The following is a 42,969-nucleotide window of genomic DNA, read 5'->3' on the forward strand; positions in this document are numbered from 1 at the left end:
CCATCTTCAAGAACTAACGTTGGACGCGCTTGATCTTGCAACGTTTCTTTCGTAATGATGCATTTCACTACGTCTCCACGAGAAGGTAATTCAAACATAACGTCTAACATCGTATCTTCAATAATTGAACGAAGTCCACGAGCACCTGTTTTACGTTCAATTGCTTCTTTCGCAATTTCAAATAACGCATCTTTTTCAAACACTAATTCAACGCCATCGAGTTCCAACATTTTTTCATATTGTTTCGTTAGCGAGTTTTTAGGTTCTGTTAAAATTTGTACAAGTGCATCTTCATCGAGACGTTCCAGGCTAGCCAATACTGGCAAGCGACCAATAAATTCTGGAATTAAACCGAATTTTAATAAATCTTCTGGAATTAAATGCTTCATAAAGTTTTGATCTTCTACTTTCTTCTGTTCTGAACCGAAGCCAATCACTTTAGAACCTAAACGACGTTTAATAATTTGTTCGATACCATCAAATGCACCACCGACGATGAATAAAATGTTTGTCGTATCGATTTGTAAAAATTCTTGATGTGGGTGTTTACGTCCACCTTGAGGAGGAACACTTGCAGTCGTTCCTTCAAGAATTTTTAATAAAGCTTGTTGTACACCTTCGCCTGAAACATCTCTCGTAATTGATGGATTTTCAGATTTGCGTGCTACTTTATCAATTTCATCAATATAAATAATCCCTTTTTGGGCACGTTCAATATCGTAATCCGCTGCTTGGATTAATTTTAATAAAATATTTTCAACGTCTTCCCCTACATAACCGGCTTCTGTTAAAGAAGTCGCATCTGCAATGGCAAATGGTACATCGATAATACGAGCTAGCGTTTGAGCTAATAATGTTTTACCGCTACCTGTAGGTCCGATTAAAACAATATTTGATTTTGAAAGCTCTACATCATCAATTTTACTATTTGAATTCACACGTTTGTAGTGATTGTATACTGCAACAGAAAGGGCTTTTTTAGCACGATCTTGACCGATTACGTAACCGTCTAAAATCGAACGGATTTCTTGAGGTTTCGGAATTTCTTTAACCTCAACTGATTCTTCTGTACCAAGTTCTTCAACGACAATTTCGGAGCAAAGGTCGATACATTCATCACAAATATATACACCAGGACCTGCCACAAGTTTACGAACTTGTTCTTGTGGTTTACCACAGAAAGAACATTTTAAATTGCCTGTCTCATCATTAAATTTAAACAATTACTTCACCCCTATTCAAGCCAATGTTACAAGATAATAGTACGTTTCGCAACTATAACGTATCAATAGCTCTATGTATGACAAAACAAGGTACGGAGAAAACCGTACCTTGTTTCATTTTGTTACTTATTGATCAAACTAATCCATTTGAATTAGAAGAAAAATTAAGCGATTTTAGCGTTTTCAACTAAGAATTCAACAGTTTTTTGTACTTTAACATCATGAGTGATGATTGAAGTACCACCAAGAGCTGCTAAAATTTGGTCAGTAGTCATTTTGAATTGTTCAGCCATTTTAGCTAATTCAGCATTTACGTCTTCTTCAGAAGCTTCAATACCTTCTGCTTCAGCAATTGCATCTAATACTAATGATACGCGTACACGTTGGTCAGCTTCTTCTTTACGTTCAGCTTTGAATGCAGCTTCATCAGTATTTGTTAATTGGAAGTATAATTCAAGGTTTAAACCTTGCATAGAAAGTTGTTGGTTAAATTCTTGTAACATACGGTTTAATTCAGTTTCAACCATAGCTTCAGGAAGTTCGATTGTAGCGTTAGCAGCAGCTTTTTCTACTAAATCGTCACGTAATTTACCTTCTGCAGCTTCTTCTTTTTGTTTAGCAGTAGTTTCTTTTAGTTTAGCGCGTAAAGCATCTAAAGTGTCAACTTCGCTGTCGATTTCTGAAGCTAAATCGTCATTTAATTCTGGAAGTTCTTTCGCTTTGATTTCTTTAACAGTCACTTTGAATACTGCAGGTTTACCAGCTAATTCAGCAGCGTGGTATTCTTCTGGGAAAGTAATTTCTACTTCTTTTTCTTCGCCAGATTTAGCACCGATTAATTGTTCTTCGAAACCTGGGATGAATGAACCAGAACCGATTTCAAGAGCGTAATCGTCACCTTTACCACCATCGAATGCTACGCCATCTTGGAAGCCTTCGAAGTCGATTACAGCAGTATCACCGTTTTCAACAGCACCGTCTTCTTTAACTACTAGTTCAGCAAGACGTTTTTGGTTTTCAGCAATGATTTCTTCTACTTCTGCATCTGTTACTTCAGTAGTTTCTTTTGTTACTTCTAAACCTTTGTAATCGCCTAGTTGTACTTCTGGAATAACAACAACTTTCGCTGTGAAAGTGAAAGGTTTGTTTTTACCTAGTGCATCTGGAGCGAAGTCGATTTCTGGTTGATCTACTGGAGAAATACCAGTTTCATCGATTGCTTTAGGGTAGTTGCTGTTGATTAAAATATCAAAAGCATCTTGGTATAAAGATTCCACGCCAAATTTTTTTTCAAATAAGTGACGAGGCATTTTACCTTTACGGAAACCTGGTACGTTAATTTGTTTTACTACTTTTTTGAATGCTGCATCTAATGCTGCATTTACTTCTTCAGCAGGAACTTCGATTGTTAATAAACCGTTGTTACCTTCTTGTTTTTCCCATTTTGCTGACATGTGTCATACCTCCAAAATTAAATTCAAAGAGCTTTATTATGTGTCTTCGCGCTACTTTGATAACTGTTTTAGTATATCATAGTTCCGTCTAGTTTCAACTCATTTTCATGCTTCTGGCAACTCTGAAAATTTTTCAAGTTCTGAAAGAAAGTTCATCAAATCATAATCCGTTTCTTGAACGTGTCCAAACATTTGATGAACGTAATCTACATAGCCTTCTGCAACATCTTCCGCTTCATAATCAAACCAAGCGTAAGGGTACGTAACGAGTATGTGACGCGCTATTAAGTATTGTACCATGTCATATGCCGAAACTTCTTGTTGTAAGGTTTCTTCCGTTCGTGCCATCACTTGATTAACGATGTCCATTTGTTCAGGAAGTACTAATTTTTGTGCATTAAACTGTTGAGAATGTCCAAATTTCGTTACTTTTACTTCTATAGAAATTTCTTGTTCAACGAGTATATAAAGCGCCACCGATTGAATCATCGGATGGACTTCTTCCGCTTCAATAATTTTTTTAATTTCGTCGCAAACGGTCTTACATTTGCTTGTTGCAACGTGCGAAGCAATTGCATTTGCTTCCATAAACTTTGTTCAAAAAATGCATCGAGCAAATAATCTTCTGATTGAATCGTTTCTTCTACATACGCTTGTTGTTCTTTTCGTGCAGCTGTTTCTGCAATGCGTCCATTCAAAGCACGAATATGTTCAAATTGTTCCATCGCTTGAGGAGGAATAACGTTTTCAGTCATTAATTGCGAAATGATTTCTTCCACGTGCTGAAACTCTCTTAGTTCCATACACGTAGATAAATACAATTCCATTACTTCTATATAAAGGTCCGTTCCCATTTGAAAAAGTTGTTCGCAAACCGCTCGTGCATCTGCAAATCTCCGAATTTCAAATAAAGAAAAAGCGTATGCACTGAGCATTTGCTCTTCTCCTTCTTCATAGCGAAGTACTTCTTCAAATGCCTCAACAGCTAAATCGTATTGATACGTTTCTGCATACGTATGTGCCTGACTTTTCAAACGGTCAATCGTTCCTGGAAACATAATGACATTTTGCTTTTGTTGCGGTTTTTTTTCCGTCATGTGACCATGCTCCTTTTAAGCGTGCTTACTTATTTTTAAAAATATGTGTCGCATGCCATTGTAAATATTTTTTCTGTTGTTTTTGTATCGCAATGGACTGTCCTTCATACAATTCTAGTGCAAATTGATAGTCCATAATTTTTTCTGAAACGAGTAATTGCCCTTTTCGGTTAACTGTAATCAAGCCTTTTTCGAATAAAGTACTATGGTTGTGACAAAGTACGATGCCATTATACTCAGACGTACGCTCAACTTCCGTTCCCTTTTCAGGCATTTTCAAAAATGGTGCACGTAATAAAGCTTCATATGAAAGGTGGCAAACCGCACATTGTTTTTGATGTTCAATCATTTGTACACGACGCTCTTTTAAAAACGCTTCATTCTGATATTCAAGTTGCTGTTTCCACCCCGTTAGACGCGCAAGTAATGATACTGTCAAATTACTCGTTTCTTCTAATAAAGTAGGCTGAATTAATAAATCTTGGACGTCTTGTAATAAATGATGAATGAGTCGCAATGCGAGTTCTGTATGAATTGGGAATAAGTACCCCCCGTTGCCACTACCATCTTTTTGAAATGGCGAATATTTCTCAGGTAAAAGCGGCTCCAACTCATCAAAAATCTGACTGATTAATAGCGGTCGATCTAAGTCTGTATACGCTGCTTCAGCACGATACATCGGGACGGTCATCGACTCGACGACTTCCGTTTCTTTCGTTACGACACTTACAGCTTGAATCCATCCTTTGACGTAGTGAAACACAACATCTCCTTGTCGAAGGTCTTTCATCTTTTCCCAAGAAAAATATTTTGCACCCGCCCGATCTAAAGTAGGTGCTTCAAGAACGGAGCGCTTCCGTTCATCCTCATATGTTTCTCCTTGCATTACGATTAGACATTTCATGACAATCAATCCCTCATTCATACTTAATTTATTCCTTATAAATAAGTATACACATTTTATTTTTTATTGTGCCACAATTTGTAGAAATAGAAAAACCTCACGTATACGTACGCGAGGTTTTTCTTCTGACATTAATTTTTTACGATCGTTCGGTAAATTTCATCAATCGCTGAACGAGAACTCCCTTTCGTTAAGACGCTAACGACGACTTTTTCTCCATCACTTTTCGTCACATAACCGCTCAGTGTATTGACGCCTTTGTCGAGTGTTCCTGTTTTCGCATGAACACGTCCACTCACAGATTTCAAACGACCATTTAACGTACCACCCGTCAGCCCTGATTTACCGCCTACAGGTAAGCTGTTATAAAACGTTTTATAGTAATCTTTTTTCGTTTCTTGATACAAATATTTAGATAGTTGCGAAGCAGTCACTTTATTATTATGTGACATACCTGAACCATCTTCAAACTTCCATTTTTTTGAGTCTACTTTGTTTTCTTTAGCATACGACTTCATCACAAGAACACCGTTCGCATTCGTTCCTTTTTTCTCATATATTGAACGACTCATCGTCTTAACGAGAACATCAGCTATCGCATTATCGCTATATTTCATAAAAGGATAAATAATTTGAGACAACTTCGGTGAACGATTTTCAACTGCTACTTTTGCTGTTTTCGGTGTTTCTTTCACTTTATATGTGTTTTTAGAAAGTTTAATTCCTTCTGCTTTTAATGCCGCAACGAAGGCCGCTAACGTATAACTTGTCGGATTGCCAATAGGTATACGTCGACTGCCGCTATACATTGTCCCCGTTCCGTAATTGTCATTAGGTGCTAACGTTAAAGCAGATACTTTCGCTCCGTAGTAATAAGGTTTGTCAATTTTCAATATACCTGGCGCATAATAGTTACGATCAAACCACGTATCATCACCATACACGTTGCCCTTTACTTTTTTAATGCCTTGATTTTTTAATTTTTTCGCCATTTTCTTTAAATGTTTCTTTTGTAAACTTGGATCTCCTTCGCCTACTAAGTAAACGTTCCCGTCCAATGTACCGCTTTTACTTAACTTCCCTGTCGTCTTAATTGTCGTCGTAAAACGATACTCTTCGCCAAGTGTACTAAGCGCAGCAGTTGCCGTTAAAATTTTCATATTCGATGCGGGCGTATACAATTTGTTGCTGTTGTAACTGAAAAGCATTTTTCCAGTTTTTGCATCACGAACCGCAATACCTTCAGAACCTGCTTGTTTAGCTAATACAGTTAGCTTTTTCTTCCCAGCTGCATTAATTGTTGCTGCACTTGCGTCAATTGTCGTTGAAGCGAACAGCGCACTCGTTAATAATGTACTCATCGCCAATAATTTTATCTTTTTCATCGTTCCACTCCCTTTTGTAATAGTATAAAAATTTTACAATTAGGAAATATATCAACTATTTGATATTAGTAAATAAAAGGATAAAATGGTAATTAATAACGAAAAAATGTGGATAGAGTATTGAAATACACCATCCACATTTCCTTATTTTTCATTAATAATCGTCTTAACGAGCGAATCAATCGTTGATGTCGTATTCGTATTCGATGTTAAGATTGAAATAATGACTCGATCTCCATCTTTTTGTTTCACATAACCACTCAGCGTACGAACGCCATTAATAGAACCTGTTTTTGCTTGGACGCGATTTTTCAAAGTAGTCGATGTGAAGCGATGTCGTAAAGAACCGCCGACCATACGCGCTGAGTTCCCACCAACTGGCAAGCTCGTTAAATACGATTTATAATACGTATCTTTTTGTACATCATACAAAAATTTCGTCATCGTCGACGTCGTTACTTTGTCTTGACTCGATAAACCTGAGCCATCAATAAACGTCCATTTAGTAGCCGCAATTTTTTTCGTATTCGCATAGCGGCGTATTGCTTTCACACCTGCTGCGTTCGTACCCGTCTTATACATTTTTTGTCCCATTGTTTTCGTCAATGTATCCGCAATTCCATTATTGCTCAATTTCATAAATGGAATTAAAATCTCCGATAACTTCGGTGAATAATCTTGTTTTACGAGCGTCGCTTTTTTCGGTGTCGCTTTTAATTTATAAGTAGTGTTACTTAATTTGATTCCTTGTTTTTTAATTTCATCTGTGAAAACCGTCATCGTATGTTTCGTCGGATCGTCTACAGATAACCATTTCGAAACAGTCTTACCCGCTGCTACAGTTCCTTTCACGACAATTTTATTCGTACCATATGTTCTTGAAATAGATAGTCTAGATGAAGAGCCTTTTTTTGTTGTTACCGCTTGGTTCACAACTTGCAAATGCCCTTTTGCACTAAATGTCACTTTCGGTTTTTTCCTACTGTCGTACCTGTTGCGTACGTAACGACAACCCCTGTATCATAGTCGCCATTCGGTGAAATCGATAATGCTGAAACAGGCGCCCCGTAGTAAGTAAGGGAATCTGCTTTATTAATTCCCGGTGCTAAATATTTTTTATCAAACCACGTGCCATCACCGTAAATGGTTCCGTTAATTTTTTTTATTCCTTTTGCTTTTAACTGTTTTGCGAAAATCGTTAAATCTGCTTTATGAAACGTTGGATCCCCTTGTCCTTGTAAATAAACGTCTCCATTTAAAGTACCGGTCTTCGTAATTGTACCGGTTGTATGTAATTTCGTCGTGAAACGATAGTTCTCACCTAAAGTTTTTAATGATGCTGCAGCTGTTAAAAGTTTCATATTAGAAGCTGTTGACATCATTTTTGTTGGGTTGTACGAATACAATATTTTTCCCGTTTTAGCATCTCGTACACTAACAGCTGTTTGCACATTTGTCGATTTTAATAACTTATTCATTTTTACGGCTGCGACTGGATTTAACACATCTGCAGACTTCTTCGTTGTCGCTATTGCATCTACTTCCAACATCGGACTAATCATGAGGAAGGAAGCAAATGTCCCCGCGACGATTTTTTTAAATAACTATTCATTTATTTGCTCTCCTTAGTAATTGTACTTTTAATTATAGAGGTAAATATGGAAAAAGTTACATTACTTTTTGATTACATTTATAAAAAAAGAAAAATAATTAGGAATAAAAGGATAGTAACTTTTTAAAGAAAAGGACTTTATATACACCACTTTGTCCATACTTAATAAAAAACTGTTTCTACACATAAAAAGAAGGTATGAATAAAATCATACCTTCTTTTATCGTGCAACTATATTGTATTGTACGTTAGTAATCACCATATTTTCGGCTTAGTAAGCTAAACCGTAAAGTGCTTTAATATGTGATAAGTAACGGATATTTGATGCTTCTTTCATTAATGAAGCGGTTAATCCTTTTAGTTCTGTATTGTTGCCACCTACTGTTGCCACGCCGTCTTTACGACCTAATGACGCTAATGTACCTGAGTTAACAGGTGCGAAAGCTTTCATGTCTTTGCCATTTAAATAAGCGAATAAGTTGTATCCAACTAATTCACCCATTTGCCATGCGTTTTGTGCTGTTGGTGGGTATGGACGATCTGTTTCTTTGTTTGCGCCTGGTGCGTATGCAGCTGCTGCATCCCCTACGACGAATACGTCTGGGTGTGAGTCTGATTGTAAGAAGTCGTTTACGACTGCTTTTCCGCGGTTACAAACTAAGCCAGCTTGTTCAACGATTGGATATTGGGCTACGCCACCTGTCCAAACGATTGTGTTTGCCGTAATTTTTTGACCATCTTTTAATGATACGACGTTACCTTCAACGCCTGTTACAGGAAGACCTGTTAAAAATTCTACGCCACGATCCGCAAGAGATTTTGTCGCACGTTCAATTAATGTTTGTGGTAATACAGGTAAAATACGAGGGCCTGCTTCCACTAATTTCACGTCTAATTCTTCTGCTTTTACGCCGTATTTTGCAGCGATTTTCGGCATGTTGTCGATGATTTCACCAACAAGTTCGACACCTGTTAAACCACCACCACCGATAACGATGGTTGCATCGGCTTTATCGCCTGTTTTTGCGTATGATTCAATTTTAGAAATAATGTGGTTGCGTAAGTTGTTCGCATCTTCCACTGATTTTAAAACGAATGAATTTTCTTCAAGTCCTGGGATACCGAAGTAACCTGTTTTAGAACCTAGACCGACAACTAATGCGTCGTATGATAATGTTTCACCATTGTCTAATTTCACTGCTTTTGCGTTCACGTCGAATGAATCAACTTTCGCAATTTTTAAGTTTACGTTTTTGCCGCGGAATAATTTTCCTAAGTCAAACGCTACCGCTTTTTCAGAAATTGTACCACCTGCTAGGCGGTGTAATTCTGTAATGATTTGATGTGTTGGGAATTGGTTAACAACCGTTACTTCCGCTTCGTTCGCATTAACATATTGACGTACAGTTAAAGCAGAAAGGACGCCGCCGTAACCTGCACCTAAAATGACGATTTTTTTCATTATTTAAACCTCCATGATACTCAGTGTTTGAATGATTAGTGTTCTTTGTTTTCTTTGCTTACTTCTAAAAATGCGTTCACGAAACGTAATGTTCCTTGAACTTGTGGATCTTTTAACATTTTTAATAAACCGAAAACGCCTACTTGTTCGTGGCTAACCGCTGCACGATCTTTTGCTTCGATTGCTGTCGCAGCAAGACCTTTTGCTGATTTAACAACAGGTCCAACGATTTCAGTCGTTGCGCTTACCATATCGTTTTTGAAAACTTTATCTGTTGCTAAGCTTTGGGCAACATCATACGCTTTCGTAAGTGTTGTCATCATTTCTGTTAATTTTGGAAGTTCATTCACTAAAGTTGTTAGTGATTGTTGTACTTCCGGGTTTAATAATTGGTCAAGTACGTCTTGTTGTTCTTTACTTACAGATTGTGATTGAGTAGTCTGTTCTGACATATCCAATTCTCCTTTACAATAACTATTTCTGTTAATTTACAATTTATGAATAGTAGCTTGTCCCACAAGAACAATCGTCATCATACATTCATAGTCATTCATTGAAAAATAACTACTTACTTCGGACACTTCCTGTTCAGAATATTCTCACTAATAAAGTAAGCCCTTCATGGACATACGATGATAAATTGTCATTAACAAATCTCACTACAATCTTACCATATATTAATAAGAAAAACATTCGGAAAAAGTGAAAGAGTATTTTGAAGATTGAACGGTTCGAAACCTCATTAAGAAGTATACACCTGTCTGAAAAACTTCTCTATTAAAAGAAATAAAAAAAGATGTAACGGCGTCAGAATGTTCGTATCTCTCTAAATTTCACATCAAAAAAGCGATCAAAACACTTTATAAACGATATATACGCGTATGTTCCATTAGTTGCTGCTCGTCGTCCCATTGTTCATGTATTTCAAATGTACCTGCTTCAAAAAATAATGGAAATCTCCTTCTAAACCAGTCTTGCATCGGTAATTTCATCACGTCTTCGATCGCAACCCAATGCAAACTTCCTTCTGGTGGATTTTCTAATAAAGTTCCTTCGAATTGTGTTGCCACATAATTATAAACGGTGTATCGATAATTATTTTTCGTATCGGAATATCCATCAATCCCTTTGAACTGTATGTTCGTAACACGTAATCCGGTTTCTTCATACACTTCTCGAATCGCCGCTTCCGACATACTTTCCGGAAACTCTACCTTCCCACCAGCTCCAACATAACCAGGAAATCCTCTTTTTTCTGGCCGATTAAGCAATAATACTTTTCCATCTTTTACGACTAAGCACATCGTATACAATTCTGTTTGAATCATGGTTTCATCTCCTTATAAAAATTGTAAAGAAATTCATTTATATTTGCAAAGCTATTTTAGTTCCTTTATCATAGGAATTAAGACTTAAATTTAAAAAGGAGTTATTTAATGACAAATTCTATCGCAAAACACCGATTTACAGGTGAACAAATCACATTTTTAGAAAGTAGCGTTGAACATTCTTTAATAGAAGTAACGTTACCTCCGATCGGAGATGGCCCACCATTACATAAGCATGATCAATATCGTGAAACATTTACCGTCGTTTCTGGAACGTTAGAAGTAACGATTCAAAAAGAAACGTTTACATTAACAGCTGGTCAATCCGCTACAGTGGAATTAAATCAGAACCACCGTTTTACAAATACTTCAGACGAACCGGTCACATTCCGCGTTGACTTAACACCAGCATGTGATTTTGAATCGGCTGTTCGCATTCACTACGGTTTAATGGACGATGGTTATACAGACGAAAAAGGAACACCGATTAATAGCGCTCATTTAGCAGCCATTTTATATTTGCAAAACACGTGGATTGCAGGTATTCCAATCGGTATTCAACGTGCCGTTGCTAAGTTTTTAATTCGCCGTGCAAATCGTAAAGGACAACTCGACCTTTTAGAACGTTACGCAAATATTTCTACTATTAAATCACTTTAATACAAATTAAAAAGAACGCGCAGCTCATGCACGTTCTTTTTATTTACTTCTACATTTCATTATGCGCCTACTAACTCACGTTGCACCGTTTGATATGCTTGTGCAATCGCTGTTGCATCATTCGGATATTGTTCTTCTAGTGCCTTTTTCATTTCATATAAACTGTTAAATTGTAAAGAAACTTGATTGTTCATAATAAGTGCCCACAGTTGTTCAACAAAATCTGTATTCATCTTTTTTCCTCCTTTGATACATAGCCAAATAAAAAAACGCCATTCCCTTTAGAGAAATAGCGTTCGATTTTATGCAAATTCAAATAAACGAAAATAATTTCGTAACCGCCTGATTTTAACGCAACTAAAAAAGGGTTCTTGAAAAGTAAAACGAAGAAACCTTATTGCCTTCAGACTTTTCTAAATCGCACAAAACACCACCTATCTCCACGTAGGTATTTGGTGTGTACTAAAGTATGGCAGGTCTCCTGGCTCGTATTCATCGTCTTTTATGCCTTCCCGAATAATCAGTGACATCGTTATAAAAGACTCCTACTTACAGTTGCGGGACAGCGTTGGATTTTCACCAAACTTCCCTTTTAAGCTTACTCTCGTAAGCACCATCTTCTCACACATATGTAGTTACTTTTATTTTATCATAAAAAAAGAGAGAAACAGAAAAACATTCTCTCTTCCTTCTTCAATGTAAACGCTGAATCAGCTTTTGAAAAATCTCAAAATCAACTTTCACTTGTTGTTTGTATAAAAAAGCTATTCTACTAATCGTCCTTGTAAAACGCTCTGCATTTTTCATTGCTTTCATAATTTCTTGTTCACTATGCGTATATGTCGTTGTCGTCAAGACTTCTGCACGAGCATGAATTTTTGCGGCAACTTTCGCCATGACTTCAAGTGTCTTTTCATAATCCTTCACCGTTTTCAATTGCTTCGGCTTCACTTTCTTTTTAAAAGGTGAACGTTCTCGAATGTAATATTCTTTCGTTCCAATTGTCGTATAGCCTAAATATGGATCTTCTAAGTGATGCATCGCTTTTTGTGTCGCTACGACACGTTGTCCTTGATGTGCATACAATTCCCAAAACGGCTCGTTGTACGGTAAAAAATAAGCTGGAACAGGTGGTCTTGCTTCTTTCATTTCTAAAACCAATGTTCTCGTGCCACTCGCATCCTGTACACCTTCCACTAAAATATAATATCGTTCCAACCCAATAGACGCAGTTCCGGATCCAAATTTCAAAGCAATTTGACCAATTTTATAAGTGACTTTCTTGTCCATGAAAATCGTTTGAACATATGCTTCTATTACACGGCGCACCGCTTGTTCTTGCGCTCCATGTAACACCTTAATTTCATCACTTTCGTTAAAAACAAGGTGTCCATCGCTATCGATATACGTTAAATCGGTTACGAATTGTTCTTGTTTCTTTCTTTCTAATTTTTTTAATATTTTTTTAATCGGTTTTTTCGTATTTTTGGCTGTATAAGACATTGTGACCGGATTTTCTTTTCCTGTTGCGAAACGATCGATTTGTGCATAATATGTGTATAAAAAATGTTCAATTAACGCGACTTGCTGCTTTTCTTCCACTTGTTCAGCATCTGTATACAGTGCAATACTAACCGCCATGCGTACGAGGTCGTACATGTAAGAACCTACATAGCCTTCATCAAAATCATTTGCATCGTAGACGATGTCACCGACTTCATTTTGGAAACATCCGAAGTTATCCATATGCATATCTCCTTGGATCCAAATAGGCTGTGTCGTCGTTCGATCATACAACTCCGGGAATTTTGATACGTCATAGTAAAATAAATACGCACTACCTCGAAAGAAACGATAAGGACTTTCTGCCATTTTCTCATATTTCGACTGGCGACTTTCACGAGACAATTCCATTCTCTCCACATCAAATTCATGTAAAATGGTTTCCATCACATGCTCTCTTAATGAACGTCTCGTTTCTTGCACTTTTTGAACATCAATTTTCATACTAAGCACCTCCTGTCATCTTTTACCCATTATTTTAAAAATACATACTCACATCCCAATTTATTTTCCAGGAAATAGTATCTCTACACGCATAAAAAAAGAGAAGGCGGTCGCCTTCTCTAACATAATTATTTTTGTTCTTTTTGTTGTTTCTTTTTCAAATAGGCAGCTTTTATTTTTTCAATCTGCTGCTTTTTATCGAATTGGGCTGGCTTTTGCTTCTCATGAAACTTCGTTACAGCAACTTGGCCTTTCGTATCTAATTGATATTTTCCCACGTAATTCACCTACTTTATATAACGTTCTCCTTTAATATCATATACTGTCTTCTTTAAAAACGAAAGAAAGAAAAAAAGATGTCTCCGAAATTACATACTTTTACTGACCCTTTTCGAGCAACTTCTTCGTTTTCTTATCGTAAATTTCATATGCGATACCGAATGCATGATCTTTCGTCACTTTCAACGTGCAATCATATACGACTGCCGGACCATATGCCCTCAGTTCAGGTTTATTTCGAAAAGTAAAAGATTCATTCAATTCAACGATCGTCACGACTGGTTCCGAATGGCGTCTCCCGCTATTTTGGTCAATCGTGCAGCTACCATTCACCTCAACGAAATCTTTGAATACGATGGCTTTCAAATCCGGAACCGTCATCCATAAAAGAACGATACCTACTATAAAAAATAAACCTGTTTTTAAACTAGATAAAATCGAAATAGATCGGTCTTTTATACAAAAAATAGTGTATATGATCGTACCAACAAATAATAACATACCGATTAAAAATAACGTATAAAATGTAAAAATAAAATTCACTCCATTACTATGCTACTTTTAGTATACCGTAAGTAATAGCAAAACAAAAAACACCCCAAACTCTTATCACTAAGAATTTGAAGTGTTTTTTGTTAAACCTTGATGTCCCAGGAGGGATTCGAACCCCCGACCGACGCCTTAGAAGGGCGTTGCTCTATCCAGCTGAGCTACTGAGACGTTATAGTGACGTAATCTCTTACGACACTATTTATTATACAAAAGGTTTTTTATAACGTCAATATGTTTTTTTAATATAGAATTTAAATTTTTGTTTCGACGACTAATTGATGTTGTTCATCTAAAAATCGGATCGTATACGATGTACCTTCTGATTCGATGACCGCATACGTTTTTTCTTTGCGTCCTCTCGGCAAACGTAAGCTTCCTGGGTTCACAAATAGTACATGATCTACTAGTTCTGCACCTAAGACGTGTGAGTGCCCGAAAAGCACAATATCAGCGCCAACTTCTTGCGCGCGAAAGGCTAGAGGCGTTAACGTCGATTTCACGCGGAATAAATGCCCGTGCGTCATCCAAATGGTTCGTTGCCCTAAAACTTTCACTTCTTCCGTCGGGTACGTGACATCTGCATCGCAATTCCCTCTTACACGAATGCATGCTCGTATTTGCTCATCTTCATAAGGAAGTTCACTATCTCCACAATGAAAATAAGCATCTGCATCTGGATGTGCAGCAATAACTTGTGGAATAATCGTGCCATCTCCATGCGTATCACTCAATACGACAATTTTCATAATTAGATCGCCTCGTTTCTTATAATTGACCTTCTAATTTTTCTGTTAAAAGACGTAATGCATTGCCTCGGTGAGAAATAGCCCCTTTTTCTTCTGCCGTTAATTCGGCAAGTGTTTTACCTAATTCAGGAACGTAGAAGATTGGATCGTATCCGAAACCATTTTCTCCACGACGTTCGCGTAAAATTCGACCTTCACAGTAACCTTTTACCGTCATCGTTTTAAAATTTGGTCCTGTAATCGCTAAACAGCATGTAAAACGTGCTGTACGCTCGTCGTCCGGCGTGTTAGCAAGATTAGCTAATACTTTATCCATATTCGCTTCATCATCGTGATCACCTGCATAACGTGCTGAATACACACCCGGTTCTCCGTTCAAAGCATCTACCATTAAACCACTATCATCTGCAATCACGAGTTGTTGTAAGTCTTGTGCAAGTGCTTCTGCTTTCAATGTCGCATTTTCTTCAAACGTTGTGCCTGTTTCTTCGATATCCATGGATGGTGCTACATCAAACAACGTTTTCACTTCATATCCTAGTGGACCAAAAATCGCTTCAAAATCACGTGCTTTTCCTTTATTCTTCGTTGCAATAACTACTTGTTTCAAATTAGTTCCTCCTAAAAAAAGAGCTGAGGTTACGATTATCGCAAGCCACAGCTCTTTCATGATCATTTTAATAGATTCGAGACCATTTATTTTAGCGTAACACGAGCCGCATCTACTTGTTCTAATGGCAACCAGTTCGTCGCAATCTCTTTAAAGATTGGAAGTGAACCTGTCGCAAAAAATTTGTGATGGGGTGACTCTTTTGCTGTACGCTCAATGCCTTGGAATTTTAAAATTTCTAATGTTTGTTTTGCTGTTTCAGTAGCAGATGATACGATATGTACCTGTTCCCCCACAGCTTTTTGGATTAAATCTTTAATGATAGGATAGTGTGTACAGCCTAAAATTAACGTATCAAATCGCGCTTTTTTCAATGGTTGCAAAGATGTCTTCACTAAATCAAAAGCAAAATCTCCCATATATTCGCCACTCTCCACTAATGGTACGAGTGGTGGACATGCTAAAGAAGTAATGTTGCTTGATGAGTAAAGAGAAGCAATCGCATTTTCATAAGCTGCGCTTTTTACCGTTCCTGCCGTTGCAATCACTGCAATATCATGCGTTTCCGTCGCTTTTATCGCTGCTTGTGCACCTGCATTAATCACGCCAATTACGGGGATTTTGCTATGCTTTTGCAAACTTTCAAGAGCTACGCAAGTCGCTGTATTACAAGCAATTACGAGCATTTTAATACCCATCTCGACTAGTTTATCCGCCATTTGCCATGTAAATTTCACGACTTCTTGTGGCGTTCTTGGTCCGTATGGGCAACGTGCTGTATCACCGATATAATAAATTTCTTCATTTGGTAAATAGTGAAGCATTTCTTTTACAACGGTTAAACCACCAACACCTGAATCAATCACTCCGATTGGAGCATTCACGCTAACCGCCTCATTCCTATTTCATTTCTTGATGCATCTTTGATAAATATTTTGATAAAGCCAAAATATCTTCGTGTCCAAAATCATCGACGACATCTTTTAAATAGCGTTGTCTCTGTTCAACTACTTCTTTAATAATCTTCTCGCCTTTTTCAAGCAATTGGACACGTACGACGCGACGATCTTTCGTATCTCGTTCGCGAATGACTAAATCCTTTTGCTCCATACGATCAATTAAATCAGTAGTCGTACTAAACGCTAAATACATTTTATTCGAAAGTTCACCAATTGTCATGTCCCCAAGCTCATCTAACCATTGAAGCGCAATAAATTGTGGTGGCGTTATTGTGTAATTACTCAAAATTTCGCGGCCTTTTTGTTTAATAATACCGGCAATATGTCGTAAATCTTTTTCAATTGCATCAATACTTGCAGTCAAATCATCTTGTGGCATCCAATTCACTCCCATAAATCTGTATACCCCTTATTTTGACTTCAAATATAGCAATTAGCAAGCTATTTCTATATTAATTAACCGGGATTTGTAACGATTGTAATTGCTTTTCTGAAAATGGGAGTGATTTTCCTGTTTCCTTATTCATTTGTACGGCTGTACTCGTTCCTGTAAAGCATATTTCACCTTTGCGTAATACGACATAATGCATATCAACAGAAGAGCGTCCTACTCGAGCAACTTTACAGCCTACTTCCAACTCATCATTAAAATACGCTTGTTGTATATAATCACAATGTAAATTCGCCATTACTGGAATGCCGACGATGCCTGGTTCTACTTCCTGCTCCATCAAATTGTTCGCAATCATATAATTCGTTCGAACTTGTTCAAAATAAACGAAAACAACCGTATTGTTTACGTGCCCAAATAAATCTGTTTCTGAAAAACGAACATTAATCTTCTCAAAATAATGAAATCCTTTTAACCATTCTTCTACATTACCAATATAACTAGGAATCATTGTAACCCCTCCATTTTATGAATAGTCGTTCATTTTATAATAATACCAATATCTACTCGAAAATGCATTATTTTACTACAATAAAAAAACAGCCTATCCAAAGATAGGCTGTTAAAGCGTTCGAAACGACTAGTCGACCATATGGTCAGAACCGAAGAAGTTTTTGAACATTTGAACTGTTGCAGCACGGTTAAGTGAAGCAATAGAAGTTGTCAAAGGAATACCTTTTGGACAAGCTTGAACACAGTTTTGAGAGTTACCGCAGTTAGCAAGACCGCCGTCTCCCATAATTGCATTTAAGCGTTCGTCTTTAATCATTGCACCAGTTGGGTGTGTATTAAATAGACGAGCTTGAGATAAAGGAGCTGGACCCATGAATGAAGAGTGATCATTTACGTTAGGGCAAGACTCTAAGCAAACACCACAAGTCATACATTTAGATAATTCGTAAGCCCATTCACGTTTACGTTCTGGTAAACGTGGACCTTCACCTAAATCGTAAGAACCATCGATTGGAACCCATGCTTTAACTTTTTTAAGTGAATCGAACATGCGAGAACGATCGACTTGCAAGTCACGTACGATTGGGAACGTGCTCATTGGTTCTAATGATAATGGTTGAGTCAATTGATCAACAAGAGCTGAACATGATTGACGTGGACGACCGTTGATTACCATTGAACATGCGCCACAAACTTCTTCTAAACAGTTCATGTTCCATGCTACTGGAGTAGTTTTTTTACCATCACGAGTTACTGGATTTTCACGAACTTTCATAAGAACAGAGATAACGTTCATATTTGGACGGTATGGTACTTCGAATTCTTCCCAACGTGGAGTTGCATCTGGACCATCTTGACGTTTGATTTTAACAACGATTGTTTTTGATCTGCCATGATTAGTGTGCACCTCCTGTATAGTCACGTTTACGAGGTTTGATCATAGAGCAATCAACTGCTTCGTAAGTGATTTCTGGTTCGAATGACGGAGTGAATTTTGCAATTGTAGTTTTTAAGAAGTTCTCATCATCACGTTCTGGGAAATCTGGTTTGTAGTGTGCACCACGAGATTCATTACGTAATAATGCCCCTTTCGTAATAACGTTTGCTAATGCGAACATATTACGTAATTGACGTGTAAATTGAACACCTTGGTTAGACCATTTAGCTGTGTCATTGATGTTGATGTTGTTCCAACGTTCTTTGAATTCAGCTAATTTGTCTAACGTATGTTGTAAGTCTTTATTGTAACGTACAACTGTTACGTTTTTAGTCATGATTTCACCAAGTTCTTTGTGTAGAAGGTAAGCATTTTCATTACCGCTATCCATTTTAAGAACTTCATCCCATTTAGCTTGTTCTTCACGAACAGCTTCATCATACATTTTAGATGGAAGGTCTTCAACGTGTTTGTCTAAACCTTTAATGTATTTCACTGCGTTAGGACCAGCAACTGTACCACCGTAAATAGCAGAAAGTAATGAGTTAGCACCAAGACGGTTACCACCGTGTTGAGAGTAATCACATTCACCTGCAGCGAAACAGCCAGGGATTGATGTTTGTTGTTCGTAATCTACCCATAGTCCACCCATTGAATAGTGAACGGCTGGGAAGATTTTCATTGGTACTTTGTGTGGATCGTCACCAACGAATTTTTGATAAATCTCGATGATACCACCAAGTTTAACATCAAGTTCGTGTGGATCTTTATGAGAAAGATCTAGGTAGACGACGTTTTCACCGTTAATACCAAGTTTTTGGTTGATACAAACGTCGAAGATTTCACGAGTTGCTACGTCACGAGGAACTAGGTTACCGTACGCAGGATATTTTTCTTCTAGGAAGTACCAAGGTTTACCGTCTTTGTATGTCCAAATACGGCCACCTTCACCACGAGCAGATTCTGACATTAGACGTAATTTATCATCGCCAGGGATTGCTGTTGGGTGAATTTGGATCATTTCACCGTTACCGTATTTAGCACCTTGTTGGTATACGATAGACGCTGCAGAACCAGTGTTGATCATTGAGTTTGTAGATTTACCGAAGATGATACCAGGGCCACCAGTTGCCATAACAACAGCGTCACCACGGAATGCACGGATTTCATGAGTTGAAAGGTTTTGAGCTTTGATCCCTTTACATACACCATCTTCATCAATAACTAAGCCTAGGAATTCCCAGCCTTCGAATTTTGTTACTAAACCTTCAACTTCCCATTTACGTACTTGTTCATCAAGTGCATATAGAAGTTGTTGACCAGTAGTTGCACCAGCGAATGCTGTACGGTGATGCATTGTACCGCCGAAACGACGGAAATCTAAAAGACCTTCTGGAGTACGGTTGAACATTACGCCCATACGATCTAATAAGTGGATAATACCAGGTGCTGCTTCACACATTGCTTTTACTGGTGGTTGGTTCGCTAAGAAGTCCCCGCCGTATACAGTATCATCAAAGTGGATCCAAGGTGAGTCACCTTCACCTTTCGTGTTAACGGCACCGTTCATTCCGCCTTGCGCACATACAGAGTGTGAACGCTTAACTGGAACTAATGAGAATAATTCTACTTCAGTGCCCATTTCAGCAGCTTTCATTGTAGTCATAAGGCCGGCAAGACCGCCACCAACGACTAAAAGTTTGCTTTTCGCCATGTTTTTTTTCACTCCTCGTTCAGATAGTAGTTAGCGTATTATTATTAGCCTCTAAAAGCTAAAATCGCCATTACGCCTACTACAGATAACAATACAAAGATAATCATTGTAATCCAAGTTACAACTTTTTGAGATTTTGGAGATTGTGTAATACCCCAGCTTACTAAGAATGACCATAGGCCGTTAGATAAGTGGAATGTTGCTGCAATAATACCAACGATGTAGAAAATTAGCATACCAGTGCTAGTTACTACGTCTGACATTAAATTGTAATCGATTGTTGCATCGGCAATCGTTTTTTGCAAACGTGTTTGCCAAATGTGCCAAGCGATAAAGATCACTAGGAAAATACCTGTGAAACGTTGTAATACGAAGAACCAGTTACGTGTAGTACCAAAACGGTTTAAGTTTGGTTTTGCAGTGAATGCAATATATACACCATAAATTGCGTGGAATAGTAATGGAATGTAAATAACAACCCATTCAATAATTCCTAGGAAAGGCAGGCTTTCCATTCCTTCAGAAAATTTGTTAAATGTTTCTGCACCTTTTGTTGCAGAAAAGTTAATAAATAAGTGCACCGTTAAGAACAGACCTATTGGAATTAAACCAAGTAGTGAATGTAATCGACGCCAGTAAAACTCTTGTTCTTTCGCCAAGACTGTTACCCCCCTTAGTACTTAAAGCTGTGCATATGAATATTAACCATGCTTAGGTACAATGCATGGTTTTACTACACGCTTTATCATGGTACAATATTATGACAAGTTCATTGTACTCTCATAACTATAGAGCGTCAAGGAAACCTGCACATTTTCGACACATAATAACTATGTTCGAATCGCTGTAATTCAGTATGATTAGCTGTTTCAGCTAATATTTTACTTTATTATTCAAAAAATAGACAAATTTTTAGAAAGAAGTGGTTCTATGACTCAAAAAATGCCACAAGTCGTCACCGCATTCGGATATGAAATCGTCCGAGATCATCTCTTATCTTCCGTTCTAGGAAAAAATGAACATGAAATTTTATATTGGGCAGGTAAAGAACTTGCACGAAAATTCCCTGCTTCTAACTTAGAAGAAGTAGTTCAATTTTTTGAAGATGCAAGTTGGGGGACACTCATTTTAGAAAAAGATGCTAAAGACCAAGCCTTTTATGCATTAACAGGATCTGAAAACTTATTACATATCACGCAACGTTGTTTCCGTTTGGAAGCTGGTTTTTTAGCACAGCAATATCAACAAATGAATGGTTTCCTAACAGAATGTTCAGAAGAAAAACAAACGAAAAAGAATCAAATTTCTTTACACGTAAAATGGGATTTAAAAGACCCGGTTGCTTAATACTTTGCAACGATGAAAAAGAGCATCTCTCGTCATTTGAAGAGGTGCTCTTTTTTTATCGAATTCTTTCAATTGTTTTCAGAAACTTTTACTAGCAATGAAAATGAAGATGAAAAAATTTTCAATATTTTCAATATATAATAGAAGGAACTACTGTTTTTCATCCATTTTCATTTAATTATTGTAAAACATGTTCTTTCGCTAAATCAAACTCATCGTGCAGTGCATTCGCTGCTTTCAACATATCTTCTACGTTCGTAACGACGGATACTTTAATCTCAGACGTGCTCACCATTTTCACACCAATACCTTCTCGATATAGGCGATCAAACATTTTCGCTGCAACGCCGGGGTTTGAAATCATCCCTGAACCAACAATTGAAACTTTCGCTAAACTCGCTTCATGTTCTACGTAAGAGTATCCAAGCGTTTGTTGATTTTCTTCTAACACTTGAAGCGTTTCTTCTAATTGATCTGCTTTGACAGAGAATGAAACCGCTGGATGCTGTTGTTCTGTAATCGACTGCACGATAATATCGACATTAATATGATTTTTTAGCAAGCGTCGTAAATATGTTTGCTAACGTTCCTAAATAATTATCATTGTAATGTACCGTCATTCTCACGATATTTTTTTCAAATGCAATCCCTCGCACAACTAAGTTTTTTTCCATCGTAACTTCCTCCTTCAAAAGCGTTCCTTCTACATCTTCATAACTTGAGCGAACCGTCATCGGCATTTGATGATTTTTAGCAAACTCGACGCTTCTCGGATGTAGTACCCCGGCGCCTAGATTAGCTAATTCTAACATTTCATCGTACGTAATCTCTTGTAACTTACGCGCTTGTTTGACGTGACGAGGATCGCTCGTATAAACACCGTCTACATCCGTATAAATTTCACAAAGAGAAGCTTTTAATGCCGTCGCAATCGCAACAGCCGTCGTATCTGAACCACCACGCCCTAGCGTCGTAATATTCCCCTCTTCGTCAATTCCTTGGAAACCAGCAACGACCGCAACACGATTATGTTGCAATGCACCTTCAATTGCTTCCGTATTCACCGCTTCAATCCGTGCATTACTCGGCACACTCTCTGTTAAAATACCTGCTTGCCACCCTGTAAAAGATTGTGCATCAATCGATAAGTTGTGTAAAGCCATCGTTAAAAGCGAAATTGTCACTTGTTCACCTGTCGTCAATAAGACGTCCATTTCACGCTTAGAAGGAACGCTAGAAATTTGTTCTGCCATCGCCACGAGATCATCTGTCGCTTTCCCCATAGCAGAAACGACAACGACGATTTGATTACCTGCGAGTACTTGCTTCTCGATTTTTTTTGCGACGAGTTGAATTCTTTCCGTTGTCGCTACGGACGTACCACCAAATTTCATAACAATTGTTGTCATTCATTTCTCTCCCTACATACTAGAATATGTTGGGCAGTCACATGATGCATTAAAAAAAGGCGACCATAAGTGGGCCGCCTTTAGCATGTAAGTTCATCGTTCGAACATTCATGTGTGATAGCCCTCCAAAGCCTTTCGCTCTGACAATTCTACATTTCTTAAATGTAGAACCAACAGTTAATAATGAATAGATTATTAACCATTTCGGCGGCCTCCCCTTTCTCCATTTTTCGTCAGCTCTATTCCAGCTTCCAAATGGGTACTATTTGAGTTCCGCGCCTCTATCATCACTGTGATTAGTAGTGATTTATGTTGGTGCATTAAAGATACCATAGCATTTTCAAAAAAACAATTACTTTTTCAGAAAATACGCAATTATCGTACTAGCCAGTTTTTCAGGTATACCAGCTTCTTTTAATTGCTCGCTATTCGCTTCCTTAATTTTTTTATCGTTCCGAAATGACGAAGTAATTGTTGTTTCCTTTTAGGTCCTACACCTGGTATATCATCTAAAACAGACGTAATCGCATTTTTTTGATGCAACTGTCTATGGAACGTAATCGCAAATCGATGGACTTCGTCTTGAATGCGTTGTAATAAATAAAACGCTTCACTATTCCGTTTAAGCGGTACAATTTCTGGTGGCATACCATATAATAAATTCGCCGTTTTATGTTTTTGATCTTTCGCCAGCCCGACGATTGGAATGTCTAGTCCTAATTCATCTTCCAACACTTCCCGAACAATTTCCATTTGCCCTTTCCCACCATCCGTTACGATTAAGTCTGGCAGTGGCAAATGTTCTTTTAATACGCGCGTATAACGACGACGAACGACTTCTTTCATCGCACCATAGTCATCGTGCGCTTTCGCTGTTTGAATTTTAAATTTACGGTATTCTTTTTTGTTCGGTTTACCATCTTCAAATACGACCATGGCTGAGACCGTATCCGCACCAAATATGTGCGAGTTATCAAACGCCTCAATACGCAAAGGCGTTTCAATTGCTAACGCTTCGCCAAGTTGGTCGATTGCACCAATCGTTCGCTCCTCTTGTCTTTCGATTAATTTAAACTTCTCATCAATCGCATTTTGAGCATTTTTAATTGCAAGGTCCAACAATTCTTTCTTTTTCCCTTTTTGAGGCTTCAATACAGGAATCGTAATCGCTGATTGTAATAAGTCCGTATCAATTTCAGAAGAAACGAGCACTTCTTTCGGTAAAAGATGACCTGCTTCGTAAAAGCGTGCAATGAACGTAAGTACTTCTTCTTCCGGCTGTCCATATGTTGGGAATAAAGACACTTCTCTTTCAATGAGCTTCCCTTGGCGTACGAAAAACACTTGTACACAAATCCACCCTTTATCTACTGCATAGCCGAATATGTCTCGATCTGTAAAATCATTCAACATAATTTTTTGGTGTTCTACAACTTTTTCGATGTGCGCAATTTGATCTCGATACTCTTTCGCCCGTTCAAAATCCAATTTTTCAGAAGCTGCGAGCATTTTGTCGGTCAGTTGAATTTTAACGTCATCATGACCACCTTTTAAAAACTGTGTCATTTCTTGAATCATCTCATCGTACGTCCCTTTCGGAATGTCTTTTACACAAGGAGCTAAACATTGTCCAATATGATAATACAAACAAACCCGGTTCGGCATCGGATCGCATTTACGTAAAGGATATAGACGATCGAGTAATTTCTTCGTTTCCGCAGCCGCATAGCCATTTGGGTACGGACCAAAATATTTACTTTTATCTTTTCGTACTTTACGTGCAATAAGTAAGCGCGGTGCTTTTTCATTCGTAATTTTCAAATATGGATACGTCTTATCGTCTTTCAACATAATATTGTATTTTGGATCATATCGTTTAATTAAATTTAATTCGAGTAAAAATGCTTCTTTATTTGAAGACGTGATAATGTATTCAAAATCAACAATTTCACTTACGAGACGTTCCGTTTTCGTATTGTGTGACCCTGTAAAATACGACCGCACACGATTTTTCAATACTTTTGCCTTCCCGACGTAAATAACCGTACCTTGGCGATCTTTCATTAAATAACAGCCTGGTTGGTCAGGTAAAATGGCCAGTTTTTGTTTTAATAAATCATTCATTTTTTCACCTCTATACAAAAAAACGGAAGTGTCGCACATGCCTTCACAATAACTGTAAAAAACAGGCGCAATCACCTCCGTTTATCAAATTAAGACGCTTACGCGTTTAAATTATGCGTTTTTTTCAACGAAAGCAACTAATGCTTCTTTCGGTTGGTAGCCAACTACTTTGTCTACTAGTTCGCCATCTTTGAATAATACTAAAGTTGGAATTGACATAATACCGTATTCTGAAGCAGTTTGTTGGTTTTGGTCAACGTCTACTTTTACGATTTCTGCTTTTCCTTCGATTTCAGGTGCTAGTTCTTCAAGAACTGGCGCGATCATTTTACATGGTCCACACCAAGTAGCCCAAAAGTCTACTAATACTAATCCTTCTGCGATATCTTCTTTGAATGATGCATCTGATGCATGTTTAATTGCCATAATAATATTGCCTCCTCGTATTTCATTACCGAAAGTGTAGCATATTTCTTTAGCCCTAGCGACTATTTTGCTTGAAATTAAGATAAAATAAGCAAAAATAAAAAACTACGCAAATGAAAATTTTCACTTGCGCAGTTATTTTTTATGCGTTTACTTTTAATGCTTTTACTTCTTCAATTAAAAGTGGCATTACTTCAAATAAATCGCCAACGATACCGTAGTCTGCAACGTTGAAAATATTCGCTTCTGGGTCTTTATTGATTGCTACGATTACTTTTGAGTTAGACATACCAGCTAAATGCTGGATAGCGCCTGAAATACCGACTGCGATATATAAGTCTGGTGTAACAACTTTACCTGTTTGACCGATTTGTAGTGAGTAATCACAATATTCTGCGTCACATGCACCACGTGATGCACCGACTGCGCCGCCAAGAAGATTCGCTAGTTCTTTTAATGGCTCAAAGCCTTCAGAACCTTTCACGCCACGACCACCAGAGACGATTACTTTCGCTTCTGATAAATCGACGCCTTCTGTTGACTTACGAACGACATTTTTCACGATTGTGCGTAAGTTCGTAATGTCTACGGCTAAACTTTCTGCGGCACCTGTTTTTGAAGCATCCGCTTCAAGTGGTGTAATATTGTTCGGACGAACAGATACGAGTAATGGTGAGCTTTGTGATTCTACTTTTTCAAATGCTTTACCAGAGTAAATTGGACGAATGAATTGAGCGCTATCGCCTTCACCTTCAATTTTTGTTACATCTGAAATTAAGCCAGCTTCTAATTTAGCTGCGACTTTCGGTGATAAATCTTTCCCAAGAGCTGTATGGCCGAAAACAATTGCCTCAGGACCTTCTTGATCGATTACTGCTGCAAGTGCTTGACCGAAACCATCAGAAGTATAATGTTGTAGATGCGGGTGTTCTACTGTAATGACGCGATCTGCACCATGTGCGAATAATTCACCTGCTAAGCCATCTACTGATTGGCCAAATAATGCTGCGACTACTTCACCGCCGCCAGAAATCGTTTTACCTGCTGCGATTGCTTCGAATGATACGTTACGTAATGCGCCTTCTCGTGCTTCTGCTAAAACAACTACTTTTTTTGACATTTGGAATTCCTCCCATCAATTTGTATGCTCAGTGTGATTAAATTACTTTCGCTTCAGAATGTAATAATGATACGAGTTCTTTCACTTGTACTGAAAGATCGCCTTCAAGAACACGTCCTGCTGCTTTCGTCGGTGGAAGGAAAATTTCCACAACTTTTGTTTTCGGTTCTACATCGTCTTCATCGATGTCTAAATCATCTAATTCAAGTTCTTCAAGCGGTTTTTTCTTCGCTTTCATAATCCCTTGAAGTGATGGATATCTTGGTTCGTTTAATCCTTGTTGTGCTGTTACTAATAAAGGTAATGCTGATTCGATTTCTTCTGAATCCCCTTCAATGTCGCGCACAATTTTCGCTTGATTACCTGATACTTCAAGAGAAGTAATGGTCGTCACATAGTTAATACCTAAAAGTTCAGCTAAACGTGGTGCTACTTGACCTGAACCACCATCGATTGCAACGTTACCGCCTAAGATCAAATCAGCTTCTTTATCTTTTAAGTATTCTGCTAAAATAGCAGAGATTGTATATTGGTCTAAATCATCTAAATCTTCTTCAGCATTAATTAGAACGGCTTTATCTGCACCCATTGCAAGTGCTGTACGCAACTGTTTCTCAGAATCTTCATTTCCAATTGTAATAACTGTTACTTCGCCGCCTGCTTCATCGCGAATTTTAATCGCTTCTTCGATTGCGTATTCATCGTATGGGTTGATGATGAATTCTGCCCCATCTTCTTGAATAGCTCCTCCGTTAATAACGATTTTTTCTTCCGTATCAAAAGTTCTTTTTACTAATACAAAGATGTTCATAATCGTAAACCTCCCTATGTGTATTATTGCCCCTTAAACACTGGCTTGCGCTTTTCTATGAACGCTGTAATGCCTTCTTTTGCGTCTTCCGTTTGGAAACATTGAGCAAATTGTTTTGCTTCTGATTCCAACGTTTCTTTTAGATTCGGCGCATCGCCTAAACGTAATAGGTCAATTGCAGCTTTCAAAGCGAGTGGACTCTTTGCAGCCATTTTTTGAGCTTGAGCCATCGCTCGTTCAAAAATTTCTTCTTCTGGGTAATGCGCATTTGCAAGTCCCCATTGCACTGCTTCCTCACCCGTTAAAGGCTCGCTCGTAAACATCATTTCTGCTGCTTTCGCAAGCCCTACGTGGTGTGGTAAGCGCTGTGTACCGCCGTATCCAGGGATAAGGCCAAGGTTTAATTCAGGTAAGCCAAGTTTTGCATTTGTTGCGACATATCGGATATGGCAGCTCATGGCTAATTCCAAACCTCCACCTAGCGCTGCACCATGAATGGCAGCAACGACAGGTTTCTCGAATGTTTCAATTTTTCTGAAAATTTTATGCACAGACATGGTTCTCTCATGCATGTCATCGAGCGTTTTCACTTGTGTAAACTCTTTGATGTCTGCTCCTGCTGAGAAGAAACGTCCTTCTCCTTTAATAAGAACAACACGTGTATCCGCATCTTTTTCAAGTGCCTCAAACACTTCATTAAGTTCCACGATGAGCGAATAATTCAAAGCGTTTGCAGGCGGTTTTTCAATCGTAACAATTGAAACGTGCCCATCTCTCGTTAGTTGTAGTAAGCTCATTCGCTTTCCCTCCTAATATGTAACAACGAAGCCGAAGCTTCGTTGAATACTATGACTTAATACCATTCAGTAACAGTTCATAAACGTTAGGTGCAATAGCGAGTAAATCGAATTTCTGATCTTTCATCACCCATGAAGTTGTAATTTCATCGATAGAACCAAAAATACATTGTCTCGCCAAACGAATGTCCATATCCTTTTTGAATTCCCCACTTTCAACGCCTTCTAAAAGAATTTGATCAATCATCATCAAATAGCCTTTTAAAATGTCGTTAATTTGTGTGCGAACTTCTTTATTAGATTGACGTAATTCTAGCTGCGTAACGATTCCAAGATGTTTGTTATCCGTTTGAACTTTAAAGTGACTTTCAATCATCAGTAACAGTTTTTCAGAAGCGGTGTGATCTGCACTCAATATGCGTGACAGTCGCTCTTTAAATACTGCCATTTTTTCTTCAAAAACGGAGATTAAAATATCCTCTTTATTTTTGAAGTATAAATAAATTGTGCCATCGGCAACGCCAGCTTGCTTCGCAATCTTCGAAACTTGTGCCTGATGATAGCCGTTTTCTGCAATGACAATCACTGCAGCATCAATTATTTGCTTATACTTCGGCTTGTCTTTCTTCACTTTATATCACCACCATATCCGAAAAATGAATGGTTATTCATTCACATCTTTATGATAAATGTTCACGATCTATTTTGTCAAGCGAGGTTACCACTTTGTTTCGCTTTTTCTTCATCGACTAATTGACGGCGTAAAATTTTACCGACAGCTGTCTTCGGTAACTCTTCTCTAAACTCATATATACGTGGTACTTTATACGGAGCTAAATTTTTTCGACAGTACGTATTCAGCTCATCGTTCGTAGCTGTTGCCCCTTCTTTTAACACGATAAATGCTTTAACCGTTTCCCCTCGATATGGGTCTGGTACGCCAACAACGACACATTCTTGTATCGCTTCATGTTCATACAATACTTCTTCTACTTCTCGTGGATAAATATTGTAGCCACCCGCAATAATAATATCTTTCTTCCGGTCGACGACGAAGAAATAGCCATTCTCGTCCATATAACCCATATCACCTGTTAACAACCAGCCATCGCGTAGCGTTTGCTCCGTTTCTTCCGGTCGATTCCAGTATCCCTTCATAACTTGTGGTCCTTTAACGCACAATTCTCCAACTTCTCCGATAGCTAATTCTGTCATCGTTGAAACGTCCATAATTGCTGCATCTGTATCTGGCCACGGTACCCCTATAGATCCTTTCACACGCGTATCTTCAAATAAGAAGTTACTATGTGTTACAGGTGAAGACTCGGTTAAACCATATCCTTCTACAAGCTTGCCACCTGTCACCGCTTCAAAACGATCTTGAATTTCTACTGGTAACGGTGCTGAACCACTAATACATGCTTTGATAGATGACAAATCATATTTTTCTAAATCTGGATGATTTAAAATGCCAATATAAATTGTCGGTGCACCTGGGAACAACGTCGGATGATGCTTGTCGATTGTTTTCAACATTTCGGTCGCATCAAACTTCGGTACGAGTAACATTTTGAACCCCATCATAACGCTTAACGTAAGAACAGTCGTCATCCCATATACGTGGAAAAACGGCAACACACCCATCACGACATCCGGTTCGCGCTCCTCTTCTGGAATATGATAATCCGTCGTCCATAACTCGCATGACTGAACGTTCGACACGATGTTTCGATGCGTTAACATAACGCCTTTCGGGAATCCTGTCGTTCCGCCTGTGTATTGTAATAATACGAGATCATTGTAAAAATCGAATTCCGGATCTTTCGGAAGAGCGGTAGCAGAAGCGACACGTAATATTTCGGGGAATAGATGTGTATTCCCTCCGTGCTTCACTGCTACTTTGAAACCGTATTCTTTTTTCTGTATGAACGGATATACGAGATTTTTCGGGAACGGCAAGAAATCTTTAATGCCTGTCACGACAATATTTTGTAAATCCGTATCTTTCCAAACTTTCATAATACGTGGATATAAAATATCCAATGTCACAATCAGTTTTGCCCCTGAATCTTTTAACTGATACGCAACTTCTCTTTCTGTATACAATGGATTTGTCATCACGACGGTACATCCTGCATACATCGCACCGAAGAAGCTAATTACTGCTTGCGGTGTGTTCGGTAACATAATCGCTACTCGGTCCCCTTTTTGTAACCCTAAATCTTTTAAGTAATTAGCAAATTTATACGCATACTCTCGTAACTCTTTGAAGCGAATATCTTTCCCCATAAAATGAATCGCCACATTGTCCGGTGTTCGATCGGCTACTTCAGTTAAATATTGTTGCAAAGGAATTTCACGATACTGCAGTGAAGTTGCCATTTGCTCCGGATAATTTTTCAACCAAATTTTTTCCGTCACTTGCGCCACCCCTTTGTCATAAATTGTTAAAAACTTACTTTCAGTATAACGAATGGATGCTTCCCTTTCAATCATTTATTATAATTATTACGTTTTTTCGAGAAAAAAATGTTTTTTAATAGAATTTAATCGTTTTATCATCTCCTGATAAAGGTTCATTTAAATGAAGACATAAAAAATCTCGAAACCGATATCGATTTCGAGATTTTTAGAAAAAGGAGATGTTCGTTATGGAATGTTTGCACCAATAACAAATGACAGACCGACAGAAATTGTAAAGGAAATAAAACCGACTGCTCGGTTATCTTTCGCAATTTCCTTGTCCACATCAATCGTTGGCGTCACAAATTCAAAAAGAAAGTAAGCAAGGATTAATAAGACAAATCCAAACATTCCCCAGCCGATTGTCGTAAGTAATGTAGAATGACTTTCAATCGAATAACGAAATACGTTACAGATTCCTAAAATTTTACCGCCTGTCGCTAAAGAGACCGCTACATTTCCTGCTTTAATTTGTTGCCAGTTATTGTACTTTGTCACGACTTCAAATAAAGCCATCGACACGATTAAACATAAAATAACGACCGTATAATAACCCGTCATTTCGACGATTGGATAGTGCCAAAAAGAATCCATCACGTTCCCCCTTACACATTATTTAAATTCAACGATGGTAACACCGTACCCGCCTTCGCTTGCACTACCAAAATGATAGCCTTTTACACGAGGATGGCGTTTTAATAATTGTTGAATGCCTTCACGTAAAGCACCTGTTCCTTTACCGTGAATAATTGATACTTGGTGATAATTAGATAGTAATGCATCGTCTAAATATTTTTCTGTGCGATGCATCGCATCTTCATAACGCTCACCACGTAAATCTAGTTCAAGTTTTACTGCTTGGCTACGATTTCTTACGGTCGAAACGCTCACCGTATCTTTCGTTTTTTCAGGTTTGATATATTGTAAATCATCTTCTGGTAATTTCATTTTTAAAATACCGATTTGAACGACCCAATCACCGGTTTTATCTCGGTCAATCAATGTACCACGTTGACCATAACTTAGCACTTTCACTTCATCTCCAACTCGGAGTTGCTTAGCACGCGCATTTTGTTGGCGTTGTTTTTTCAAAATACGATTTTCTTGTGCTGGCGCAGCACCTTCCAATCGTTTTCGAGCATCGATAATTTCATGTTCTTTAACTGCTTTATTCGCACGATGTTGCATTTTGTGCAACTCGTCAATTACTTCTTCCGCTTCTCGCTTCGCTTCTTCGACAATTTTACGTGCTTTCTCTTTTGCCTTGTTTTCTAACGTTTCTTTCTTCGCTTCGTATTCTGCCATTTGCGCATCAAGATCTGCACGTAACTCATTCGCTTCTTCTAAAAGACGGGCAGTTTCTTCTGCATCTTTTTCCGCTTCTAAACGAGATGTTTCAAGTGAAGCAATCATTGACTCAACTTCATGCGTTTCCGTTCCGGTAAAGGCTTTTGAAGCTTCGATAATATGTTCTGGTAAGCCTAATCGTTTTGAAATTTCAAAAGCGTTCGAGCGACCTGGTACACCAATTAATAAACGATATGTCGGGCTCAACGTATCCACATTGAACTCCATACTTGCGTTAATAACACCTGGTCGATTGTATCCGTATGCTTTTAATTCTGGATAATGGGTCGTCGCCATAACACGTGCCCCGCGTCCGTGCACTTCATCTAAAATAGAAATCGCTAATGCGGCACCTTCTTGCGGGTCTGTCCCTGCACCTAACTCATCGAAAAGAACGAGGGAACGGTCGTCGAATTGTTTCAAAATCTCTACGATGTTCACCATGTGACTAGAGAACGTAGATAAACTTTGTTCAATCGACTGCTCATCCCCAATATCCGCAAATAGTTGCGTGAATACAGACAGTTCCGAACCGTCCAATGCTGGAATTGGTAAACCTGCTTGTGCCATTAATGTGCATAAGCCAATCGTTTTTAATGAGACGGTTTTACCACCTGTATTAGGACCTGTAACAACGATCGTCGTAATGTCATCTCCAAATTCGATATCATTCGCAACAGCTGTTTCTGCGTCAAGTAGTGGATGGCGTGCTTTCGTTAATTTCATATAGCCACGGTCGTTCATAATAGGCATCGTACATTTATTCGCTTGACCGTATTTTGCTTTTGCTAAGACGACGTCAATCGCAGCTAAAATTTGAACGAGTACGAATAAACTATGTGCGACTTCTTGTACTTTGCTTGATAGTTCTAATAAAATGCGATCAATTTCTGCTTTTTCTTTTACTTTTAAGTTTTGAATTTCATTATTCGCTTGTACGACTGCATCTGGTTCGATGTAAAGCGTTTGGCCTGATGCGGATTGGTCATGAATCACACCACCATAATGACTACGATATTCAGCTTTTACTGGAATAACAAAACGATCGTTTCGTAATGTAATAATCGAATCCGACAACATTTTAGCTGCCGCACTACCTCTCGTTAAACTCGCTAAACGATCACGTACGCGTCCTTCTTGTGTACGTAATTGCGTACGAATGCCACGCAATGCTTGGCTCGCTGAATCCATCACTTTTGCATTATCGTCAATACAACTATTAATCTCATGTTGTAAGCCGGTTAAAATAGGCAATTCTTCTTTTTTTGCAATGAATAAAGGAATCTCAATTTCATTGTCCGCTTCGATGACTTCAATGAATTCACGGAAAATACGACTAGCACGAATCGTACTTGAAATTTCCATTAATTCTTTCGGGCTTAAAATCCCACCGATTTGTGCACGACGAGCGTGTGGACGTATATCAAAAATCCCACCCATCGGTACCGACCCTTTAATGCGTAAAATAGATAACCCTTCATCCATTTCTTCTAATAAACTTTGTACTTCTTCTAATGTCGTAGCAGGTGCTAATTTTTCTAATCCTTCTTGTCCTAAAGAACAAGTTGCATATTTAGCGACTTGTTCTCGTACTTTATCAAATTCTAGTGTTTTCAATGCGCGTTGTGCGATCATTCAAAACACCTCCTTCATCTATGTTGTCCGCTATTTTTCTTTGTTTATAAACGCAAGGAAACGATCTAAGTCCCATGTGTTCACAATCATATCTTTATGAAGCCATGCTTTTTGAGCATATTTCGTTCCGATATCCATATAGCGTAATTGTTCAATTGCATGTGCATCTGTATTAATCGCCACTGGCACACCAGCAGCTGCCGCCATCTCTAAATGTTCCACACATAAATCAAGGCGATATGGATTTGCATTCAACTCTAAAATTTTACCATATTCTTTCGCCCATTGGATAAGTTGTGCCATATTTGGATTGTAGCCGTCACGTTGATGAATGACTCGACCTGTTGGATGTGCAATCATATCTACGTGTGGATTTTTCAGTGCATTGTGCAATCTTTCCATAATTTTCTCTTGCGGTTGAGAGAAACTTGAGTGAATTGACGCAATAACGAAGTCTAAGCCTTCCATAACGACATCGTCAAAATCAAGTGAACCGTCTGGTAAAATGTCCATCTCCGTTCCTCTTAATAAATGGAAATCTTTATGCGTATGGTTGAATGCTAAAATTTCTTCTTTTTGTTGTTCTAATCGCTCAGGTGTTAAACCATTCGCTACTTTTAAATATTGTGAATGGTCGGTAATGACTGCATAATGATACCCGCGGTCAATTAATGCTTCGCCCATTTCTTGTACGGTATGCGCTCCATCAGACCACGTCGTATGCATATGCAAGTCTGATTGAATATCCGATAGTTGTACGAGATCGTCAATTTCACTATGACGTTCAAATTCTGCATGTCCTGCACGTAGCGTCGGTGGAATGAATGGCAAATCGAAATGTTCGAAAAATGCCTTTTCCGTTTCAAACGTAAGAACTGAGCCATCCGCTTGTTCTACCCCATATTCACTAATTTTTTCATTACGTTCTTTCGCAAGTTGGCGCATGCGAACATTATGCTCTTTTGATCCTGTAAAATGATGCAAAGCTGTTGGATATTCAGCATCTGTTACGATACGAAAATCAACATTCGCTGGGTCATCGCCTTGTAATACGAATGAGATTTTCGTATCACCTGCCGCAATGACTTCTGAATAATTCATTTTCTCCATTAGTTGCTCTTTCACGACAAGAGGCTCTGAAGATGCAATGATAAAGTCGACATCTTTGCTCGTTTCTGTCACACGACGGAATGATCCCGCAACAGAAAAACGATCAATTTCATCAATTTTTTCTAGCACACGGTTGATATCCTTCACATTTTCTTCTAGCTGCCAAATCGGATGACGCTCTGAACGTTGCCCAAACGTTTCAAGCTCTTTTAATAATTTTTCGACTGTCTTCTTACCGAATCCTGCCAGTTCACCGACTTTCCCTGACTCACATGCTTCTTTTAAACTTTCTGCAGAATCTACTCCGAGCTCTTGGTATAACTTCGCAATTTTTTTGCCACCAAGACCTGGAATTTTCAATAGTAATGGAAGTCCTACAGGAATTTCTTCTTTTAATGATTGTAAATCTGTCGAAACACCCGTTTCAAGTAAATCATGAATAACGGCTGCTGTCCCTTTACCGATTCCTTTAATTTTCGTCACATCATCCATTTCTTCGATGCTTCTCGGATCATTTTCAAGTGCAGCAGCTGCTTTACGAAATGCAGAAATTTTAAATGGGTTTTCTCCTTTTAATTCTAAATATGTCGCTATCGTTTCTAATGTTTGAATGATTTTCTTTTTATTCATAATCAATCGCCCTTTCACAAAAAAGGGACGTCCACAATCGTAGACGCCCGCTTTTCATAATTATTTCACATAAACGAACCACAAATGTTGGAACATTGTCGAAATGAGTGGTGTATATTTGAGTATTAAATTTGTTAAAATAGAGTTATCTACAAATTGTTGCACTCGCTCTACTGGAATCAATGCTACAATGTAAAGAATGAAAAATAGCATGATATATACTTGTACTAAACCTAAAATACCACCTAAGAAACGGTTGAAGGCTCCTAATACCGGTATGTATTGTACGAAGTTAAACAAGGATGCAATCAGTTTGAATAGAAACTTCACGACGAAGAAAATCAGCACGAATGCTAACATGTTATAGAAGGTTTGCATTAAATCTGCACCTTCCATTCCAAACTTCATCGACGTCGCATCACTAATTGTTGGATACGGAACGAGGAGAACGAATTGCTCTGCTAATGCTTTATAACCTAGCGATGCAATGACGACACTCACAACGAGACCTGCTAAATTAACGAGTTGATAAAGTACTCCTCGACCGACGCCAGTAAAAATACCAGCAATTAAAATTATTATAATGATTAAATCAATCATTCACGTCATCCTTTGATTTTTGAAGTTGTCGTTCTAATTTCTCCAATTTAGCAGCTAACTTAACTGCATCATTCACAGCATTTACAGCTGTTAACACGGCTAACTTGGTCGTATCTAAAGAAGGGTTTGCTTTACGAATCGTTTGCATTTGTTCATCTACAATAACGGCAACATCTTTCATATGCGCTACAGATTCCACACCGACCATTTGATAAAGTTGCCCATAAATTTTCACAGATGTGCGATTCAAATTATGTTCTGTCAATGTCATTCCCTCCTTTTAAATCCTATGATTAATAATACCATGAAACACTTCTTTATGTGAATAATCTACTACAGAAAGGACTACAAAAAATGTCTACAATCGTATTAAAGTTATCAACTGAGGAACAACAAAAAGTTCACGCGTATTATGAGGGAGTTGCTGTACCAACGAATGCTCCTGGTGCTATCTTTATGGCAAAGACAGCACACGCTGTTGTAACGTCTTACAAATCAGGTAAAGTGATGTTTCAAGGAACAGAAGCCGAACAAGAGGCTGCACGTTTTGATGACGTCGTTGTCACACCTAAAGTTGCAACAAAAGGAGATCCATTACCCGCAGATTTCGCTAAAATGAGTGTCATCGGTTCAGATGAAACAGGTACAGGCGATTATTTCGGCCCAATGACGGTCGCTGCTGTTTTTATTCCTGCTAATAAAATCGATTTAGTTCAACAACTCGGCGTAAAAGATTCGAAAATGCTAACCGATGCCAAAATGCGTGAAATCGCTCCTATTTTAATGGAAAACGTCGTGTATAGTGTCTTAACATTACATAACGACAAATACAATAAAGTGAAAAATCAAGGCTGGTCTCAAGGTAAAATTAAAGCATTACTTCATAACCAAGCAATCAAACATGTATTAACGAAAATGGAACCAACAAAACCGGACTATATTTTAATTGATCAGTTTGAAGAACGCGATACGTATTATCGTCATATTCAAGAAGAAAAAATAATCGTTCGAGAAAATGTCCTCTTTTCAACGAAAGCAGAGCAGCTACACGTAGCCGTGGCGACCGCTTCTATTATTGCTCGTTTTGCCTTTTTAAGTGGCATGGACCAACTTAGTTCAAAACTCGGTATTGAACTACCGAAAGGTGCCGGTCATAAAGTAGATGAAATTGCAGCAAACATTTTACTTTCACAAGGTGAAGACGTATTACAGTCCGTAACGAAATGGCATTTCGCTAATACGACGAAAGCGTCTCGCATCGCTTCTAAAAAGCGTATGATTTAATACATGACATAGAAAAAAGCCCTCGACACTCGAGGGCTTTTTCTTTTTCAATCATGAAAAAACCTCCCCTAAATTTAGGAGAGGTTCTTAAAAGTAAAACTTATTTAACTGGTGCGTCAGCTGTTAATTCAAGGTTTTGTAATTCAGCGCCATCAACATATTTAATGTCATAGCCTTTCACACGGTTGTTTACAGGAACGATTTCTGTACGGAAGTACATTGGTACTGTTACAGCTTGCTCGCTCATGTATTCTTGCCATTTTGTGAATGCTTCAGCACGGTAGTCTGAATCTAACGCTTCTTTAGAATCGATGTTGCTTAATAATGTTTCAAGTTCAGGTGTTGTGTAACGGCTGAAGTTGAATTGTGCTGTTTTAGAATATAAACCTGATGGAGATGGGTTTGTACCTGTACCCCATGCAGCCATGAACATATCGATATCTTTATCATCAGCTTGTACTTTATCGTAGAAGCTGTTGAATTCGATTGTACGACCTGTTGTTAATTCAACTTTTAAGCCAGCAGCTTTCCAGTTTTGGATGTAGAATTGTACAATTTTTTCATCTTTGTCTGAACCAGACATTGCTGCTAATTTAATTGTGAATTCTTTACCGTCTGGATCTTCGACGTAACCGTCATTGTTTGTATCTTTATAACCTGCTTCTTCAAGAAGAGATTTTGCTTTATCTAAATCATAGTTATACCCTTTAAGTTTTGAATCATAATAAGTTGAGAATACTGGTGGAATTAATGAATTCGCACGCTCACGTAAACCATCATAGTAAGCATCTGTTACTTCTTCAATATTCATTGCATAAGCAACTGCTTGACGTACTTTTTGATCGCTCATTTTTGCATTTTCATCTACTACAACTTCGCCTTTTTTCGTATCGTATTTACCTTCTTTGAAACCAAGGTAAGAGTAAGATAATTCAGGGCGACCTAGGATTTGCGTATTTTTAAGTTCTTTAATATCCCCGTAAGCATTTGCAGGATAGCTTGTTAAAATGTCATATTTACCAGCTTTCATTGATGCAGCTGCAGAAGATGATGGAACAACTTCTAAAACAACTTTATCAAGTTTCGGTTGGCCTTTCCAGTAATTTTCGTTTGCTTTAAATTGAACTGATTCACCGTTAACGATTTTATCAATTACGAAAGCACCTAAAGTAACTGGGTTTTTACGTACTTCATCAGATTTAACTAAATCTTTAATTTTAATATCTTTTAATTGGTGTTTTGGTTCTGCATAGCCCCAAAGACCATCACCGCCAGAGTAGATTGCTGGTGAGATTTTTTTGAATGTGATTTCAGCCGTGTGATCGTCGATTTTTTTAATACCAGAAATATCGTCTGCTTTACCATCGTGATACTCAACAGCACCTACGATGTTTTGTAAGTCTGCATCGTAACGTACACCTGTGTAATCTTTATCTGCGATAATATAATAAGGGAAAATAACGTCGTCGATTGTGAATGGTTCGCCGTCTGACCATTTAACGTCTTTTTGGATTGTGATTGTTGCTTTTTTCGCATCTTCATCTACATCTAATTTCGCTAAACCTTTGTCAGAAATCAAGAAATCTTCTTTCGTATCGAAGATTGAGTTTGATGCGTAAGCCATAATTTCTGAATCGTAAGCATCTTCATATAGTTCCCAGTTGAAGATCCCTTGGAATGGAGAATCTGATACTAAGCCGACTTTTAACGTGCCGCCTTTGATTGCTTCATCCTTATTTGTTGCTGTGTCTGGAAGTGCGTTTGTGTCTACTTTTTCTTTACTACTCTCTTTCTTATCATCTCCACCGCCGCAAGCAGCTAAAACAAGTGTGATGATCCCTACTAGAAGTAGCATTAGCCAATTCTTTTTCTTCATCCATATTCCTCCTTATGTTACCCTAGTCTTTGTTTAGCATCTGCTGAACGTCGCAATGCTTGTCCAACATAATTTATGCCAAGCATCAAAATTAAAATTAATAATGATGCTGGTAACCATACCCACCACTTCTCCGCAATAACGGTTTGATTATTCGCAAAGCTGACAAGTGTTCCTAAGCTCGGTGTTGAATCTGGTAAACCGAAACCTAAAAATGTTAACCCTGTTTCAATGCCGACATTACCGGCAAAATTCAATGTCATTTCAACAATTAATAAAGAGCTCAAGTTTGGCATAATGCCTTTGAACATAATTGCGAAATTACTCGTGCCCATCGTTTTAGAAGCACTTACATAATCACGTCGGCTTTCAGACAACGCCTTACTTCGCACGAGTCGTGCTGTCCCCACCCACATGAAAGCACTCATAATTAATATAAAGGACCAAACATTATATTTTGGAATGATCGTCACGAAAACGATGATGATCATTGTTGATGGTAATGTAATAATGAAATCGATTAGACGCATGAAGAAATTGTCGACAATTCCTCCGTAGTAACCACAAATAATCCCTACAGCAATTCCTAAAGCACCCGTAATAATTGTAATTGCAATGGCGATAATAATCGAATTTTTCGCCCCTACAATTAATTGACCGAGAATATCACTCCCCCCTTGGTCTGCACCAAGAAGGAAACCATTTTCACCAGGTTTCGCAAATTCATCTAATAAGCTAATTTCCATTAATTTCTCTTGGTCGATGAAAAATGACCAAATGATTGAACCTAATATAATTAAAGCGACGATAATTAAAGAAGCCATCGCTAATTTATCTTTTTTGAACTCCCGCCAAATAACGCGGAAGCCTGTAGCAGGTGTACTTTCAACTTCTTGCTGCAGCTGCTGATCATTAAATTGTTGTTCCATGTTATTCACCTCTTCTTTTTCGATTAGTTGTTATTCAATACGGATACGCGGATCGACAATACTTAAAATAATGTCGGATAAAAGACTACCTAACAGTGCAAGGAACCCGTATAACATAATGAGTGTTGTAATGACACTGTAGTCACGCGCTGAAATTGATTGAATGAACAATTGTCCCATACCAGGGAAACCGAAAATTGTTTCGATGAATACAGAACCACCAAGGATACCTGTAATCGAGAATCCTAAAAATGCTGCAATCGGTAATAAAGAGTTACGGAAAATGTGACGTGTGTACACTTTTTTCATTGGAATCCCTTTACTACGTGCTGTTTTTACATAATCTTGTGTTTGTGAATCGATAATTTCTGAGCGTAAATATTGAATAATACCTGTCGTAGCAAGAAATGCATACGTTACTGCTGGTAAGATTAAATGATATACTTTGCTCCAGAAATAGCCCCAGGAATCTTTATCATGACTAACATCGACCGTTCCGGAAGTTGGGAACCATTGCAATTGATAGCCGAAAATATAAAGGAAAATAAGTGCCAATACGAATGTTGGAATCGCATAACTAATGAAGCTATACAATACAATTGATTTATCACGAAGTGTATTTTGGTAACGCCCCGCAATTACACCGAGTGGAATCGCAATTAAATACGTTAAAATAACACTTACTAGTGATAACCAAAGTGTATTCATACCACGATCCCCAATTAGAGACGCGACACTTACTTTAAACGTATAACTATCACCAAAATCACCTTGGAAAATGTTCGCAATCCAATGCATATACTGTATGTACCATGGATCGTTGAGCCCCGCTAATTCTCGAAGCTCTTCAATACGATTTGGATCCGTATCAGGTGTAATTAAACCTGTAAAAGGATCACCTGGCATCATTTTAGCTAAAATAAATATTAAAAGACTTAACACAAAAAGCTGTGGAATCATAATTAGAAATCTTCGAACGACTGTTTTCCACATATTATGCGTCCCCCTTCTCGTTCCCCATCATTGCTACACGATGTGTTGCTGATAGCTCTTTCAGTGGATATACTTTGCCTTCTTCATCGTAATACTTATGCGAATCTGCTTTGTACAAAGCTTCCACTTGTTGTCGTTGTATTTTTCTTTCTAATCGTGTTTCTGGTTCGATATTCGGAATGGCTGACAATAAACGATTCGTATAAATGTGGCGTGGGTCGTCAAAAATATCTGCCTTCGTCCCCGCTTCAACAAAACGCCCTTTATACATAATTGATATGTCATCACACATATGTCGAACGACGCCTAAATCATGTGAAATAAATAAATAGCTTAATCCATACTCTGTTTGAATATCCTTCATAAAGTTTAAAACTTGTGCTTGAACAGATAAATCCAAAGCTGATACAGGTTCGTCTGCAATGATCATTTTTGGATTACAAGCTACCGCACGTGCAATGCCTAAACGTTGTTTCTGACCACCTGAGAATTCATGTGGATATTTCACTAACGCTTCTTCTGACATGCCGACGATTTCTAACAATTCAATAATGCGTTTTTTCTCTTCTTGTGGTGATAAGTTTAAAAAGTTTCGAATCGGCTCTGCAATAATATCTTGCACGCGTTTACGTGGATTCATTGCCGAATGACTATCTTGGAAAATCATTTGAATGTCACGGTTATACGCACTATTTCTTTTACGTCGTTGGTTCGTAACATCTTCACCTTCATAAATAATGCTGCCAGATGTCACTTTTTCAAGTCCGATAATCGCTTTTCCGGTCGTCGATTTCCCAGAACCTGATTCCCCTACTAAACCGTACGTTTTCCTTTTTCAAATTCCATCGAGACACCGTCTACTGCATAAACGTGATCAACTACTGTATTGAAAAAGCCACCACGTATCGGGTAATGGACATGTAAATCTTTAATTTGCATGAAACTCATAGTTCAAAACCTCCCTTTTCTTCTTCAAAGTGGAAGTTCTGCCAACAAGTACATCTCACGAAATGTCCTGGTGCAACTTCGTGCATTTGAGGTTCTGCTTCATGCTCTTCTGCTTGAATCCAAGGAATACGTGCCGCAAATCGACAGCCCACTCTTGGCATTTTCGTTAACGTAGGAACCATCCCTTTAATGACTTGCAATCGATCATGATCTCGTTCCGTTTGTGGAATGGAGTTCAACAAAGAACGCGTATAAGGATGTTTTGGATTGCTGAATAATTCTTCAACCGTTGCGACTTCAACGACTTGCCCCGCATACATAACAGCAACGCGTGTCGCGACTTCTGCTACAACACCTAAGTCATGCGTAATTAATAAAATGCCCGCATTCGTTTCTTGTTGTAATTCTAAAAGTAAGTCTAAAATTTGTGCTTGAATCGTTACGTCTAAAGCTGTTGTTGGCTCATCCGCAATAATGACTCTCGGTTTACATGCGATTGCAATCGCAATCATGACACGTTGACGCATCCCACCTGAAAGTTGATGAGGGAACTGTCTTGCTACACGTTCAGGATTAATAATCCCTACTTGATCTAATAAATTATGTACGCGTTCTTTTCTCTCTTCTTTTTCCAGTTTCGTATGGAATACTAAGCCTTCTTCTATTTGATCGCCAATTCTCATTAATGGATTCAATGCAGATAAGGGATCTTGGAAAATAAATCCGATGTCGTTTCCTCGAATTTTATTTAATTTTGCTTCCGAGTAATTTACTAAATTTTCATTTTGATATAAAATTTCGCCAATTACTTTCGTGTTCCCTTCCGGATGCAATCCAACGATCGATGTAGCCAATGTACTTTTCCCACAACCCGATTCCCCTACTATTGCGAGTACTTCGTTTTCATTTACTGTTAAGTTAACATCATCAATCGCATCATAATATGTATCTTTAATTCTGAAACTCGTAAAAAGATGATTGATTGTTAACAATGGTTTTGCTGTCGTCATCCAATTGGCCCCTTTCTTACAACCATTTCAAAAATAGTCCGAAAATAAAATATTTCGTTAACCAAAATGTTATATTGTTTATTAATATAACATAAATTTCTAAATTGTCTATATATTTAGAACAATAAAATTTTGAATTGTGAAATAATTCTATTTTTATAAAGTTGTTAATAGAAAAGCGGTTTTTACATTACAATTATTATTACTTTTAACTTTTATTTACATTTTACATGCATTTTAGCATAAAAAAAGCAAAGCATCAAAAGATGTTTTGCTT

The 42,969-nt window shown here is 38.0% G+C and carries 41 protein-coding genes, 1 tRNA gene, 3 pseudogenes and 2 riboswitches (1 of these 47 only partly in view); of the genes and pseudogenes, 3 read left to right on the forward strand and 42 right to left on the reverse strand.

All coding sequences use genetic code 11. The features are described from left to right. The 11 genes from clpX to KSHG_RS06585 all read right to left on the reverse strand — a co-directional run. A protein-coding gene (clpX, locus tag KSHG_RS06545; protein WP_010303613.1) for an ATP-dependent protease ATP-binding subunit ClpX crosses the window boundary here: on the reverse strand, positions 1 to 1,223 show its 5' portion. The gene continues 37 nt to the left of window position 1, outside the view; only the first 1,223 of its 1,260 coding nucleotides appear in the window; it begins with the start codon at positions 1,221 to 1,223; the stop codon falls past the left edge of the window. Positions 1,224 to 1,387: 164 nt separating this feature from the next. Beyond that, positions 1,388 to 2,677 (reverse strand): trigger factor, encoded by a 1,290-nt coding sequence (tig, locus tag KSHG_RS06550; RefSeq protein ID WP_010303615.1) that lies wholly within the window; start codon positions 2,675 to 2,677, stop codon positions 1,388 to 1,390. 105 nt (positions 2,678 to 2,782) lie between these two features. Next, positions 2,783 to 3,166: a hypothetical protein gene (locus tag KSHG_RS17975; protein WP_010303617.1), complete on the reverse strand. Its 384-nt coding sequence runs from the start codon at positions 3,164 to 3,166 to the stop codon at positions 2,783 to 2,785. After that, on the reverse strand, positions 3,163 to 3,774 hold the full coding sequence (locus KSHG_RS17980) for a hypothetical protein (RefSeq protein WP_010303620.1): 612 nt from the start codon (positions 3,772 to 3,774) through the stop codon (positions 3,163 to 3,165). Before KSHG_RS17980 ends, KSHG_RS17975 begins: the two co-directional genes overlap by 4 nt. A gap of 25 nt (positions 3,775 to 3,799) precedes the next feature. Continuing rightward, complete coding sequence (locus KSHG_RS06560) at positions 3,800 to 4,678, reverse strand: HNH endonuclease (RefSeq protein ID WP_147630495.1); 879 nt, start codon at positions 4,676 to 4,678, stop codon at positions 3,800 to 3,802. 131 nt (positions 4,679 to 4,809) lie between these two features. Beyond that, positions 4,810 to 6,063, reverse strand: coding sequence for a D-alanyl-D-alanine carboxypeptidase/D-alanyl-D-alanine endopeptidase (gene dacB / locus KSHG_RS06565; protein ID WP_010303623.1), 1,254 nt, complete (start codon positions 6,061 to 6,063; stop codon positions 4,810 to 4,812). A gap of 144 nt (positions 6,064 to 6,207) precedes the next feature. Beyond that, on the reverse strand, positions 6,208 to 7,029 hold the full coding sequence (gene dacB, locus KSHG_RS18945) for a D-alanyl-D-alanine carboxypeptidase/D-alanyl-D-alanine endopeptidase (protein WP_010303625.1): 822 nt from the start codon (positions 7,027 to 7,029) through the stop codon (positions 6,208 to 6,210). Then, complete coding sequence (gene dacB, locus KSHG_RS18950) at positions 7,026 to 7,613, reverse strand: D-alanyl-D-alanine carboxypeptidase/D-alanyl-D-alanine endopeptidase (RefSeq protein WP_210432973.1); 588 nt, start codon at positions 7,611 to 7,613, stop codon at positions 7,026 to 7,028. Before dacB (KSHG_RS18950) ends, dacB (KSHG_RS18945) begins: the two co-directional genes overlap by 4 nt. A 333-nt stretch (positions 7,614 to 7,946) precedes the next feature. Continuing rightward, positions 7,947 to 9,140: an NAD(P)/FAD-dependent oxidoreductase gene (locus KSHG_RS06575; RefSeq protein WP_026022525.1), complete on the reverse strand. Its 1,194-nt coding sequence runs from the start codon at positions 9,138 to 9,140 to the stop codon at positions 7,947 to 7,949. Between the two features lie 32 nt (positions 9,141 to 9,172). Next, positions 9,173 to 9,589, reverse strand: coding sequence for a DUF1641 domain-containing protein (locus tag KSHG_RS06580; RefSeq protein WP_010303630.1), 417 nt, complete (start codon positions 9,587 to 9,589; stop codon positions 9,173 to 9,175). A gap of 408 nt (positions 9,590 to 9,997) precedes the next feature. Further along, entirely contained in the window at positions 9,998 to 10,465 is a 468-nt protein-coding gene (locus KSHG_RS06585) for an 8-oxo-dGTP diphosphatase (RefSeq protein ID WP_010303632.1), read from the reverse strand. A gap of 108 nt (positions 10,466 to 10,573) precedes the next feature. On the opposite strand from KSHG_RS06585, the gene KSHG_RS16285 reads away from it, so the two are divergent. Then, entirely contained in the window at positions 10,574 to 11,125 is a 552-nt protein-coding gene (locus KSHG_RS16285) for a cupin domain-containing protein (protein ID WP_010303634.1), read from the forward strand. A gap of 59 nt (positions 11,126 to 11,184) precedes the next feature. Here KSHG_RS16285 and KSHG_RS18300 read toward each other — a convergent pair whose 3' ends face one another. The 13 genes from KSHG_RS18300 to KSHG_RS06655 all read right to left on the reverse strand — a co-directional run bounded on the left by KSHG_RS18300 (position 11,185) and on the right by KSHG_RS06655 (position 20,492). Beyond that, positions 11,185 to 11,358, reverse strand: a complete 174-nt coding sequence (locus KSHG_RS18300) for a hypothetical protein (protein WP_010303636.1) — start codon at positions 11,356 to 11,358, stop codon at positions 11,185 to 11,187. Positions 11,359 to 11,579: 221 nt separating this feature from the next. Beyond that, a riboswitch (cobalamin riboswitch) is annotated at positions 11,580 to 11,758 on the reverse strand. 60 nt (positions 11,759 to 11,818) lie between these two features. Further along, positions 11,819 to 13,132 carry a DUF2252 family protein gene (locus KSHG_RS06600; protein WP_010303638.1) on the reverse strand — a complete coding sequence of 438 codons (1,314 nt, stop codon included), beginning with the start codon at positions 13,130 to 13,132 and terminating at the stop codon, positions 11,819 to 11,821. Between the two features lie 128 nt (positions 13,133 to 13,260). Beyond that, positions 13,261 to 13,410, reverse strand: coding sequence for a hypothetical protein (locus KSHG_RS18540; RefSeq protein ID WP_026022526.1), 150 nt, complete (start codon positions 13,408 to 13,410; stop codon positions 13,261 to 13,263). Positions 13,411 to 13,510: 100 nt separating this feature from the next. Beyond that, complete coding sequence (locus KSHG_RS06610) at positions 13,511 to 13,954, reverse strand: hypothetical protein (RefSeq protein ID WP_010303642.1); 444 nt, start codon at positions 13,952 to 13,954, stop codon at positions 13,511 to 13,513. Positions 13,955 to 14,057: 103 nt separating this feature from the next. After that, a tRNA-Arg gene (locus KSHG_RS06615) sits at positions 14,058 to 14,131 on the reverse strand. An 83-nt stretch (positions 14,132 to 14,214) separates the two neighbouring features. Then, positions 14,215 to 14,709, reverse strand: coding sequence for a metallophosphoesterase (locus KSHG_RS06620; protein WP_010303645.1), 495 nt, complete (start codon positions 14,707 to 14,709; stop codon positions 14,215 to 14,217). 19 nt (positions 14,710 to 14,728) lie between these two features. Further along, a complete protein-coding gene (locus KSHG_RS06625; RefSeq protein WP_010303647.1) occupies positions 14,729 to 15,319 on the reverse strand; it encodes an XTP/dITP diphosphatase in 591 nt (196 codons plus the stop codon). Positions 15,320 to 15,405: 86 nt separating this feature from the next. Then, complete coding sequence (racE, locus tag KSHG_RS06630) at positions 15,406 to 16,203, reverse strand: glutamate racemase (RefSeq protein ID WP_010303648.1); 798 nt, start codon at positions 16,201 to 16,203, stop codon at positions 15,406 to 15,408. 16 nt (positions 16,204 to 16,219) lie between these two features. Further along, the gene (locus KSHG_RS06635; protein WP_235728348.1) at positions 16,220 to 16,672 is read right to left on the reverse strand and encodes a MarR family winged helix-turn-helix transcriptional regulator; all 453 of its coding nucleotides are present in this window, start codon (positions 16,670 to 16,672) and stop codon (positions 16,220 to 16,222) included. Between the two features lie 58 nt (positions 16,673 to 16,730). After that, on the reverse strand, positions 16,731 to 17,180 hold the full coding sequence (locus KSHG_RS06640) for an acyl-CoA thioesterase (protein WP_010303651.1): 450 nt from the start codon (positions 17,178 to 17,180) through the stop codon (positions 16,731 to 16,733). Positions 17,181 to 17,309: 129 nt separating this feature from the next. Then, positions 17,310 to 18,089: a succinate dehydrogenase iron-sulfur subunit gene (gene sdhB / locus KSHG_RS06645; RefSeq protein WP_010303653.1), complete on the reverse strand. Its 780-nt coding sequence runs from the start codon at positions 18,087 to 18,089 to the stop codon at positions 17,310 to 17,312. Then, on the reverse strand, positions 18,079 to 19,833 hold the full coding sequence (sdhA, locus tag KSHG_RS06650) for a succinate dehydrogenase flavoprotein subunit (RefSeq protein WP_010303655.1): 1,755 nt from the start codon (positions 19,831 to 19,833) through the stop codon (positions 18,079 to 18,081). Before sdhA ends, sdhB begins: the two co-directional genes overlap by 11 nt. A gap of 44 nt (positions 19,834 to 19,877) precedes the next feature. Next, on the reverse strand, positions 19,878 to 20,492 hold the full coding sequence (locus tag KSHG_RS06655; RefSeq protein ID WP_010303656.1) for a succinate dehydrogenase cytochrome b558 subunit: 615 nt from the start codon (positions 20,490 to 20,492) through the stop codon (positions 19,878 to 19,880). Positions 20,493 to 20,763: 271 nt separating this feature from the next. Between KSHG_RS06655 and KSHG_RS06660 the strand changes: the two genes are divergently transcribed. Then, positions 20,764 to 21,180 (forward strand): YslB family protein, encoded by a 417-nt coding sequence (locus KSHG_RS06660; protein ID WP_010303658.1) that lies wholly within the window; start codon positions 20,764 to 20,766, stop codon positions 21,178 to 21,180. Positions 21,181 to 21,358: 178 nt separating this feature from the next. On the opposite strand, the pseudogene KSHG_RS16290 reads toward KSHG_RS06660, so the two are convergent. The 13 genes and pseudogenes from KSHG_RS16290 to zapA all read right to left on the reverse strand — a co-directional run bounded on the left by KSHG_RS16290 (position 21,359) and on the right by zapA (position 35,917). Continuing rightward, a pseudogene (locus KSHG_RS16290) lies at positions 21,359 to 22,589 on the reverse strand (aspartate kinase). Between the two features lie 110 nt (positions 22,590 to 22,699). Next, a riboswitch (Lysine riboswitch) is annotated at positions 22,700 to 22,881 on the reverse strand. 60 nt (positions 22,882 to 22,941) lie between these two features. Continuing rightward, a pseudogene (uvrC, locus tag KSHG_RS16295) lies at positions 22,942 to 24,713 on the reverse strand (excinuclease ABC subunit UvrC). Positions 24,714 to 24,824: 111 nt separating this feature from the next. Then, positions 24,825 to 25,139, reverse strand: coding sequence for a thioredoxin (gene trxA / locus KSHG_RS06675; RefSeq protein ID WP_010303665.1), 315 nt, complete (start codon positions 25,137 to 25,139; stop codon positions 24,825 to 24,827). 142 nt (positions 25,140 to 25,281) lie between these two features. After that, complete coding sequence (locus KSHG_RS06680; RefSeq protein WP_010303667.1) at positions 25,282 to 26,259, reverse strand: electron transfer flavoprotein subunit alpha/FixB family protein; 978 nt, start codon at positions 26,257 to 26,259, stop codon at positions 25,282 to 25,284. 37 nt (positions 26,260 to 26,296) lie between these two features. Continuing rightward, positions 26,297 to 27,070, reverse strand: coding sequence for an electron transfer flavoprotein subunit beta/FixA family protein (locus KSHG_RS06685; protein WP_010303669.1), 774 nt, complete (start codon positions 27,068 to 27,070; stop codon positions 26,297 to 26,299). 23 nt (positions 27,071 to 27,093) lie between these two features. Then, positions 27,094 to 27,867 (reverse strand): enoyl-CoA hydratase, encoded by a 774-nt coding sequence (locus tag KSHG_RS06690; protein ID WP_010303671.1) that lies wholly within the window; start codon positions 27,865 to 27,867, stop codon positions 27,094 to 27,096. 49 nt (positions 27,868 to 27,916) lie between these two features. After that, the gene (locus KSHG_RS06695) at positions 27,917 to 28,498 is read right to left on the reverse strand and encodes a TetR/AcrR family transcriptional regulator (protein ID WP_010303672.1); all 582 of its coding nucleotides are present in this window, start codon (positions 28,496 to 28,498) and stop codon (positions 27,917 to 27,919) included. Positions 28,499 to 28,575: 77 nt separating this feature from the next. Continuing rightward, entirely contained in the window at positions 28,576 to 30,288 is a 1,713-nt protein-coding gene (locus tag KSHG_RS06700; RefSeq protein ID WP_010303674.1) for an AMP-binding protein, read from the reverse strand. 228 nt (positions 30,289 to 30,516) lie between these two features. Beyond that, on the reverse strand, positions 30,517 to 30,924 hold the full coding sequence (locus KSHG_RS06705) for a DUF350 domain-containing protein (protein ID WP_010303676.1): 408 nt from the start codon (positions 30,922 to 30,924) through the stop codon (positions 30,517 to 30,519). Between the two features lie 18 nt (positions 30,925 to 30,942). Further along, entirely contained in the window at positions 30,943 to 33,312 is a 2,370-nt protein-coding gene (locus KSHG_RS06710) for an endonuclease MutS2 (protein WP_010303677.1), read from the reverse strand. 30 nt (positions 33,313 to 33,342) lie between these two features. Continuing rightward, on the reverse strand, positions 33,343 to 35,052 hold the full coding sequence (gene polX / locus KSHG_RS06715; protein WP_010303679.1) for a DNA polymerase/3'-5' exonuclease PolX: 1,710 nt from the start codon (positions 35,050 to 35,052) through the stop codon (positions 33,343 to 33,345). 60 nt (positions 35,053 to 35,112) lie between these two features. Beyond that, positions 35,113 to 35,652: a CvpA family protein gene (locus tag KSHG_RS06720; RefSeq protein WP_010303681.1), complete on the reverse strand. Its 540-nt coding sequence runs from the start codon at positions 35,650 to 35,652 to the stop codon at positions 35,113 to 35,115. Then, positions 35,645 to 35,917, reverse strand: a complete 273-nt coding sequence (gene zapA / locus KSHG_RS06725; protein ID WP_010303683.1) for a cell division protein ZapA — start codon at positions 35,915 to 35,917, stop codon at positions 35,645 to 35,647. Before zapA ends, KSHG_RS06720 begins: the two co-directional genes overlap by 8 nt. An 89-nt stretch (positions 35,918 to 36,006) precedes the next feature. On the opposite strand from zapA, the gene rnhC reads away from it, so the two are divergent. After that, the gene (gene rnhC / locus KSHG_RS06730) at positions 36,007 to 36,936 is read left to right on the forward strand and encodes a ribonuclease HIII (RefSeq protein ID WP_010303685.1); all 930 of its coding nucleotides are present in this window, start codon (positions 36,007 to 36,009) and stop codon (positions 36,934 to 36,936) included. Between the two features lie 100 nt (positions 36,937 to 37,036). Here rnhC and KSHG_RS06735 read toward each other — a convergent pair whose 3' ends face one another. From KSHG_RS06735 to KSHG_RS06755, 5 genes and pseudogenes are all read right to left on the reverse strand, one after another. Beyond that, positions 37,037 to 38,812, reverse strand: coding sequence for an ABC transporter substrate-binding protein (locus KSHG_RS06735; protein ID WP_010303687.1), 1,776 nt, complete (start codon positions 38,810 to 38,812; stop codon positions 37,037 to 37,039). A gap of 17 nt (positions 38,813 to 38,829) precedes the next feature. Further along, the gene (locus KSHG_RS06740; protein ID WP_010303689.1) at positions 38,830 to 39,741 is read right to left on the reverse strand and encodes an ABC transporter permease; all 912 of its coding nucleotides are present in this window, start codon (positions 39,739 to 39,741) and stop codon (positions 38,830 to 38,832) included. Between the two features lie 30 nt (positions 39,742 to 39,771). Beyond that, a complete protein-coding gene (gene opp4B, locus KSHG_RS06745; RefSeq protein ID WP_010303691.1) occupies positions 39,772 to 40,734 on the reverse strand; it encodes an oligopeptide ABC transporter permease in 963 nt (320 codons plus the stop codon). A 1-nt stretch (position 40,735) separates the two neighbouring features. Continuing rightward, positions 40,736 to 41,682, reverse strand: a pseudogene (locus tag KSHG_RS16300) (ATP-binding cassette domain-containing protein). Beyond that, entirely contained in the window at positions 41,679 to 42,692 is a 1,014-nt protein-coding gene (locus KSHG_RS06755) for an ABC transporter ATP-binding protein (protein ID WP_010303697.1), read from the reverse strand. The pseudogene KSHG_RS16300 and the gene KSHG_RS06755 overlap by 4 nt, the downstream one beginning before the upstream one ends. Between the last annotated feature and the right edge of the window lie 277 nt (positions 42,693 to 42,969).

This window comes from Kurthia senegalensis (assembly GCF_000285595.1).
In the GTDB taxonomy this organism is placed as follows: domain Bacteria; phylum Bacillota; class Bacilli; order Bacillales_A; family Planococcaceae; genus Kurthia; species Kurthia senegalensis.

What these genes read in the sequence shown, in the direction of transcription:
- tig (WP_010303615.1), bottom strand. Translation starts at nt 2,677, where the DNA reads ATGTCAGCAAAATGGGAAAAACAAGAAGGTAACAACGGTTTATTAACA.
- KSHG_RS17975 (WP_010303617.1), bottom strand. Translation starts at nt 3,166, where the DNA reads ATGATTCAATCGGTGGCGCTTTATATACTCGTTGAACAAGAAATTTCT.
- KSHG_RS17980 (WP_010303620.1), bottom strand. Translation starts at nt 3,774, where the DNA reads ATGACGGAAAAAAAACCGCAACAAAAGCAAAATGTCATTATGTTTCCA.
- KSHG_RS06560 (WP_147630495.1), bottom strand. Translation starts at nt 4,678, where the DNA reads ATGAAATGTCTAATCGTAATGCAAGGAGAAACATATGAGGATGAACGG.
- dacB (WP_010303623.1), bottom strand. Translation starts at nt 6,063, where the DNA reads ATGAAAAAGATAAAATTATTGGCGATGAGTACATTATTAACGAGTGCG.
- dacB (WP_210432973.1), bottom strand. Translation starts at nt 7,613, where the DNA reads ATGTTGGAAGTAGATGCAATAGCGACAACGAAGAAGTCTGCAGATGTG.
- KSHG_RS06580 (WP_010303630.1), bottom strand. Translation starts at nt 9,589, where the DNA reads ATGTCAGAACAGACTACTCAATCACAATCTGTAAGTAAAGAACAACAA.
- KSHG_RS06585 (WP_010303632.1), bottom strand. Translation starts at nt 10,465, where the DNA reads ATGATTCAAACAGAATTGTATACGATGTGCTTAGTCGTAAAAGATGGA.
- KSHG_RS16285 (WP_010303634.1), top strand. Translation starts at nt 10,574, where the DNA reads ATGACAAATTCTATCGCAAAACACCGATTTACAGGTGAACAAATCACA.
- KSHG_RS18300 (WP_010303636.1), bottom strand. Translation starts at nt 11,358, where the DNA reads ATGAATACAGATTTTGTTGAACAACTGTGGGCACTTATTATGAACAAT.
- KSHG_RS06600 (WP_010303638.1), bottom strand. Translation starts at nt 13,132, where the DNA reads ATGAAAATTGATGTTCAAAAAGTGCAAGAAACGAGACGTTCATTAAGA.
- KSHG_RS06620 (WP_010303645.1), bottom strand. Translation starts at nt 14,709, where the DNA reads ATGAAAATTGTCGTATTGAGTGATACGCATGGAGATGGCACGATTATT.
- KSHG_RS06635 (WP_235728348.1), bottom strand. Translation starts at nt 16,672, where the DNA reads ATGGGAGTGAATTGGATGCCACAAGATGATTTGACTGCAAGTATTGAT.
- KSHG_RS06640 (WP_010303651.1), bottom strand. Translation starts at nt 17,180, where the DNA reads ATGATTCCTAGTTATATTGGTAATGTAGAAGAATGGTTAAAAGGATTT.
- sdhA (WP_010303655.1), bottom strand. Translation starts at nt 19,833, where the DNA reads ATGGCGAAAAGCAAACTTTTAGTCGTTGGTGGCGGTCTTGCCGGCCTT.
- KSHG_RS06660 (WP_010303658.1), top strand. Translation starts at nt 20,764, where the DNA reads ATGACTCAAAAAATGCCACAAGTCGTCACCGCATTCGGATATGAAATC.
- trxA (WP_010303665.1), bottom strand. Translation starts at nt 25,139, where the DNA reads ATGGCAATTAAACATGCATCAGATGCATCATTCAAAGAAGATATCGCA.
- KSHG_RS06680 (WP_010303667.1), bottom strand. Translation starts at nt 26,259, where the DNA reads ATGTCAAAAAAAGTAGTTGTTTTAGCAGAAGCACGAGAAGGCGCATTA.
- KSHG_RS06685 (WP_010303669.1), bottom strand. Translation starts at nt 27,070, where the DNA reads ATGAACATCTTTGTATTAGTAAAAAGAACTTTTGATACGGAAGAAAAA.
- KSHG_RS06690 (WP_010303671.1), bottom strand. Translation starts at nt 27,867, where the DNA reads ATGAGCTTACTACAACTAACGAGAGATGGGCACGTTTCAATTGTTACG.
- KSHG_RS06705 (WP_010303676.1), bottom strand. Translation starts at nt 30,924, where the DNA reads ATGGATTCTTTTTGGCACTATCCAATCGTCGAAATGACGGGTTATTAT.
- KSHG_RS06710 (WP_010303677.1), bottom strand. Translation starts at nt 33,312, where the DNA reads ATGATCGCACAACGCGCATTGAAAACACTAGAATTTGATAAAGTACGA.
- polX (WP_010303679.1), bottom strand. Translation starts at nt 35,052, where the DNA reads ATGAATAAAAAGAAAATCATTCAAACATTAGAAACGATAGCGACATAT.
- KSHG_RS06720 (WP_010303681.1), bottom strand. Translation starts at nt 35,652, where the DNA reads ATGATTGATTTAATCATTATAATAATTTTAATTGCTGGTATTTTTACT.
- rnhC (WP_010303685.1), top strand. Translation starts at nt 36,007, where the DNA reads ATGTCTACAATCGTATTAAAGTTATCAACTGAGGAACAACAAAAAGTT.
- KSHG_RS06735 (WP_010303687.1), bottom strand. Translation starts at nt 38,812, where the DNA reads ATGAAGAAAAAGAATTGGCTAATGCTACTTCTAGTAGGGATCATCACA.
- KSHG_RS06740 (WP_010303689.1), bottom strand. Translation starts at nt 39,741, where the DNA reads ATGGAACAACAATTTAATGATCAGCAGCTGCAGCAAGAAGTTGAAAGT.
- opp4B (WP_010303691.1), bottom strand. Translation starts at nt 40,734, where the DNA reads ATGTGGAAAACAGTCGTTCGAAGATTTCTAATTATGATTCCACAGCTT.
- KSHG_RS06755 (WP_010303697.1), bottom strand. Translation starts at nt 42,692, where the DNA reads ATGACGACAGCAAAACCATTGTTAACAATCAATCATCTTTTTACGAGT.